Consider the following 57,671-nt stretch of genomic DNA (forward strand, 5'->3'; position numbering starts at 1 on the left):
CTTGTTCGGACTTCTGGCGTTCAATCACTTCGGCGGTAAAGGACGGCAGGAACGATTCCAGTTCGGCAAACAGGCTATCGATCCGATCAGACCGCATCATCGGGTCATACTGATCGAGAAGCGCGTCATAGACCGACGTGCCAAGGGCTTCGGCCTTGGCTTTGCCCGCCTCTATCGACAGGTCAAGAACCGTCTGAAGTTTCGGCAAAAGCCCGGCAAAGTCATTATCGGCACGCGCCCCGCGCCATGCGACTTCGCAACTGGTCGCCGCCAGCGACATTTTCTCCACCAGATCGGACGGCACCGCCGTGCCATGCACCCAATTGCGTTTCATTTCCGCCAGATTGGCTTTCTGCCACGCATCAAGGTTTTCACCCCCGGCCGCTTCGATCAGATCGCCCATATCGGGTGCGGTGATCAGTTCATTGGCCATGACATCAAGGGTCGCCAGTTGCTCGGACCGGGCATTGGCCCCGCCATTGGGCATCATCGCCGCCATATCCCAATGCAGCATGCCGCCTATATCGGACAGAACATTGATGCGGCGAAAACGGGCTTCAAGCGATTTATAGGCGTCAGTCATGGAAACTCCTGTTCGGCGGAACCGGAAAACGGGGCAAAAAAAAAGCACGGCCAAAATGCCGCACAATGGCGGCATCCGGCAATCAAAGGGCTGGATCACAGGCAGCCAGATCAGCTGTCTGCGCCATCCTTCTGCGGGCGGCGGTGATACAGAATAAAGATCACAATCAGCGAAAGCGCAAGGCTGTACCATGTGATCGCATATTGAAGATGATTGTTCGGAAGATCGATTTTGGCCTGACCACCAATCGGCAACCCGCCGGGGATTTCCGTTTCGTCAAGTTCAAGATAATAGCGGCTGGCAAGATCCGCCCCGCTATCCTCGGCCATCGCATCGACATCGACAAAGAACCACTGGTTTTCCAGCGGCTCGTTTTCCGGCTGAACCCAGTGTCGGGTCTGCGGCAGGCGCAACACACCCGTCACCCGAACATTGCCTTCAATCAGGCTGTCAGGGCGGGTTGACGGATCGCGATAATCCTGCGGCACCCAGCCGCGATTGACCAGAATGATCCGGCCATCTTCCTGTTCCAGCGGCGTGATCAGATGAAACCCGATATTGCCCCGGCGTGTGCGCGCCATCAGATACATTTCCTGATCGTTCAGGAAATGACCGTCGGCATAGGCGGCCCGGAATGCCATCGCCGGGTCCGGTGCCACATCGGTTGGCACGGCAATCGGCGGCTCGGACGCATGCGCCTGACGTTCCGCGATCAGGTTCTGTTTCCAGAACAGGCGATCCACCTGCCAGGACCCAAGTCCCAGAAGGATCACAAGGGCAAGACCGGCACAGATTTTGATCGCAGGGCTGGGGCGTGTCGTCAGAAGGGGCATCTATTGGGTTCAATCCTGTTCGGAAGTCGACCGATGGCGATATTGCAGCGCCACCATGAGGCCTTTTAACGGTCGCAGCAAGGCCAGTGTTACCCCGATGATGGTCGGAAACCATAACACCGCATGCAACCACAAAGGCGGCATATAGGTCATCTCGACCCAAAGCGCCAGCGGCACCACGACAAAACCAAGGATGAAAATGATGAAAATCGCCGGGCCATCACCGGCATCATGACCACGAAGGTCAAGACCGCATTGCTCGCAACTCTCGCGAACCGTCAGAAAGCCCGAAAACAGCTTTCCCCCACCGCAGCGGGGGCATTTGCATGCCAGCCCGGTGCGTATGGGGGAAAGTGCTGGATAATAATCCATGGTCATTGGGTGACCGGTATCCTTTATTCGCCGCCCCAGATGTAAACGGCAAAGAACAGGAACAGCCAGACAACGTCAACGAAATGCCAGTACCAGGCTGCGGCTTCCAGACCGAAATGATGATCGGGTTTGAAGCCGTCCTTGATCGCGCGGCCAAGGCACACCGCCAGGAACACCGTACCGACAAACACATGGAAACCGTGGAAACCCGTCGCCATATAGAAGGTCGATGAATAAATGCCATCGGCAAAACCGAATGCGGCATGGCTGTATTCATAAGCCTGAAGACACAGGAAGATAACGCCAAGGGCAACCGTAATCGCCAGCCCCTGCACCATATCCTTTTTCTTGCCTTCAAGGCAGCCATGATGCGCCCAGGTCAGCGTGCAGCCCGACAGAAGCAGAATCAGCGTATTGAGGAACGGCAAATCCCACGGATCAAGGACTTCAACGCCTGCGGGCGGCCATTCGGTCACGCCGGGGCTGAAAATCACAAACGCGTTGTGGAAGAAGGCCCAGAAGAAGGCGACAAAGAACATCACCTCGGACGCGATAAACAGCGACATGCCATACCGCAAGCCGATCTGCACCACCTTGTTGTGGTAGATGCTGGACTCGCTGATCACGTTGCTCCACCAGCGGAACATCACAAAAAGAATGCCCGCCAAACCAAGTGCTGCCAGCCAGAAATCTGTCGGCGCACGATCCGAATGCATGAACATGACCATGCCACCGGTAAACAGCCCTGCCGACATCGCAGCCACCAACGGCCACGGGCTCGGGTCTACCAGATGGAACGGATGTTTCTGAGCGTGATCACTCATTCCTCGCCCCCCTCAATCCTCACAAATGAAACCTTTAAAGCTCTCTTCATTGGAAACCGGGATACCTGCACAATCATCAGGCCCTAGCCTCCATTTTCTTCGTCCCCGTCCGGCCCTTCAACCGATGCCTCGGCCTTATAGAAGGTATAGGACAGGGTAATGGTCTTCACGTCTCGGGTATTCGGGTCTTCTGCAATCGCCGGATCGACATAGAAACTGACCGGCATATCCACACGCTGGCCGGGTTCAAGCGTCTGTTCGTCAAAACAGAAACAGGCGATCTTGCTGAAATACTGCCCGGCCTTAAGCGGCGTTACATTGTAAACCGCCTGACCGGTGATCGGTTTGACCGACATGTTTTCGGCCATGTAATGGGCAAGGTTGTCTTCGCCCAGTTTCACGGTCATTTCGCGCTGCTCGGGCTTGAACTGCCACGGCAGACGGGAATTCACATCGGCATTGAACCGGATTTTGATGGTCTGTTCCGAAACATCGCGCGGCGCATCGGTGCCAACCTGCGTTGTGCCGCCATATCCCGTCACCTGACAGAACAGCGCATAAAGCGGGACCGAAGCATAAGACAGGCCAATCATGCCGCCAACAACGGCAACACAACCAAGCAATACGCGCTTGTTGCGCGCCTTTGTTTTGTCCGCATGCTTCTGATCAGCCATATATGCCCTAGCTCATCTTAAGAATGGTGATGGCGAAAAACAGAACCGCCAACCCGCCAAGAATGACAAGAAACGCCCAGTTCTTTTTGCGCCGTTTGGCGTAAAACGCGTCGAGTTCGGCTTTGGTCATTTTGGGCTCGGTCATGCCAGATATCCTTTGATCCAGACATCGGCAACCATCGCCCCGAACAGAACGAACAGATACAGGATCGAATATCCGAACATCTTGTGCGGTGCTTTTTCTTCCGCATTGCGCAACACGCGAACCGCATGACGCAGGAACCAAAGCCCGGTCAGTCCCGCCGTCACACCGTAAAACACGCCAAGCAATCCGGTCGCGACCGGCACAAACGTGATCGGCAACAACAGGATCGTATAGATCAGCATCTGTTTTTTGGTTGCGGCCTCCCCGGCCACAACCGGCATCATCGGAACCCCGACCTTGGCATAATCGCCACACCGGAACAGGGCCAGCGCCCAGAAATGCGGCGGCGTCCACATAAAGATAATCAGAAACAGCGCAATCGAATTGATATCGATCCCGCCGGTCACCGACGCCCAGCCGATCATCGGGGGAAATGCCCCGGCGGCACCGCCAATAACGATATTCTGCGGTGTGCTGCGTTTCAGCCACATGGTGTAAACGAACACGTAAAACGCAATCGACACCGCCAGAAGGGCGGCGGCGGCAAAATTGATCGCAACCGCCATCACGGTCACCGAAAGAATGGATAACGCAATCCCCAGCGAAAGCGCCTCGTCGGCGGGCACACGCCCCGCCGGGATCGGACGGTTCTGGGTGCGTTTCATGTGGATATCGATGTCGCGGTCGTACCACATGTTGATCGACGCCGCCGCACCGCTGGCAACGGCAATGCAGGCAATCGCAACCAGTGCCAGGAACGGATGCATTGTTCCCGGTGCAATCAAAAGACCCACGGCACCGGTAAACACCACAAGGGTCATCACACCGGGTTTAAGCAACGCAATATAGTCGCGCACTTCCGATACCGGTAATGCGGCGATGTTATCGATTGCAAGGGTCTGCTGGGCGGCCTGCTTGGTCATGTAATTCTGGTCTTCTTTTCTCGGGGCGGTCGTATGTTCCCCGCCGGGAACCCATGGTCACCGGCGGGGAACGCAAGATCGGATCAATTACTTGATGCGCGGCAGTTCGTCAAAGGTATGGAACGGCGGCGGCGAGCTGACGGTCCATTCCAGTGTATCCGCACCTTCGCCATATGGGTTGGCTTCGGCCTTTTTGCCACGGATGAAGGCATGCGCCACCACCCCGACAAAGAAGATCGTCGCTGCGAATGAAAGATACGCACCATAGGACGAAACAAGGTTCCAGCCTGCAAACGCATCCGGGTAATCGGCATAACGGCGCGGCATGCCGGCCAGCCCCAGGAAGTGCTGCGGGAAGAAGGTCAGGTTGACACCGATAAAGAACAGCCAGAAATGAATCTTGGCGCCCAGATCGGAAATCTCGTAACCCGACATTTTGCTGAACCAGTAATAGAAGCCCGCAAAGATCGAGAACACCGCACCCAGCGACAGCACATAATGGAAATGCGCCACCACGAAATAGGTATCATGCAGCGGCAGATCCATGCCGGAGTTCGCCAGGATAACGCCGGTCACACCACCAACCGTGAACAGGAAGATAAAGCCAATCGCCCACAGCATCGGTGCGCGAAGCTCGATCGAGCCGCCCCACATCGTTGCAATCCACGAAAAGATCTTAACCCCGGTCGGCACCGCAATCACCATCGTTGCCGCGGTGAAATAGGCACGCGTGTCAACATCAAGGCCGACGGTATACATGTGGTGCGCCCACACGATGAAACCGACAACACCGATTGCGACCATGGCATAAGCCATCCCGAGATAGCCGAAAATCGGCTTGCGCGAGAAGGTCGAAATGATGTGGCTGATGATGCCAAAGCCCGGCAGGATCATGATGTAAACTTCGGGATGACCAAAGAACCAGAACAGGTGCTGATACAGGATCGGGTCACCGCCACCGGCCGGATTGAAGAAATCCGTGCCAAAGTTGCGGTCGGTCAGAAGCATGGTGATCGCACCACCCAGCACCGGCACCGCCAGAAGCAGCAGGAACGCGGTCACCAGCATCGCCCACGCAAACAGCGGCATCTTGTGAAGCGTCATGCCCGGCGCACGCATGTTGAAAATGGTGGTGATGAAGTTCACCGCCCCCAGGATCGAGCTTGCACCGGCAAGGTGCAACGCAAAGATCGCCAGATCAACCGATGCATCGGGATGGCCAAGCGAGGCCGACAGCGGCGGATAAACCGTCCAGCCGGTCCCGGCACCGCTACCGACCACCGCCGACAGCATCAAAAGTGCAAAGGCCGGCACGAGCAGCCAGAACGAAATATTGTTCAGTCGCGGGAACGCCATGTCGGGCGCACCGATCATGATCGGTACGAACCAGTTGCCAAAACCGCCAATCATGGCGGGCATGACAACAAAGAACACCATGATCATGCCATGTGCGGTGACCAGAACGTTAAAGAAGTGGTGATCTTCGATGACCTGGGTGCCCGGATGGGCCAGTTCCATACGGAACCAGACCGAAAACGCACCACCGATCAGACCGGCAACCAGCGAGAATGCAAGATAGAGCGTGCCGATATCCTTGTGGTTGGTCGAAAGGAACCAACGGGTAAAGAAACCGGGCATGTGATCATCATGCGAATGTGTGTCAGCGTGAGCCATAAATCTCTCCCTCACTCTGCCGAAGCCACAGAAACCGGCGACGGCAGATCAACCGACGCGAATTTCTCCTGGGCCTGTGCGACCCATGCTTCGTATTCTTCCATGGTCACGGCCTTGACCGCGATCGGCATGTAGGCGTGGTTCACGCCACACAGTTCCGAACACTGACCATAGAAGGTGGTGCCTGCATATTCGCCCGGAATGCGGGTCCAGGTTTCGTTCAGGCGGCCCGGCACGGCATCCAGCTTGATGAACAGCGACGGCATGGCCCAGTTATGGATCACATCGTCCGATGTCATGATCAGGCGGATATTGGTGTCAACCGGCAGAACGACGGGGTTGTCCACATCCAGAAGGCGCATCTTGCCCTCTGCAACGGCGGTTTCCTCGTCGATCATCAGGGAATCGAACGTGAAATTGCCGCTGTCGGGATATTCATACGTCCAGTACCACTGCTTGCCGATGATCTTCAGCGTCATATCGGCGTCTTCGACGCGGTCTGCGAAATACAGCAGACGGAACGACGGGATCGCGATAATCAGAAGGATCAGGACCGGCGCCACGGTCCATACGATTTCAAGAAGCGTATGGTGGGTGGTCTTGGACGGGATGGGATTCCGTTTCCGGCTAAAGCGGAAAAGAACATAAAGCAACAACAGCAGGACGATCACCGTAACGGCGGTCATCAGCCATGTCAGAAGAATAAAGAAATCATGGCCCTGTACAGCCACCGGCGAAACCGGGTGCTGAAGACCCAGTTGCCATGGCTCAGGCTGACCAACCGCGGCAAGCGCGGCACTATCCAGTCCGGTCAGAACTGCCAATCCCAGCAAAAGAATGGGAAACAGCATCTTGATCGACATGCGAATCTGCCCCCTCGCATTACATCTCAAGGCAATTTGTCCAAAGGAAAGCCACATCGTGACCCTCGACATATACGAACATAACGGGTTGTTCGTTCATCGAAAAGGTATGCCGTGATGACTCAACCATAAATCGGCATAGCCACCAGGATCGCGACGTAACATCAGACAAACCTGATTTTCAAACCCGCATGCACTGCGGCACAACGGTATGGAAGGCGAATAGCCTATCTTAACAGCCTGTTCCAGAAAAAACCTCGCTGCGTTGCACAAAAATATTACTTTTCCTTTCAGGAATTTAGCGCATGGGTTCAATTTTTTTCTAAATCCAATCGCCTACCCTTGCGATAGAAATGGTGCCATTCCTCATCGCGCCGGACCATCATAGCCCGCTTTGCTGCCACGCAACAGACAGGGCAAAATTATCCTTTAGGCGATACAAACCGCAGGTAAAATCCTTATTTAAGTACGGATTTATCGGCATCCCCCGAACGACGCGTGTTTTACCGCCAGAATCACCCCCGTTTGCCCACTTTATCCACAGGCAAAACCATCACAATCAATCATTTACCCTGTTCCGAGTCGTAAAATCATCACTCCCCGTTTCAACACCGGGCCCGGCATGCCCCGACCGCACGCATGAAGTTTTTCGAATGCACCGCACAAAGGTTGATAAACGCTGCGATCTCTGTGATTGTAATCACAAGGAAATCACCGGAAAAAAGCGCACCGGCTTCCGTATTTCGGGACACGAAACCTACATAAAAACGCGCAGATGCCTTTAATTGAGGGAATCTTCCCCAATATCAGGGGAATGGTCTTGCCAAACTGATCGTTTGGCTGAAACCATTCTATGCAAAAGTATTATATTTTTCTGTTCCGGGATGATTTGTGGATTATCATCGGAACAGGATTACCGTGACGTTTCAGATCGAGGTTCGCTCATGTCCCGCCAAGGAAGCAAAAAGCTTTTCACCGCAGAGCTCCGGCTGCTCAACAAGCTGGAAAGTATGAGTGATATCGTCTCCCTGCCGCTACCGGCCCCGTCCCCTGATGGCGGCGGCGCAGTGGGTGGCACGGATATGTCGACACTCCATAATGCGATCGAGGATCTGAAGGCAGAACTTCTGTCCGACATCCGCATCATGATGGAAGAACAGAAGAAGCTGAATGCGCGCGCCGATGATGATGATCAGGACGACGCCCGCAAAGAGCTTCGCATGCTCAAGACCGAAATTCGCGCCCTTGCCAATTCCATTCAGGAAACCAAGCGCGAAATCGCCGCCCTCTATACCGCGCCGGACGACAGCAGCGGCACGCGGATCAACATCGTCAAGGGCGAACTTGATTCCGTCGTCGCCGCGACCGAGGATGCCACCGCCAACATCCTTGAAACCGTCGAAAAAATCGATGCGGTTGCCCATAATATCCGCTCTGCCGCCCCCGATGACTATACCCAGGGGCTTGCCGACGACATCGTTGATCTGGTGGTCAAGGTGTTTGAATCGTGCAACTTCCAGGATCTGACCGGGCAGCGCATCACCAAAGTCGTCAACACCATGAAATATATCGAGGAACGCGTCACCCGCGTGATCGAAATCTGGGGCGAGGATGACTTTGGCGAATTCGATCTGCCCGCCGACCCCAAAGGTCAGGACAATCTCGATAAAACCGTTACCCGCGCGCCGCAAAACGTCGAACGCGTCAGTCAGGACGAAATCGATCAGATCTTCTCGCAGGAAGAAATCGACGCCCTGTTTGACTGATCCGTTTATTGGCCTGAAACGTCACCAAAACACCAAAGCCTGCCGGAAACGGCAGGCTTTTTCACGTGCAGAGTTTGGTCCCGTGGCCTTAGGCGTGGCCCGCTTCGCCTGAAAGAAGTTCCGGGGCAAAACCCAGCTTGGCAAAGGCCTGTTCCCATTTGTCTTCGCAATCAACACCAAACAGAAGGTCGGCATCGGCATCGACATGCAGCCAGCCATTGGCAAGAATCTCGTTTTCAAGCTGCCCGCTGCGCCATCCGGCATAGCCAAGGGCCAGAATACTGCTTTTCGGGCCTTCGCCGAGCGCAATCTGTTCAAGGATATCGACCGTTGCCGTCACCGAAACACCCGGATCGACATGCAATGTCGCCTCGTTCTCAAAATCGGTGCTGTGCAGAACAAAGCCCCGCCCGCTTTCGACCGGTCCGCCGAAATGCACCTGAATATCTTCAATCGTCGGTGCCGGGCGCGCAATGCCAAGCTGTTCAAGCAATTCCGGGAAGGTGATGCTGTCAATCAGCCGGTTGATCACCAGCCCCATCGCCCCATCCTCGTTATGGGCACAGATATAGACCACGCTTTGCGAAAAGCGGGGGTCACGCATGCCCGGCATCGCCACAAGCAGCTTCCCTTCCAGATATTCGCCAGTGTGTTCTTTAATTCCCATTCCCGAACTTTTCCTGTTTTGCTCATACAAACCTAACGCGATCCGTCGCCCATTACCACCGAAAGCCACCTTTGCCTGAAAACAGTCCAAAAATGACATTGATCAAAGCCGAAACGCGCCACTGCTTTACATGTAGGTAGCCAGACAGGCAATCGACAGCAATCGCCTGGTAAAAAGATGGTGTTCCTGATCACATCACCGGGCACACCACCGATCAACCCACCAGGCACACGAGCCGGTAACGCAGTCGTGCCTTGCTTTGAACATCAACCGGGATTAGCCATCATTTCCATGGCATCCTGGGGCGTGCCGGTGGCACAAAGCCCGGTTTTGTGCCATATCCACCAAACGGAATGTCATCGTGCCCGTTTCGAAAACCAGAAGGAACCACCCGTGATCCGGTCTTTGCCTGTCATCCTTGGCCTGTTTATCGCAGCCCTCGCCCCCCTGGGTATCGGGGCGGGCACAGGGGCGCATGCGCAAACCGCCGCCAGCAACCGGGTTGACGAGGATTTCGCATCGGTCCGCCTGCTAAGCGCGCGCGACGCCATCAATGGCCGCGATGAAATCCGCCTTGGTCTTGAATTCGAACTTGAGCCCGACTGGAAAATCTATTGGCGCAGTGCCGGTGATGCCGGTTTCCCGCCGCAGCTCGACTGGGCCGGATCAACCAACATCGGCGATGGCGAAATCCGCTGGCCCGCGCCGCACCGTTTCTCGATCTTTGGCCTCGAAACATTCGGCTACAAGGATCACATCATCCTGCCGATTGATGTCCCCGTGACCGATCCCGCACAGGCCGCCCATATCGAGCTTGATGTCGATTATCTGGTCTGCAGCGATGTCTGCATCCCCGCACAGGCCCACCTTACCCTTGATATCCCGGCAAGTCTTTCGGGCGGCACGGATGGCGATAACCCCGCCATCAGCAGCTTTGCCCATGACATCGAAAAATTCGCATCCCGCGTCCCGCTTCGCGGGGACAACCTGCCAATGTCGGTCACCGATATCTGGCAGTCGGTCGACGCATCGGGCGAAAAGGACAAAACATTTCTCAATGTCGCCGTCTCGGGTCTTGATCAAACCGCGACCGACCCGGTTGAAATCCTGATCGAAGGCAATGTCCGCCTTGGCTTTGGCGTGCCGGTCCCGACCGCAACCGATAACGCAACCGGCACACAGCAATTCCGGATCCCGATCTATGGCCTGAAAGACGGTCAGACCACGATTGGCGATGACGTGATCGTCACCGTCATTGCGGGGCCCCTTGCCATCGAACAGGACTGCCAGATCGCCGCTGCCCCGTCTGGTTCTGCCACCAGCAGCAACACCGTTTCCGGCACCAGCATCGCCGCCACCAGCCTCTGGCTGATCGGCGCGCTGGCCCTTCTGGGCGGCTTTATCCTGAATTTCATGCCCTGCGTCCTGCCGGTCCTCTCGATCAAGGTCATGTCGGCGATGAAGGCCCAGGGTGCCGAACGCAGTGCCACCCGCCGTGGCTTCCTTGCCAGTGCGGCGGGCATCATCACATCCTTCTGGCTGATTGCGGCCGTCCTGATCGGCATCAAGCTTGCGGGCGGCACGATTGGCTGGGGCATCCAGTTCCAGCAACCGCTGTTCCTGACCGTGATGACCATCATCGTCGCCCTGTTTGCCTTCAATATGTGGGGCCTGTTTGAAATCAACGGTCCGGCTGAACTCGGCAATGCTGCTAATGATGCCATCACCACGCGCGAACAATCCGGAAGCCACCTTGGCGGTCATTTCCTGACCGGCATGTTTGCCACCCTGCTGGCAACCCCGTGCTCGGCCCCGTTCCTTGGCACCGCCGTTGGCTTTGCTTTGGCAGGCAGCAGCTTTGACATTTTCTGGATATTCACCCTGCTGGGTATCGGGCTTGCCATTCCTTATCTCGCGATTGCCGCCCGGCCCGAAATCGCCCGCCTTCTGCCCAAGCCGGGCCGCTGGATGGGCTTTGTCAAAGGGGTTCTGGGCGTGGCCCTTGCCGGGACCGCCATCTGGCTGCTGTCGGTTCTGGCGGTTCAGATCGGCATGGGCGGGGCGATTGCAGTTGGTGTCGCCCTTGTGATCGCGGGCATCCTTCTGTTTGCCCGCCACCGCACGACGGTGCAGAAACGCAAATTTGCTTTTACAGCACTTGCCACCCTTGGCGTGCTGGCCGCCCTGTTTGCACCGGGCTTTTCCAAGGCCCCGCTCAAGAACACCGCATCGCGCACCAGCACCGAAACCCTGCCGTGGCGGCCCTTCGCCCCGGATGAAATCGCCCGCCATGTTGCCGATGGCAAAACCGTGCTGGTCGATATTACCGCCGAATGGTGCGTGACCTGTCAGGTCAATAAAAAGCTGGTCCTTGAAACCGACGATATGACCGCTGCCCTGACCGCCGATGACGTCATCCTGATGCAGGGCGACTGGACCCGTCCCGATCCGGTGATTTCGCAATATCTGGCGGGTTATGGCCGCTATGGCATTCCGTTCAATGCCGTATTCGGGCCCAAGGCACCGGACGGTGTTCTGCTGTCCGAACTGCTCGGCAAACAGGAAGTCCTTGATGCCATCGCCCGCGCATCTGGTGGTACCGACCTTGTGAAAAAGTGATGTGATGCACATCTTTTCGGGATCACGATAAACCGTGACAAAGATTTGAAACCATCGAAACCCCAACGGATATGATTGAAGATCAACCCGTTTTGCTGTTTGATGGCCCTAGAGCCTTTTCCGTTGGGATTGAAGCGTTTTGCCGGAGGCATTCTTCTGTCCCGCAAGGAAGGGATCGCAGAGCGTAGCGGGGCTACGGTCAAGATCCCTGACGCTGCGGGGCAGAAGAATGTCCCGGCCCGAAGGGTTCGGGTTTGGCGAACAAAATCGCTTCAATCCCAACGGAAAAGGCTCTACCCAATCACCAGAACAAGGGCGGCAATCAAGCCCCCCGCATGACGGAGAAAACCCCATGACCATCGAAGTCGGCAGCAAACTTCCCGAAGTCACGCTTTTCCGCGCCACCGCCGACGGCCCCGAAGCCGTCAACACCAACGAATTTTTCGCCGGTCGCAAGGTCGTTGTCTTTGCCGTGCCGGGCGCTTTCACCCCGACCTGCTCGGCCAAACATCTGCCGGGCTTCGTTGCCAATGCCGATGCCATCAAGGCAAAGGGTGTTGATGAAATCGTCTGCCTGGCATCGAACGATGCCTTTGTTCTGAACGCTTGGGCAAAGGCCGAAAATGCCGGTGAAAACATCACCATGCTGTCCGATGGCGACCTCGCCTTCGTTAGCAAGACCGGCCTTGAACTCGACCTGACCGGTCGCGGTCTTGGCAAACGCGCCAACCGCTTTGCCATGATTGTCGATGACGGCAAGGTCACCGATCTTGCGGTCGAGGAACCCGGCGCCTTTGACGTGTCGAGTGCCGAAACCGTGCTGGGCAAACTCTAAGCCCGAAACACCTGCAAAAAGCAAAAAGCTCCGCCTGATCCGCGGAGCTTTTTATTTTGATGCCGCATCCTTGGGGGCAGGCCCCTAACGCGGCAGCAAAACCGGTATTGGTTCTGACCGGCTGTCAAAATCGCATTCAAAAGTCGGGTCGGTGTGTTTGGCAATGAAATGCACCACACCTTCGCGGAAATCTTCCTTGATCGGCGACCAGCTCATGAAGACACCGCCGCGATTGTCATATTCGCGAATGTCACGGTCATGGGACAGTTCAACAAAACTGTGGCCCAGATCTTCGGTGGCCCCGGCGACAAGCCATGACGGTTTGATCCCGCCATGCCACAGCAGATAGACACCGCCAACATTGTCAAGTTTCAGCTCGCTGAAATCATCGATCATGAACAGGCGATAATACTCGCCACGCGGGCTTTTCCGCCATTTGATATCTTGTGCCTTTGGCTGGCGCAAAGTGCCAAGCGACCAGAATCCCATTTCATCCTCCAAGCGCACCAAAACGCGCGCAACTGCCCGTCACACGCATCCCAACGCTGCTTTTGTTTTTTGTGAATTCGACTATATCGGAAAACCGTAAACTTTTGGTTGACCGATGAGAAGTCGGAAATTCGTAAAATCTTGTTTCCGAACAAGACTTCTTCAGGGTTTCAACCCTGAATATAAGATCATCACCCCGATTTGGAAATACTCAGTCGAACAATTTGTCGATGTCGTCCTGACTGATCCCCTCGCCTTCCAACTGCGGACCATTCAGAAGATCGTCATCCTCGTTCTTCGGCGTCCCGTCATCATTTTCGGGAACCGGCAGATCGCTAAAGGCATCCTCGCCCCAGATCAGGATCATGTTGTGAACCCGTTCTTCAACGAATTCAAGGGTCCGAACCACCTTGTTGATGCGCTGGCCGGTGATGTCCTGGAAGTTACAGGACTCGAAAACCTTGGTGACCAGAAACGCGATCTGTTCGACATGTTCGGCCACAAAGTCGGATGGTGCCGAATTTTTAAGCGTCATCGCCAGATCGTCGATCTGTTCGGCGGATTCAAGGATCGTATGCGTTGCCATTTCCGTATCCTTGATGATCGCATCAAGTTCGGTGGTCGCACTGACAAGGCGGTCATCCTCGGCCTTCGGATGACGCAGCGACGCGATCTGCATCTTCGCCCTGTGAATATGTTCGTTCATTTCCTCGATCTGCTTGCGGATCAGTTCAAGGTCGTCTTTGTCCGGTTCCGACGCACCCGGACGATTGCTATGGGTAAAATTGCTGCTGACCGGATCGGGCAATACATCCATCGCATCACCATCCGATGCCGGTGCGATATGGGCGGCATCAATACTGCCACCGGCACGCACCGCATCGCGCAGTTGGGCGACTTCCGACCTCAGGGCACGAATTTCATCAAGTACAGCCTGATTGATCCCGGATGCCTCAACGGTCGCAGCCGGTTTCGGCGCTGGCAATGGCGCACCTGCACCCATACCGGTTTCAAGCGTCGGATCGAAAAAGGAATCCGACCAATCTTCCACCACACCACCCGAACGTTCTTTTAAACGGCGTTCTGCGGTGAAAACCTTCTGCACGCGACGTGTCATGGCTGACTTCAATCCTCCGGCAACGGGCTTGACCCGATCCCTGTTCCCCCGATCACCCACCCCCGTGGTCAGATGATCACATTAAAACGAGTATAAGGGTCCAGATTGCTACAAGTCCAATGGGTTTCAAGAACAAGCCTTTGAAAAAGAACACCCCGGCCAGATGACCGGGGTGCGCAAAAAGGTTATGTTGCGTTGCAAATCAAGCAGTTTCAGGCATCCAGCGCAGAACCGGCTTTCTTGCCGCTGCCGTTTCGTCAAGACGACGACGCGGTGTCAGATACGGCGCATTTTTAAAGAATTCCGCATCGCCCGATTCTGCCTTGGCCACCAATGCCAGCACCGCATCGCAGAACTGATCAATCGATTCCTTGGTTTCGGTTTCCGTCGGCTCGATCAAAAGCGCGCCATGCACCACCAGCGGGAAATACATGGTCATCGGGTGGAAGCCCTCGTCTATGATCGCCTTCGCCAGATCCAGCGTCGAAACACCGGTATCTTTCAGGAAATCATCGTCAAACAGCGCTTCGTGCATGCAATAGCCGGGGAATGCCACGCTCAGCTTGTCTTTCAGACGCGCCAGAAGATAGTTGGCATTCAGCACCGCATCGCCCGATGCCTGACGCAATCCATCCGCGCCATGGCTTTTCATATAAGACAGCGCCCGAATGAACATGCCCATCTGACCGTGGAAGCCTTTCAGACGACCGAACGGCTTTTTGCCATCCTGTTCTTCGGCGGTTTCCACCAGATGGAATTTCTCGCCCTTGCGCACGACATAGGGGATCGGTGCAAACGGGGCCAGTGCGTCGGAAAACACAACCGGACCCGAACCCGGTCCACCGCCGCCATGCGGGGTCGAAAAGGTCTTGTGCAGGTTGATATGCATCGCATCAATGCCAAGATCGGCCGGGCGCACCCGTCCGACAATCGCGTTGAAGTTCGCCCCGTCGCAATAGAAATACCCACCGGCCGCATGGACCAGATCGGCAATCTTGCGAACGTCGCGCTCAAACAGCCCGCAGGTATTCGGGTTGGTCAGCATGATACCCGCCACATCGTCGCCAAGCTTGGCTTCGAACGCGGCAAGGTCCACACGGCCATCTTCGGTGGCCGGGATCGAATCAACCGTGAAACCACATGCCGCGGCCGTTGCCGGGTTGGTCCCGTGGGCTGATTCCGGCACCAGAACACGACGACGGTTTTCACCGCGCGCATCAAGGGCCGCACGGATCGCCATCATGCCGCAAAGTTCACCCTGCGCACCCGCTGCGGGCGACATGGAAACGGCGGGCATCCCGGTCAGAACCAGCAACCAGTGCGCGCAACTGTCAATCAGTTCAAGCGCCCCCTGCACCGTGCTTTCGGGCTGCATCGGATGCAGGTCGGCAAGACCGGGCATACGCGCAACCTTTTCGTTCAGGCGCGGGTTGTGTTTCATCGTGCACGAACCCAGCGGGAAGAAGCCGGAATCAATGCCAAAGTTTTTTTGCGACAGGCGCGTGAAATGACGCACCACCTGCGGCTCGGACAGGCCCGGCAAACCAACATCGCTATCGCGATCAAGGCCGCCAAGGCGTGATTTGATGCCCGCTGGCTTCGGAAGGTCAACACCGGTACGACCCGGTTCGCCCTGTTCGAAAATCAGCTTCTCCTCAAGAACGAGGCCGCGGTTACCGGTATGGGTGGTAAAGCTCATGCCAGCACCTCCTTCAATGCAGACGCAAGGTCCGCGATGTCTTCGTCGGTGTTGGTTTCGGTCGCCGCCACCAGCATGTAATGGTCCAGATCGTCACGGTTCGGATACAGGCGCGACAACGGAACGCCACCAAGGATACCCTTGGCAACCAGTGCCTCGACCACCTCGGCTGCCGGTTTGGCAAGCTTGACGGTGAACTCGTTAAAGAAGCTGTCATTGACAACTTCCGCACCCGGTACCGCATCAATCGCATCGGCGGTCTTGCAGGCGGTTTCATGGTTAAGCGTTGCCACACCACGATACCCGTCTTCCCCCAGAAGGCTCATATGCACCGTAAAGGCCAACGAACACAGACCGGAATTGGTGCAGATGTTCGATGTCGCCTTTTCGCGGCGGATATGTTGTTCACGGGTCGAAAGCGTCAGAACAAAACCGCGCTTGCCGTCCTGATCAACCGTTTCACCACACAGGCGACCGGGCATCTGGCGTACCAGTTTGCTGGTCGTGGCAAACAGACCAACATATGGCCCGCCATAGTTCAGGTTGTTACCAATCGACTGGCCTTCGCCGCAGACGATGTCCGCGCCAAAGCTGCCCGGCGATTTGACCGCGCCAAACGCCATCGCCTCGGTAAAGACCACGATCAGAAGCGCACCCTTGGCATGGCACGCATCCGCAAGCTTCGTGTGGTCCTGAATACGGCCGAAAACGTCTGGATACTGGACCACGACGCAGGCGGTCTGATCATCAATCAGATCGTCAAGCTCGTCGGCGGTTGCCTGCTTTTCCGGGTGCCCGTCGCGACCGGCAACTTCGGTATCGCTATACTGGCAATAGGTTTCCGTGACTTCACGGTAATGCGGATGCAGACCACCCGACAGAACCGCTTTCTTGCGCCGTGTTGCGCGGCACGCCATCAGAACGGCTTCCGCGCACGACGTTGCCCCGTCCCACATCGATGCGTTGGCCACATCCATGCCGGTGATCGATGCCACCTGGGTCTGGAATTCGAACAGATACTGCAACGTACCCTGCGCGATTTCCGGCTGATAGGGGGTATAGGCCGTCAGGAATTCACCACGCTGGATGATGTAATCGACCGTGGCCGGAACATGGTGGCGATACGCCCCCGCACCCAGGAAGCTCGGCACGCTGGCCGTGCCCATGTTTTTGGCGGCCATTTTCGCCATGTCGCGTTCGACCTGCAATTCGCCCAGATGATGGGGCAGATCGACCGGCTCGGACAGCAGCGCGCCTTCGGGCACGTCGCTATATAATTCATCAACGGACTTTGCCCCGATGGTTTCAAGCATCGAGGCGCGATCCGCCTTGGTTAGCGGAAGATAACGCATATCTTAAAGGCCTTCGACAAAGTCTTTATACGCAGCTTCGTCCATCAGCTCATCAAGCTGGGACTCATCGGAAAGTTCCATGCGGAAGAACCAGCCATCGCTTTCCGGGGCTTCGTTCACCAGTGCCGGATTGTCATCAAGTTCTTCGTTGGCTTCGACAACGACACCATCAAGCGGCGCATAAACGTCGCTGGCGGCCTTGACCGATTCGACAACCGCCGCATCGCCATCCTTGGTCAGCTTTTTGCCAACTTCCGGCAGCTCGACATAAACGATATCGCCAAGCGACTGCTGGGCGTAATCGGTAATGCCAACGGTCGCGACACCGTCTTCATATTCAACCCATTCATGTTCCTGCGAGAATTTTTTAGCCATGGTAATTCGTCCCTGTAAGATCAGTTGTCTCTAAAATCTCGGTATCTTTTGCGGGCCGCAAACGCTGCCCGAACTCTTTTTTTTCTGATGATCAGCCGCGATAGTAACGATGTGCCGCAAACGGCAGTTCGACGATTTCCGCCGGGCGTGCCTTGCCGCGCACCATCAGATCGACTTTGGTACCCGGGGCGGCAAATTCAATTGCGACATATCCCATCGCAATCGGGCCATCCACGGTCGGGCCGAAACCACCGCTGGTGATTTCGCCAATTTCTTCGCCGTCACTGTTCAAGACCGGCGTATGTTCACGCGCCGGGGCCTTGCCTTCGGGTTTGATCCCGACACGTTTGCGATCCGCGCCATTGGCAAGCTGATCAAGGATGACATCCGCCCCCTTGAACCCGCCTTCTTCGCGACGACGCTTGTTGATGATCCAGTTAAGGTCGCCTTCGACCGGGGTGGTCGTGGTATCGATATCGTTGCCATACAGGCAAAGACCAGCTTCAAGACGCAGCGAATCACGCGCGCCAAGGCCAATCGCCTCGACCTCTTCCTCGGCCAACAACTTGCGCGCCAGCTCTTCGGCGCGCTCGTTCGGCACGGAAATCTCATACCCGTCTTCGCCGGTATAGCCCGACCGGGTAACAAAGCACGCGATACCGGCAATATCGATCTCGGCAAAGCTCATGAATTTCATATCGGCAACCGAGGGTGCAAACCGCGCCAGCACGCGGGCGGCGTCCGGGCCCTGCAAGGCCATCAACGCGCGGTCATCAATCTCGATCAGCTCGACACCGTTATCCAGATTGGCCCGCATATGGACAATGTCATCATCCTTGCACGCGGCATTGATCACCAGAAACAGGCTGTCGCCCGCATTGGTGATCATCAGATCATCCAAAATCGTGCCATCGTCATTGGTAAAGGCGGAATAACGGGTGCGGCCGGGTTTGAGGATCGCGATATCACCGGGCACCAGCTTTTCAAGCTCGGCCACGCGATTTTCGCCGGTCAGGCGGACCTGCCCCATATGCGAAACATCAAACAGACCGGCCTTCGCGCGGGTATGCAGATGTTCGCCCTTCACCCCCAACGGATATTGCACCGGCATGTCATAACCGGCGAACGGCACCATCTTGGCACCCAGTTCCACATGCAAATCATAAAGGGCGGTTTTCAGCAGTTCGGTTTGATGATCGGCCATCAAGGTCTCCAGACAGTCGTTGCGAAACATAGCCGACCAGTGGCCAACCACGTCCCCCTCTGTCTTGGAGCCTGAAAGAATCACAGCCGGTTTGAATACCGGTCTGCTTACATCTTCGGCGAGACGCACATCCATGTTCGATGCCGCCTGCTTTCCAGAGTCCCATCTCCCCGCGGTCCGTTTGCCTGAGAGTTTCCGGGGTGGTTGCTCCTTCGGCGTCCGCGCAATCCCTATCGATGTAATCACGCACATCGATCAAGACCGTGGCACTCTCCCACGGGGATCATTTGGGTATGCCCCCTTATACGGATTTGAATCCGACCAGACCAGCCCCAAAAATCATATCCTCTCCACCCCATCCATTGGTATGAGGATTAAAAGCCCTTTTTTTGCCCCTCCGGCAAATGCCCATTATTTTGTATGAGGATTACCGAAAACGAACTTTTGTTCAAAAACGAAAATCCCGCCACGCGAGGCGGGCGGGATTTGATTATTCACCAAAAATGAATAATAGGCCGGATTATTAATTTTTTCCGAAGCGTCGATTGTAATCAAGCTGATCGGCGCTTAGCTGGAAACCAAGGTAAATTTCATAGTCCGGACCGGCCCAGACATCATCCAGCGGCACGTTCAAAGTCACCTGCTCGTCGCGATAGCGCGCCAGGTTCAAATTGCTCGGAAACGCCATCTGAACATCGAACAGATTCTTCTGGATAAACTCGCCAGACGGGTCCTTAAGTGCTACGAAATACTGGAGTTTTGCGTTGCGCCCCTGTGCGGCCGGGCCCAGTTCGGCATTGATCACCGGGCTGATCACGACGTTCAGGATCTTGTCATCAAGGTCATAGCCGCAATCGCCCAGATAACCGCCAAATTCGGCTTCAAGGATCACATCGGTCAGGTCCTTGCCCTGACCGCTGAACTGCACCAATCGGGCGGTATCATTGGGCAGGAAGGCCCGCGGACATGCCGGAACCGGCTGCTCTTCGAACGGGTTGCTGCTGCACGCCGCCAGAAAACCGGCAAACGACACCAAACCCAATGCACAAACACGCCGCAGTCCGTTCGCAATCGTCATCCAAGCCTCTATAGAACTGGTCAAATTCGCTGTCATGCCCGGTCCGGGCACAACCGCGCGCAGTCTATTCGCTCCGATATGGCGACACAACCCGCTTCCGTTTCAAATCGCGGCATGGGGCCTAAATACATGGCCGGACATAGCTGAACATGCATCTTTACACGGTGTCTGTCATTGCGTGCACGGTGCTGGCAGGTTATGTAACGAAGACATTTGAATAACCGTGCCATCGCATGGCGCACATCATGAACATTCGGACCCGTATCATGTCTGACAAAGCCGACCTTCGGATCATCCTTGCCAACCCGCGCGGTTTCTGTGCCGGGGTGGATCGTGCGATCGAGATCGTCGAAAAGGCGCTGGTGAAGTATGGCGCGCCGGTCTATGTCCGCCACGAAATCGTCCACAATAAATTCGTGGTCGACCGCCTGCGCGACATGGGGGCTGTTTTTGTCGATGAACTCGATAGCGTCCCGGATGGCGTGCCAGTAATCTTTTCCGCGCACGGTGTACCGAAATCGGTCCCCGAAGCTGCCGAAAGCCGCCAGCTTGAATATCTTGATGCGACCTGCCCGCTGGTGTCCAAGGTCCATCGTGGTGCGGAACGCCACCATGCAGATGGCAAACATATCCTTCTGATCGGCCATGCCGGTCATCCCGAAGTCATCGGCACCATGGGGCAGTTGCCACCGGGCAGCATGACCCTGATCGAGACCGAAGAAGACGCCGAAAACCTTCAGGTCGAAAACCCCGAAAACCTGGCGTTTGTGACCCAGACCACCCTGTCGCTGGACGATACGGCCAAGATCATCTCGATCCTGCAACGCCGTTTTCCGGCGATCGAGGTCCCGAAGAAAGAAGACATCTGCTATGCGACCACCAACCGCCAACACGCGGTCAAGCTGATCGCAACCGATGCCGATGCCATTCTGGTTCTGGGCGCGCCAAACTCGTCAAACTCGAACCGTCTGGTCGAAGTCGCGAAACGCGAAGGATGTGACCGTTCGGTTCTGGTCGAACGCGCCAAGGATATCGACTGGTCCAAGCTTGACGGTATTTCGACGCTTGGCATTACTGCGGGCGCATCCGCCCCGGAAATTCTGGTCGAGGAAGTCATCGATGCCTGCCGGGAACGTTATAACGTCACGGTCGAAACCCTGACTTTGACCAATGAAAACGTCACCTTCAAGCTGCCCCGCCAGCTTGCCAGCTAACCCCGCCCTGATGCAGGAAATCCGGATATCCCATGGCCGTCTATACCGACGTTTCTGACGAAGATATCGCCCGTTTTGTTGCCGAATACGATATCGGCACCGTGATTTCGTTCAAGGGAATCGCCGAGGGTGTCGAAAATACCAACTTCCTGCTTCAGACCGATCAGGCATCCTTCATCCTGACCCTGTATGAAAAGCGTGTGAACCCGGATGACCTGCCGTTCTATCTGGGCCTGATGGATCATCTGTCGGCCAAGGGGCTGAATTGCCCGACACCGATCCACGGCAAGGACGGGGTCGCGTTACGCCGTTTGTGCGGACGTCCGGCCGCCATCACATCCTTCCTGAACGGCATGTCGCCGCGCCGGATCATGCCCCATCACTGCACCGGGCTTGGTGCGGCACTGGCACACTTGCACACCGCCGGTCAGGATTTCGACATGTATCTTGGCAATGCGCTAAGTGTTACGGGCTGGCGCCCGCTGTTTGAAAGCTGCCGTACCGATGCTAACGGCGTTCAGCCCGGCCTTGAAAAACTGATCGAGGATGAACTGGCCTTTCTTGAAGCCAACTGGCCCCATCAGTTGCCTGCGGGCGTGATCCATGCCGACCTTTTCCCCGATAATGTGTTTTTCTTCCCGGGCAAGGATGACGTATCGGGCCTGATCGATTTCTATTTCGCGTGCAATGACCTTCTGGCCTATGACATTGCGATCTGCATGAATGCGTGGTGTTTCGAACCTGATAACAGTTTCAACGTCACCAAGGCGCGCAACCTTCTGTCAAGCTATGGCAAGGTGCGCACATTGTCCGATGACGAAATGGCCGCCCTTCCGATCCTTGCGCGCGGGGCGTCATTGCGGTTCCTGCTGACCCGTCTTTATGACTGGATCAACACGCCCAAGGATGCGCTGGTCACACCGAAAAACCCACGCGAATACATCAATAAACTGCGCTTTCATCAGCGGATCGACAGTGCCAGCGCCTATGGCCTGGGCGAGGAATAGAATTACATGACCGGAACGGACAATAAACGCGTCGAGATTTATACCGACGGCGCGTGCAGCGGCAACCCCGGCCCCGGTGGCTGGGGCGCGATCCTGCGATTTAATGGCGTGGAAAAGGAAATGTCGGGCGGCGATCCGGAAACCACCAACAACCGCATGGAAATGATGGCCGCCATCAGTGCGCTTGAAGCGTTGAAACGCCCCTGTGTGGTCGATATCTACACCGACAGCAGCTATGTCCGCGACGGAATTACCAAATGGATTTTCGGCTGGCAGAAACGCGGCTGGAAAACGGCGGATAAAAAGCCCGTCAAGAATGTCGAGCTTTGGCAAAGGCTTCTGGAAGCTCTTAAAACGCATAAAGTTGAATGGCACTGGGTCAAAGGACACGCCGGACACCCGGAAAACGAACGATGCGATGAACTCGCCCGTCAGGCCGTGCCGAAATAAATCCGCCCTAAATAAGAAATCCGAAATAAACTGGCATACAAGTGCTTGAAGCTGCTGCACTTCGATCCAAAATAGATGGATCGGATTGCTTTTTGTGAACGCTATATGAAAAAAATGAAATCAAACTTGCTTTTGGGCTGACTTCCAGATTGAGTAACGTCAGTGTCAGGGATGTTGGACCCCGTCCTAAGGTCGGGTATGGTTGCCATTAACTAGTCGATAGTGGGTGCCGAGGAGAAATACGCTTGTCGCGCGGATCGTACGGCTTTTTACAACGGAAGTCGCTTAGCAGCCGATTGCTTTTTATCGCGCTGCCGCTGGTTTCCTTGTTCTCCCTCGCGCTGTTCGTTGTCTTCGGATACGTCAGTTACACGGTTCTGCGTGACGACCTGACTGAAAAAATCGAACAGACCGCCGACATCAATGCCCGCGTTCTGGCGACACCGTTCTGGTATCTGGATGTCGACAATATCGAATCCGCCCTGAATGCCATGAGCCGGGATCGCGATATTGTCGCCGTGCTGGCACTGGGCGCTGACGGCACCGAATTTGCCCATACCGGCGTGTCACAATCCGAACTGAACGACACCCTGCGTCTGTCACGGCGCGTGTTCTTTGAACGCAATAATGTGCGTCATGACGTCGGCGAACTTGTGATTTACTTCACAGAAGCCCGCGTTCAGGATTTGCTGTTCCGCCGGATGGTGATCGACATGATCCTGTTCGGTCTGCTGATTGCGGTTGTCGCCGCCAGCCTTCTGATCGCCAACAAACGGTCGATCAAGGAACCGCTGAACCGGCTTTTGCATTCCATCCGCATGACCAAGCATGGCCGCCTGCGCCGTCCGGTGGAATGGAACAGTTCGGATGAACTGGGTCTTCTGATCCGCGAATATAATGAAATGGTGACCCTGCAAGGGCAGGCACAGGAAGAAGCCCAGCGCAAACAGGCCCTTCTGGAAGCAACCCTTCACAATATCGGCCAAGGCATATGCCTGTTCGATCAGGACCTGAACCTGATGGTCTGGAACGAACGCTATATCGAATTGCTGAACCTGCCGCGCGATCTGGTCAAGGAAGGAACGCCACTTTCCGATATACTGCGTTACAACGCCGAACGCGGCGAATATGGCGATGTCAGCATTCAGGCCCTGATTTCCGACCGGGTGGCGATTGCGCGCCGTCGCGAACCGTACCGCATGGAACGCACCCGCCCGAATGGCCGGGTCGTTCAGGTGGACCACAACCCGATGCCCGGCGGCGGTTACGTTGCGACCTATACCGACATTACCGAACGCAAACAGACCGAAGCCCGCATGCGCCATCTCGCCGTGCATGACGTCCTGACCAGCCTGCCGAACCGCACCCTGTTCCTTGACCGTCTGCGTCAGGCATTGCTATCCGCCCGCAGGTTCCAGCGCGGGGTCACGGTGCTGTTTGTCGATCTGGACCGGTTCAAGGACATCAACGATCACTTTGGCCATGATGTCGGCGATCTGATGATCCAAGAAATGGGGCAGCGCCTGTCGCGGATCATCCGTGATTCCGATACCGCCGCCCGCCTTGGCGGCGATGAATTCGCCATCATCCAGACCGATGTCCAGAATATCGAAGACACCATTGCCCTTGCCCAGCGCATCATTGATGAACTTTGCCAACCGTTCGATTGCCGCGGCATCCGCCTGCATTCAACCGCCAGTGTCGGCATCACGCTGTTCCCAGAAGACGGCGAAAATCCCGAACAACTGGTCAAAAACGCCGATATGGCGATGTATGCTGCCAAGGCCGAAGGGCGCAACAATTACCGGTTCTTCCTGCCGTCGATGCACGAGAGGGTCAAGGAACGCAAAACCATCGAAGAAGATCTGCGCAACGCGCTCGAATATGATCAGCTTGAACTTTACTATCAGCCGAAAATCGACTGCCGCACCGAGCGGGTTGTCGGGGCGGAGGCACTGGTGCGCTGGCACCACCCGGATCGTGGCCTGATCCTGCCGGGCGAATTCATTTCGGTGGCCGAGGAATGCGGCCTGATCAACCGGCTGGGCGCATGGGTTATGAACAAGGCCTGCCAACAGACGCAAATCTGGCGGGAAACCACGTTGCCGGGCCTTCGGATCGCGGTGAACCTGTCACCGGCACAGTTCCAGGATGCCGAACTGGTCCGTTCTGTTACCAAAATCATGGATCAGACCCGCCTGCCCGATGGCACGCTGGAACTGGAAATCACCGAATCGATCCTGATGAACAACCCGGAAAAGGCCGTTTCAACACTGAACGAGCTTAAGGCCCTTGGCGTGCGGATCGCGATTGACGATTTCGGCACCGGTTACTCATCGCTGAACTATCTGAAACGTTTCCCGGTTTCGTCGATCAAGATCGACCGGTCGTTTGTCAACGACATCCATGTCGATATGGATGACAAGGCGATTGTCGATGCGGTGATCGGCCTGGGCCACAGCCTTAATCTTGAAGTCGTCGCCGAAGGTGTCGAAGAAGTCGAACAGCACGAATATCTGCGCGACAAGGGATGCGACTTCATTCAGGGCTTCCTGTTTGCCAAACCGTTGCCCGCCGCAACCTTTGAAAGCTGGGTTCTTGAACGCCAGGGCGGTCAACCGGCACGGGTTGCCGTCAAGAGCTGACGGCAAATCCGCAAAACCGCAGCAATCAATAAATCGCCGTTCCGGCCCCTTCCGGCTTGCCTTCGATGTTACGCGGTGCCGGATGTTCGGTTGACTTGCGATCCACAAGATCGACAATTTCGGAAATCACCCGGACCAGTTGGTAATCCTTGGGCGTATAAACCGCCGATACGCCCATCTGACGCAGAACAAGCATATCGGCATCCGGGATGATGCCGCCAACAACAACCGGAATATGCCCCGCCCCTTGCGCACGCAGTCCATTGACCACTTCGCGCACCAGTGGCACATGCGACCCTGACAGGATCGAAAGCCCGATCACATGCGCGCCTTCGTCGATGGCATTGCGCACCAGTTCATCAGGCGTCCAGCGAATGCCGTCATAAAGCACGTCGATCCCGGCATCGCCCGCCTTGACCGCGATCTGTTCCGCCCCGTTGGAATGGCCGTCCAGCCCCGGCTTGCCGACCAGCATTTTCATGCGTTCGCCAAGTTTTTCGGAAACCTCGTCCACGCGACTGCGCAGGTTTTTGATGTCATCTGCATCCCCGGTCACGATCATCGATGTGATGCCGGTCGGCGCACGGTATTCGCCAAATACCTGACGCAGCGTTTCCGACCATTCCCCGGTCGTAACCCCGGCATGGGCACACGCAATCGAACTTTCCATGATGTTGCGGTCTTCGCGGGCGGCGGCTTCAAGATCGGCAAGGCTTCTGGCAACCGCGGACGGGTCGCGACCGGCCCGCCATTCTTTCAGCTTTTCAATCTGTTCCTGTTCGGCCATGTCATCGACCGTCAGGATCGATTTTTCCCCCGATGTCAGGGGTGATGCTTCGGTTTCGGTATAGGCATTCACACCGATCACCTTGGTCAACCCGGTTTCGATATCGGCCAGACGGCGCGCATTGGACCGCACCAGTTCCTGTTTCATGTAACCAAGATCGACTGCGGCAATCGCCCCGCCCATGGCATCGATTTTCGCCAGTTCTTCGCGTGCACCGTCCTTAAGCAATCCGACCTTGCGTTCAATCGCCGGATTGCCGTCAAACAGGTCGTCATATTCCAGAAGGTCGGTTTCATAGGCCATGATCTGTTGCAGGCGCAGCGACCATTGCTGATCCCATGGGCGCGGCAAACCAAGGGCCTCGTTCCACGCCGGAAGCTGCACGGCACGCGCGCGCGCATTCTTTGACAGCACCACCGACAGCATTTCGATCAGGATGCGATACACATTGTTTTCGGGTTGCTGTTCGGTCAGGCCAAGCGAATTGACCTGCACGCCATAGCGGAACCGGCGATATTTTTCATCGGCAATGCCATAACGATCCCGCGTGATTTCATCCCACAATTCGCAAAATGCCCGCATCTTGCAAATCTCGGTCACAAACCGGATACCGGCATTCACAAAAAATGAAATGCGCCCGACAACTTTGGCGAAATCTTCTTCGGGCACCTGACCGGATGCCTTGACCGCATCAAGGACGGCAATGGCAGTTGCCAGCGCATAGGCCAGTTCCTGTTCAGCCGTCGCCCCTGCTTCCTGCAAATGGTACGAGCACACGTTCATCGGGTTCCATTTCGGCACCTCGCGATAGGTGAAGGCCGCAACATCGGTAATCAGTTTCAGACTGGGTGCCGGCGGAAAGATATAGGTCCCGCGAGACAGATATTCCTTGATGATGTCGTTCTGGGTCGTGCCCTGCAGGCTGTCGCGCGGCGTTCCCTGTTTTTCGGCAACGGCAATATAAAGCGATAAAAGCCATGCCGCCGGTGCGTTGATCGTCATCGATGTGTTCATCTGATCAAGCGGAATAGCCTCAAACAGGGTCATCATGTCGCCCAGATGCGATACAGGCACGCCGACCTTGCCGACCTCGCCGCGCGCCAGAACATGGTCCGAATCGTAACCGGTCTGGGTCGGCAGATCGAACGCGACCGACAGCCCCGTCTGCCCCTTCGCCAGATTCTGGCGATACAGCGCGTTCGATGCGCTGGCCGAACTATGCCCGGCATAGGTACGGATCAACCACGGGCGGTCGCGTTCCGGCTTTGCTGCACTGCGTTGATTTTCCATCGACATGGCGACCTCGCGTATCTTTATTACCCAAAAGCTTTATGTTTATTACAAGAAAACGTTATTAAATTACCTACTAGACATCACTTGGATAATTATATAACAATTTGTGCAACGCGATAAAAGCAAAAACTAAGAAAGCATTCGGGGAACCCGGCTAAAACCCAAGGGACACCGGTGCATTTCAGGGAAAATATCACAAGTTCCGTGGCTTGGAGGATTCGTCGACCGCAGCGCAACACAAGGTAATTTTATTACCAGCCATTTACAGCGCATCCCGGATCGACCCCGAACAAGGAGTGAAGGCCATGAATACGACTGCTGAAGTTCTGCCGTTCCGTGGTGGTCATGAAGAAAAAGACCTGTATGAAATCGGCGAAATCCCGCCGCTGGGTCATGTGCCGAAAAATATGTATGGCTGGGCCATTCGCCGTGAACGTCACGGCGAACCCGATACCGCCATGCAATGCGAAGTCCTGCCCGTCATCCAGCCCGACAGCCACGAGGTCCTCGTCCTCGTGATGGCGGCGGGTGTGAACTATAATGGTGTGTGGGCGTCGCTTGGCAAACCGATCTCGGTCTTTGACGTGCATGACCTGCCCTATCACATCGCGGGATCGGATGCGTCGGGCATTGTCTGGGCGGTCGGGTCAAAGGTCACACGCTGGAAAGTCGGCGATGAGGTCGTCATTCACTGCAATCAGGATGACGGCGATGACGAGGAATGCAACGGCGGCGACCCGATGTTATCCCCCACCCAGCGCATCTGGGGCTATGAAACACCGGACGGATCCTTTGCCCAGTTCACCTGCGTGCAGGCCCAGCAGCTCATGCCGCGTCCCAAACACCTGACATGGGAAGAAAGTGCGTGTTACACGCTGACCCTTGCCACCGCCTACCGCATGCTGTTTGGCCATCGCCCGCATATCCTGCGACCCGGTCACAATGTTCTGGTGTGGGGGGCCTCGGGCGGCCTTGGATCGATGGCGATCCAGCTTATTACCACGGCAGGTGCCAATGCGATTGGCGTGATTTCCGATGAAAGCAAACGCGATTTCGTGCTGGGCCTTGGTGCGAAGGCCGTGATCAACCGCAAGGATTTCAATTGCTGGGGCCAGTTGCCAACCGTGAATGGCCCGGAATTTGGCGACTATATGAAAGAAGTACGCAAATTCGGCAAGGCGATCTGGGACATCACCGGCAAGGGCAATGACGTTGATATCGTCTTTGAACATCCGGGCGAACAGACCTTCCCCGTATCGTGCAACGTGGTCAAGCGCGGCGGGATGGTCGTGTTCTGTGCCGGGACGACGGGCTTTAACCTGACCTTCGATGCGCGCTTTGTCTGGATGCGCCAGAAACGCATTCAGGGCAGCCACTTTGCCAACCTGAAACAGGCCGCCCAGGCCAACAAGCTGGTGATTGAACGCCGCATTGATCCCAGCATGTCCGAAGTGTTTGGCTGGGACGATATTCCGCGTGCGCATATGAAAATGATGCGCAACGAACACAAGCCCGGAAACATGGCCGTTCTGGTTCAGGCCAAACGCCCGGGCATGCGCACCCTTGAAGAAGCAGTCGACGCCTAACCCACATAAAGCGTCGGCTGACCGTTGGCGGCCCTGATGCGTTCTCGCCCGATCCGCATCGGGGCTGCCACTTTTCAATCCTTGCCCAACCGGCAGGACAACAATGATAGTCTGCTTCATGCACCAGATGGACCGAACCCGATGACCAGACCGATGACCGATAATGCCCTGCTGCCCGAACTGACCCGGCTTTGCGATGATGCGCTGGCGGCCCTTGCCCCGGTGCATCACGCCGCCGAAACCGCCATGCGCGAAAGCGTGACGGTGGATGGCAAAATCGATGCCAGCGCACTTGATGAAAACCAGTATGCCGCCCATGGCTTTGCATGGTTTTCAACCTATGTCACAGCACTTAAGCAGATGAAGGCATGGGCTGATCGGCTTGAAACGCAGGGCAAATTCGGAACGCTTGAACAATTGATCCTTCAGGCGGCCTTTGGCGAATATCTGGCGCAAATTCAGGGCGGCATTCCAATGTCGCAGGGCGAATTTATCCGCCTTTCAACCCTTGGCGTTCCGGCTGATGTGATTGCCGCCCTTGGCGACAGCCGCGCGGTTGCGACCCTGACCGGTTCGGGCAACAACGACGCCACCCGGCGTGCGATTGCCGACCAGATCAAGGACAGCCTTGATACCGGCCGCTTTGGCGAAACCGGGCTTGAAGACGAAACCCTTGATATGGTCCGCGACCAGTTCCGGCGCTTTGTCAATGAAAAGGTCAGCCCGCATGCCCATGGCTGGCACGAACGCGATGAACTGATCCCGATTGAAATTATCAACGAGATGTCCGAACTGGGCGTTTTCGGCCTGACCATCCCCGAAGAATACGGCGGGCTTGGCATGGGCAAAACCGCGATGTGCGTCGTGACAGAAGAACTCTCGCGCGGCTATATCGGGGTGGGCTCGCTTGGCACCCGGTCCGAAATTGCCGCCGAACTGATCCGCCTTGGCGGCACCGACGCGCAGAAAGAACATTACCTGCCGAAACTGGCATCGGGTGAAATCCTGCCAACCGCGGTCTTCACCGAACCCAATAACGGATCGGATCTGGCGCATCTGCGCACGCGCGCGACCAAGGATGGCGATACCTATAAGGTCACCGGCAACAAAACATGGATCACCCACGCGGCGCGTTCCGACCTGATGACGCTTCTGGCACGCACCAACCCCGATGAAACCGGATATCGCGGGCTATCCATGCTGCTGGCCGAAAAGCCGCGTGGCACGGAAAATGATCCGTTCCCGGCCAAGGGCATGAGCGGCGGAGAGATCGAGGTGCTTGGCTATCGCGGCATGAAGGAATACGAACTGTCGTTTGACGGCTTCGAAGTCCCCGCCGAAAACCTTCTGGGCGGGGATGAAGGCCAGGGCTTCAAACAACTGATGGCAACCTTTGAATCGGCGCGCATCCAGACGGCTGCGCGTGCGGTTGGCGTCGCCCAGAACGCGCTTGAAATCGGGATGCGCTACGCACAGGACCGCATCCAGTTTTCCAATCCGCTTTACAGCTTCCCGCGGGTTTACGGCAAAATCGCCTGGATGGTGGTCGAAACCATGATCGCGCGCCAGCTCACCTATTTTTCCGCCATCGAGAAAGATCAGGATATCCGCTGCGATATCGAGGCCGGCATGGCAAAGCTTCTGGGCGCGCGCGTTGCGTGGTCAAATGCCGATAACGCGCTTCAGATCCATGGCGGCAATGGCTACGCGCTTGAATACCAGATCAGCCGGGTTCTGTGCGATGCCCGCATCCTCAACATCTTCGAAGGGGCGGCCGAAATACAGGCACAGGTGGTGACCCGCGGTCTTCTGGGCCGATAGCCAACGATTGGCCCCCTGATGTCGTCTCTCTCCAGCGAACCGTGGCCCCGGTGAAAAACCTGGGCAAACTTGGCCCGTCACCCTTGACGGGCCTCTTTCTTGTGTCAACCTAAAGTATGATATCTTTATATCTACCTTGCGGTGGTAACATCACCCCAATCAGCAGGTAAAAAATCGAAAAAATCGAAGCCTGCGCGGCCTGATATGCCGATGGGGAAACAGGGAGAGACGTTTCATGAATCACGCGTCTGCATCACCGGAAAATGCAATTTTCACGCGTGCACATGCTGCGCGTGAAATCTTTGACAAACATGCCGACAAGCTCGCCGAAAGCCTTCTGGCAGAGCTGTTTGGCACAGGCCAAAGCAGCCGCAATCCGCACGATCCGAAGGCCCATGTCAGCGAACTGGCCAAACGCCTGCGCACCTTGATGGCCGCCAATAGCGGATCGGATTTCGATGCCTGCTTTGCCGATCACATTCTGGCCGATGCCATTGCCGGCATCCCCGCCAGCCGCATCGTCCAAGCCTACCACAACACAATCGAAAATTTCGCCAGACTGGCAGCATCCGAGGGACGCGGCCGACGCGATCCCGGCGTTCTCGATGCCTGCCGTTCGATGCTGATGGGCGATATGGCCTGCCTGATGGCCAAGGCCGAACGCCACGCGGCACAGGCAAGGTCGGCATCGGAAATCCAGTCGATGTCGGAAATCATCGAACGCGAAACCGATAACATCATCGCCGAAGTCGGGTTTCAGGCCGGACGTACCAATGACGTCGCGCAAACCATGGCATCCGATGCGCATGATCTGTCGGAACTGGTTGAACGGATCACGTCAACCACCGCCATTGCCAGCAACAATGTTTCCACCGTCGCCTCCGCGACCGAGGAATTGCAGGCATCGAGCGAGGAAATCGCCGACCGCATCCACAAAACCAACGATATCGCCAGTCAGGCCGTGACCCGTGCACAGGAAACATCGGTCACGATGAACAGCCTGTCAGACACCGCAAGCGAGATCGGCAAGGTTGTCGATATCGTCAAACGCATTTCCGATCAGACCAAGATGCTGGCCCTTAACGCCACCATCGAAGCCGCCCGCGCGGGCGATGCCGGCAAGGGTTTTGCCGTTGTTGCCAACGAGGTGAAAAACCTGGCATCCCAAACCGAAAAAGCCATTTCCGACATCAACGCCCAGATCACCGCCATTCAGGACGCAACCTCCGACGCCGTTGGCGCGATTGAGGGCATCGGCGGCGCGATTGACGAAGTCAGCCAGCTGTCATCGGATATCGCCTCATCCGTCCAGCAACAGACCGCCGCCATCAGCGAGATTTCAACCAGCGCGCAGGAAGTGTCCACCCACATGCAGGGCATTTCCAGCGACATCGCACTGGCAAGTGAAAGATCGCACAATGCCAGCAAGACATCGGAAAACCTGCGTATTCTCTCTTCGAATATCCGCAAGGATATCAACGAAATGGAAAACCGGTTCCGCGTTGTTCTGCGCACCAGTGACAGCAGCAACCGCCGCAATCAGGAACGCGTCCCGATTGCCGTTGATATCGAAATGGATTTCGGCAATGGCGACAAACGCAAAGGTGTTTCCGCCGATATGTCGGTTGCCGGTCTTCTGGCGCGCATCAAGGCCAGCGATCAGGACAATGGCAAACCGGTTTCGATCCTGCTTGATGGCAGCACACGTTTACATGGCATTTTAAAAGCGGTTTCAGGTCTGGGATCGCATGTCCAATTCACCGAACTGGACGAAGACGCCAACCGCACGATCATGGGGCTTTTGCAAAAAACCCGCGATCACGACAACAAGATCGCCGAACTGGGCGCACCCTTGGCGGCCCAACTGGCAAAGACACTCGAAAACGGTATCCGCAATGGCGAGATCCGCAAAGATGATCTGTTCCGCCCCCGCTATGAACCGATTGAGGGCTCTGATCCGATACAGTTCATGACGCCCTATATCCCCTTTACCGACCGGCATTTCACCCCGTTACAGGAAGAAATCCTGCAAAAGGACAAACATATCGTCTTTGCCGCCGGGGTGGATATCAACGGCTTCCTGCCGACCCATAACAAGGTTTACAGCCAGCCACAGCGCCCCGGTGAACCGGCATGGAACATGGGCAATTGCCGCAACCGGCGCATCTTTGACGACCGGGCCGGCCTGATGGCGGCGCGCAACACCAAACCCAAACTGTTGCAGACCTATTTCCGCGACATGGGATCGGAAGTCGTGTTCATGAAGGAATGCGACATCCCGATTGTCGTGAACGGCGAACAATGGGGCAATCTGCGCATCGGATATCGCGCCTGATCAGATCGGGCTGCCCGCCAGATCGCAGATTGAAAAAAGGGGCAGATCACAAGACCTGCCCCTTTTGCATTTTGACCTAGCGAAATTCAAACAGTTCGGTATGGAATGATTTGGCGGGCAACCCCTCACGGACCAGATCGCGTTTCAATGCCGCGGCAAAGGGCTGTGGCCCGCAGAACCAGAAACTGGCAGCATGCCAGTCGGGGATATCGGCCCGAACCCGCTCCGCTTTCAAAAGGCCATCCTCATCATCACGCCAGACATGCAGGGTAACCCCGGCCTTGTGCGCCAGTTGCCTGATACGGTCCATCAGGGTCGCATCCTCGCTCGGGGCGACCTGATAGAAATCGATCTTCTGTTCGCCCGCAGCCGGTTTCAGCGCGAGTTCTTCAAGTTTTGCAAGGAACGGGGTCAAACCGATACCACCAGCAATCCAGACCTGACGATCATTGCCCTGCCCAAAGGTGAACCGGCCATAGGGCCCTTCAAGCCGGACGTCACCCCCGACGCGCAAATTATCCGGCAATGTTTCCGTATAATCGCCCAATGCCTTCACCAGCAGGGTGATCTGCGGGAATTCCGGGTTCCAGTGCGAGGAAATCGTAAAGGGATGCGGGCGTTCGTCATCCCCAAAGGCAACGCAGGCAAACTGCCCTGCCTTGTGCCCCCGCCAGCCCGCCTCGGGCATGATGGTGATCTGCACGGTATCGATATCAGGCAGACGCACGATATTGACGATCTTTCCGGCGACCTGCCGGTTACGGCCGACCCGCCCGGCAAGGACAATACATGCCGATATCGTGCCCGCGATCAGAAGCACAGCCGTCACAATGCCAATCGGGCTGATCCAGTTGCCAAATTCAAACAGGAACATAGCGTGCACCACCAGCACCAGATACGCCGCAGCGATGAAGGTGTGTGTTTTGGCAAACCAGCGATAGGGAAACCATTTGATCAGCGCAATAATCATCAGGGCCACGGCAACATAGAACGCCCATTCGCCAATCCCCTCGGCAAAGCCGCGCTGACCGGCAAAGAAGCCCTGTAACTGGGAAAATCCGGTCTGATCCCCATGCGACCTGCGCCGACCGCCTTCAATCAGGCCAAGGGCCGATGCCCATTTCGGGCCATTCGACCAAAGCCAGTGGATCACGGATGTCACCAGAACCGTAATGCCAAGCCATTTGTGCAGCCGATAGGTTTTATCCAAGCCGCCGGTATAATCTTCAAGCCATACCGGACGTGTCGCCAGGATCATGATCAGGCTCATGATGGCAATCGACAGGGTGCCAAAATACTGGACCATGAAATTTCGAAGCTGAATGAATTCGGCAACTTCGAACAGGCCCGGATTGGCCGCCAGCCAAAGCAGCGTAATCACAGAAAGAAAACCGGCATAAATGAAGGATATGTTTTTCATGATCGTGGTCCCGAATGTCATCCCGCAGCCGGGAAGACCCCGACAGCGCAATGAACTAACCAGAAAAACTTCACCATATTATGCCAGTTGGGGCATTAACTTGTATCAAACCGTATCAAAATACCGGTTCTGATACAAAAGGCGGGAAATCGATATCCCCGCCCTGTTGCATCTTCCGTCCTGTCAGCTGTGCGAATGCAAAACCGCCTCGGCGATTTCGCGTTCGACATCGGCCGGGTAATCATAGAATCCCGGCTTGAACGACGATGCCCCACCCGATGCCAGCCAGTCGATCCCGCGGATCAGAATGGCGGAAAATGGATCAAACAGATCCTTGCCCGAACCGCCCATGCCCGGCGCGAGGTTAAGCAGGCTACCACGGTTCAGAAGGTAGACTTCCTTGCCATTATCAAGCGTGAAACGCTCGATATAGCGGCGCATCCGGGTGCGTTCCTGCGTATCAAGCCATTTGACGTCAATTTCGGTATTGGAATGCCCGACATTGACCAGAATGACGCCACGACGCGCCAGCTTGATCTGATCCGCACCAAGAATGCCGGAAAAACCCGTCGCGGTAACGACAATCGCACACTCCCGAAGCCCGTCTTCAAGGCCAACAACCCGGCAACCGTGATGCTGGGCTTCAAGCGCCCGGACCGGATCACGTTCCGCGACCGATACCACAGCCCCCAGATTGCGCGCCCGTTCGGCAACGCCGCGCCCGACCGGGCCAAAACCGATCACCAGAACCGAACGCCCATAAAGCGCCAGACCGGTCACATTGGAAAACACCGGCCACATTTCCTGCGCCACGTGATGGCGGTTATGCAGACGATCCTTGATCGCAATATCGTTCCAGTTAAACACCGGGAAGGTGAAATCAAGCTTTTCGACGCGGTGAACACCCGTCGTGGTCGCTTCAAGCGCGCCATCGACCTTATGGCCCTTTTTCACGAACGCCTCGATCAGCTCCCCACCCATATCGGCCACGATATCGGCCGGGCTGTCGGACAGGATATCGATGCTTTTGGCATATTCATCAGGCGTCATGCCGGAAAAGGCATGGACCTCGACCCCGTTCGCCGCCAGATAGGCGGCGGCAACATCATCGGTGCTATCGGGGTTGCACGCCCCGACCTTGACCGTGGCGCCTGCTTTGACAAACGGCAGCAGGGTCGGAATGGTGTCTTCAAGAACGTGCTGAAAACTGACGATGGTTTTGTCACGCAAGTCGCGTTTGGCAACGTAATTGCCGTATTTGGCGGTCACCGGGCAGATCACCTCGCGCCAGGCAAGGGTTTCATCGGTGATATTGGCGGCAAGTGCCGGGTCCTTGATGCGGCTGGTCGTCGAGGTGGTCATGGGTGGGCTCGCTTGAAACGTGGGACGAATACTGGATTACCCCCATGTGTTAATCCCAGCCCGGCCGGATGAAAAGCATTTCTGACCGGCTGGTCAGATTTTTCATCCGGCAGGCCAATTGATTACACAACCCCGGCAAACTAAGGACGCGCCGGAATTTCCAGACCACGCTTGACCGCCGGACGCGCAAGCCCGCGCTCAAGCCATGCCGGAACGTTTTTCAGACTGTCATAATCCACCAGTGCCCCGGCATCATAGAAACCGATCAGGTTGCGCACCCAGCCAAGGGTCGCGATATCGGCAATGGTATATTCATCACCCATGATCCAGTCACGCCCGGCAAGACGGGTTTCGAGAACACCGAGCAAACGTTTGGATTCCCCAACATACCGATCCCGCGGGCGTTTATCCTCATACTCGCGACCGGCAAATTTGTGGAAGAAACCAAGCTGACCAAATATCGGGCCAATCGCCGCCATCTGGAAAAACACCCATTGGATGGTTTCGATCCGGGCAATCGGATCAGAAGGCAGGAATTTTCCGGTTTTTTCCGCCAGATACAAAAGAATTGCGCCCGATTCAAACAGGCCAACCGGTTTTCCATCCGGGCCGTTCGGGTCAATGATGGCCGGGATTTTGCCATTCGGGTTCAGCGACAGGAATTCCGGTGTCCAGGTTTCGTCCTTGCCGATATCAATGAAATGCGGCTCGTAATCGATGCCGGTTTCTTCCAGCATGATCGAAACCTTGACCCCGTTCGGTGTCGGCAGGGAATAAAGCTGCAATATATCCGGGTTCGTAGCAGACCAGCGTTTGGTGATGTCAAATGCGGACAGATCAGCCATCTGATTATTATCCTTCCTGATTTGGGTCATGGCGGTTGATGGGGGCGGCATTGCGCCAGACCATCAACCCTTATCCAACGTGATATCCCCAAGATGCAGGACAAGACGGCCTTCCCGCCAGCGCGAAATTGGCAATTGACTGTTTCCCGCCCTGTTTCAGTCCTGCGGCAACAACAGATCAGGCCAACCCGCTGATGCAGATTGGCCTGACTGGACTGCGACATCCGGATCAGTATTCATCCGCTGCCGATATGGGATTGCCTAAACCGCGTGCGATATTACCACGCACGATAAGGCAGGAATTTGCCATCAAGGGTCACGACAACGCGGTCGCCCTTCGGATCGGCCTTGCGTTCGATATACATTTCGTAATCAATCGCGCTCATGATGCCGTCGCCGAACTTCTCATGGATGATTTCTTTGATCGTTTCGCCGTAAACGCCCATGATTTCATAAATGCGGTACACCGCCGGATCGGTCGGCACCGCCTGCTCCCAGATTTTCATCGGGCATTCCTGCAGCACGGCGGATGCCTCCGCCGGAAGCTCCAGCAACGCCACCAGCATATCGGCCTTTTCCTTGGGCGCGGAATTCATGCCAAGGCAGACCGAGGTGGTCCAGACCGGGGACATGCCGATCTTGCTGGCGATTTCTTCCCAGCCAAGGCCCTTGGCTTTTTTGGACGTAATGATCAGTTCTTTCACATCTGCTTTTTTCACAGCTTTTCTCCACTTCACTGTCTGTGTCGTTACGGATTAGTCGGCACCATTCACCACCCGCGCACGCGCAGGTGTTTCCCCGGTACCTTTGTTGGATGTATTGGCAACCGGCCCGTTCAGGCCAAAACGGACAACGTTTGGTTCGGAAACGCCATCCTCGTCGCGCTTCCCGGCCAGTTCGCGGGACCGCTTGGCAAGGAATTCGACCAGATGGTTGCGAATGTCGTAATAGTCGGGATGATGGATGATATCGGCGCGAACGCGCGGACGTTCGATATCGACCTGTACCGATTCCGCGACCCGCGCATAAGGTCCGTTGGTCATCAGAAGGATGCGGTCGGCAAGAAGGATCGCCTCGTCCACATCATGGGTGATCATGAAAACGGTCTGATCCGACCCGGCCCAGATACGGATCAATTCATCCTGAATGCTGCCCCGTGTCAGGGCATCAAGTGCCCCAAACGGTTCATCCAGCAACAAAAGTTCCGGCTGAATGGCAAAGGCCCGTGCGATTGAAACGCGCTGCCGCATACCGCCTGATAACTGCGATGGCTTGCGAAGCTCTGCCCCGCCGGTAAGTCCGACCATTTCCAGATATTTGATCGAATGATCATGGACCTGCTTCTTGGTCCAGTTGCGATGACGCGCCTGCACGGCAAAGGTCACGTTTTTAAGCGCGGATAACCACGGCAACAGGGAATAGTTCTGAAACACGATACCGCGATCAAGACTTGGCCCCGATACTTCCTTGCCATTCATGATCACCGCACCGTCGGTCGGCTCGTCCAGCCCGGCAAGGATATTCAGGATCGTCGATTTGCCGCAGCCCGAATGACCGATGATGCAGACAAATTCGCCCTTTTCGATGCCAAGATTGACGTTTTCAAACACGGTTAACGGATCAGAGCCCTTGGGGCCGGGGAACCGTTTGCTTAGTCCCTGTACGCTCAGGAAGGGTGTTGGCATGGTGCTTTTCCTTATTCCTGGTACTGCACAAGGCGGGCGCAATAGGCGAACGCCGTATCAAGAAGCATGCCGACAAGACCGATCATCAGGATCGAAAAGATCACACTGGTCAGATCCAGATTGTTCCATTCGTTCCAGACGTAATAGCCAATGCCGGTACCCCCCACGAGCATCTCGGCGGCCACAATCACCAGCCACGCAATCCCGATGGAAATCCGCATCCCCGTCAGGATGGTCGGTGCCGCCGCCGGAAGAATGACGATCCACGCGGTTTTAAGCGTGCCAAGTTCATGGGTGCGCGCTACATTGACCCAATCCTTGCGCACACCGGCAACACCAAAGGCCGTATTGATCAGCATCGGCCAGATCGAACAGATAAAGATCACAAAGATCGCCGATGCCTGACTGTCCTGAATGATAAACAGCGCAAGCGGCATCCACGCCAATGGCGAGATCGGGCGAAGGATCTGGATGAACGGATCAAGTGCCCGATACATCAATGGTGACATGCCAATCAGGAACCCGGCGGGAATGGCAATTGCCGCCGCCAGAAAATAGCCCGATAGAACGCGATAAAGCGAATAACCGATCTGAATGCCAATCCCCTTGTCGTTGGGACCGGCATCATAGAAAGGGTTGGAAAGTTCTTCCCACGCCTTGACGAACACCGCAGATGGCGGCGGCACAGCGGCCTTTGGCTCTGCCCCGCCCATCAGGATTTCATATTCTGTCAGTTCACTGCCCAGTTTCTGCTGGGGGCTGGCGGCCTCCCATATTCCAAGAAGAACCGCCAGCAAAACAGCAGACAACAGCAGCGCCCTGGCATTCAGGGATGCGATCATATCAGCTTACCCCTTTGCCAATCGGGAAGCTGTTGACATAGGCCTCGGGCTGATCGGGATCGAACACTTTGCCCATGATCGTGTATTTCTGATAGGTGCTGTCTGGCGCTTCGTAACCAAGGTCTTTCATGATCTTGGCGCAATCGGCCGCGACATAGACTTCTTCGGCGATTTTCTTGTAATCAACATCGCCGTCGATATAGCCCCAGCGCTTCATCTGCGTCAGAATCCACACACCCATCGAATGCCACGGGAACGGATCGAAATCGATGCGATCCGGCACATTTTTGACCTCGCCCAGACCATCGGCATACCGCCCGGTAAGCACCTGCTCGATGACCGGCACCGGCTGGTTCAGATAGTTGGTCGGCGCAATTGCGGCCGAAATTTCCTTGCGGTTTTCGGGTTTGGATGCGTATTGCGTCGCATCAACAATCGATTTCAGAAGTGCGCCATAGGTATTGGGCATTTCATCGGCAAACGCCTTGGAACAGGCAAATGCGCAGCACGGATGACCTTCCCAGATATCCTTGGTCAGGGTGTGGATGAAGCCGATTTTTTCCCAGACGGCGCGCTGGTTGAACGGATCAGGCGACAGATAACCATCAAGGTTACCGGCACGCAGGTTTGCGACCATTTCGGGCGGCGGAACGACACGGATCTGAATGTCTTTATCCGGGTCAAGGCCATGTTCGGCGACGTAATAACGCAGCAGGAAGTTATGCATCGAATATTCGAACGGCACACCGAACTTGAAGCCCTTCCACTGTTTGGGATCGCGTTTATCAAGATGGTCGTTATGCAGGACAATCGCCTGCCCGTTTATGTTTTCAACCGCCGGCATCAGGAACGGGGTCGCGGTCGATCCGGCCCCCATGGTGATGGCAAGCGGCATCGGCGTCAGCATATGCGACGCGTCATATTCATTGTTCAGGGACTTGTCGCGTGCGACTGCCCAGCCCGCCGTCTTGATCACATCAACATCAAGACCGTATTTCTCATAAAAGCCCATCGGCTGGGCCATGATGATCGGTGTGGCGCAGGTGATCGGAACAAAACCGATATTAAGCTTGGTTTTTTCCGGCGTGCCCAGATCATCAAGGATCGCCGCCTTGACCTTATCAAGCGGCAGGACCGACGCCAGTGCCGCCATCATCGTCCCGCTGCCAACCATTTTGGCAAAGGAACGACGTGAAATCTCGTTATGCCCGAAGACAGAGCGGACCACCGCACTTTCAATCGCGCGATCCAGCATTTCCTCGCTGCTGGCAAGCTTGCCAGACGACGAAGCAACGCCATCCACAGCCATATCGCTATGGGCGGGCATCGATGCCAGATCGTATGTGTCTTCGTGATGGTCATGACCGGCATGGTGATGTTTGCCGGTTGCGCAAGCCTCGCAGCCGCAAGATTTGCTATGCCGCAGATCGCTTTCGCCACTGAATGGATCGCCCAGACTTTTGATAGACATGTGGTCACCCCCTGTTTTGTTTACGCCGCCCGTCAGGCGACACCGATATTCGGGGTGATAACAGCAACCGGCGTGCCAGATTTGTGCAGCGCGAAAAACTCTAGGGAAAGACTGGACTTTGGCCCGAAACAGGCGCAATCTCAGACCATACGAAATTTCGTAATTTACGATATTTCGTAACCATATTTACGAAATATCGTAGGCCGACCACGATGGATCAGATTGCAAACCCGCCACCCCCAACGGTTTCGGACGCCCTGTATCAACAGGCCCTTGCATCGCATATTCATCCGACCCTGCTGGTGCATCCGCAAAGCGATCGCATCATGTTTGCCAATCAGGCCGCGGCGAATTTGCTGGGCCGCAGCATTTCCGATCTGAAATCCACCGCCATGAGCAGCCTGCACAAGGGACAGGTGCCAAGCCTTGTGGTGTTCAGTCAGGCCGCCCTTTATCACGGTTTTGCCTGGACACGGGGCCTGAACCTGATGCATGCGGATGGCACCGAAATCCGGCTTGAACACGAAGCCCGCGCCCTGCATTGGGAGGGCGCGGATTACCTGATCATCATCCTTTGTGATCTGGACGCCCGCCACCGCCGCGACGTTGATGCAGAGGCCGATAATTACCTGCGCGAAGGCATTGCCGAATGGCGGCGCGCCGAACGTTTTTTCCGTGAAATCGAACGCGAAAACCAGTTGATACTGGGTGCGGCGGGCGAAGGCATTTACGGGGTCAACAGCGACGGCGTCACCACCTTTGTCAATCCCGCCGCCGAACGCATGCTGGGCTGGACGGCCGAGGAACTGGTGGGCAAGGAAATCCATTCGATCATCCACCATTCGCATGTCAATGGCGACCCATACCATGCCGAACATTGCCCGATTTACAATGCGTTTCGCGAAGGCATCGTTCGGCGCGTTGACGACGAAGTCTTCTGGCGCAGCGACGGCAAACCGATCCGGGTTGAATATACCTCCACCCCGATCCGCGATCATGGGCTGGTGATTGGCGCGGTGATCGTGTTTCGCGACATTACCGAACGCAAAATTGCCGAGGAAAAGCTGCATGCCGCCCTGGCCGAGGTTGATCGCCTTCGCGAAAGGCTGGAACTTGAAAACGCCTATCTTCAGGAAGAAATCCTCTCGACCAACAACCATCACGAAATCATCGGCCAGTCCGAGGCGATCAATAGTGCGCTTAAACAGATCGATCTGGTCGCCCCTACCGATGCCAACGTCCTGATCACCGGGGAATCGGGGACCGGCAAGGAACTGATCGCGCGCGCCATCCATCAGGCCAGCCACCGGCGCGACCGCGTTCTGGTGCGCGTAAACTGTGCCGCCATCCCCCATGAACTGTTCGAAAGCGAGTTTTTCGGCCATGTCCGCGGTGCCTTTACCGGGGCCGTGCGCGATCGCGTTGGCCGGTTCGAACTGGCCGATGGCGGGACGTTGTTTTTGGACGAGGTCGGTGAAATCCCGCTGGAACTGCAGGGCAAGCTTTTGCGCGTTCTGCAGGATCAGAAGTTCGAACGCATCGGCGAGGAACGCACGCGCGAGGTCAATGTAAGGCTATTGGCCGCAACCAACCGCGATCTCAAGGAAGAAGTCCGGCTCGGCCGCTTCCGCGAGGACCTGTATTTCCGCCTCAATGTATTTCCCATCGAATGTCGGCCACTGCGCGAACGGCCCGACGATATCCCGCCATTGGCGACACATTTCCTGCGCAATATCTGCCAGCGGCTGAACATCCCGCAACTGACCCTGACCAACGGGCAGGTCAGAAGCCTGATGAAATATGACTGGCCCGGCAATGCGCGCGAACTTGAAAACATTATCGAACGCGCCGCCATTCTGGCCCGTGATGGTAAACTGAATTTTGACCTGCCCGAACCCAATCGCCGCGAAACCGACCCCGGCAATGCCGACCCCGCGCGTGATCAGATAAACCACGCATCCGCAATCCTCACCGAAGATGACCGGCGCAAACGTGAATATGACAATATCATCCGCGCCCTTGAAACCACACGCGGCCGGATTTTTGGCCCCGATGGCGCGGCGGCCCTTTTGAATGTAAAGCCAACAACACTGGCATCGCGGATCAAAAAGCTTCGGATTGACCGGCGCGATTTCACGCCATCGGGCCAGCACTAGGAACCAGTCATCGGAAATCGCAAAGATTTTTCGATCTGCGACCTTGCCCCCGCCCGCAGTTTGACGCAGCATGTCGCCCCGCCCGGCACATTACCACCGCAAGGGCGGCACAAAGGAGTAGTCCGGTATGGCTGGATTTTTACAGATTGGCGTTCTGATCGCGATGGCCGCGGTCGCGGTTATTCTGGTACTTGGCATCGTCACCATGGCGCGCGGCAAGGATGCCAGAAAATCCAACAAGCTGATGCAGCTTCGCGTACTGGTACAGGGGATTGCCCTTTTGCTGCTGGTCATCCTGTCCTTCATGGCGCTTGGCAAATAAAACAAGCCCGCCGAAGGTCTAGCCTCAGAAAGTCACGTCTCAGAATAACGGAATTCAAGATGGTTCAACTGACCCGCATCTACACCAAATCCGGCGACAAGGGTAAAACCGCTCTTGGCAATGGCAACCGCGTTGCCAAAAACGATATTCGCGTTGCGGCCTATGGCACGGTGGACGAAACCAATGCGGTGATCGGGGTTGCCCGCCTGCATGCGACGGGTGATGTCGATGCCATGCTGGCCCGGATCCAGAACGATCTTTTTGATCTTGGGGCTGATCTGTGTACGCCCGGTGACGGCAGCGACGATAACCCGGAACGCCCGGCCCTTCGCATTACGGCCACGCAAACCGAACGGCTTGAGGCCGAAATCGATGCGATCAATGCCGATCTGGACCCGCTGACATCCTTTGTCCTGCCCGGCGGCAGCGCCCTTTCCGCCCAGCTTCATGTCGCGCGCACCGTGTCGCGCCGCGCCGAACGGCTGATTGTGGAGCTCTCGGGAATCGAGGCGATCAACCCCGAAGCAGTGCGTTACATCAACCGCCTGTCGGACCATATGTTCGTTCTGGCCCGTCATGCCAATAATGGCGGCAGGGACGATATCCTGTGGCAACCCGGCCTGACCCGCTAGGCAAATATTCGAATAAATCCCTGTCTTTTCGGGGGCTGGTTGCCTATCAATACCGCCAGATACTTCAGAATTTCAGTAAAGAAGTTATCGTTAACGTTAACCTCTTTACGTAAATTGACAAGCCCCGTAGCACCCCCTATTGTGCATCGCGGGGAAAACAGTAACATCGGGCCCCGCTACGGACTGCCCCGGCAGAACGCAGCAAGCCCATAGCTTCGACAACAAAAACGAACAGGTCTGTCATGAAGGTTCTTGTCGCCGTTAAGCGCGTTGTGGATTACAACGTCAAGATCCGTGTCAAACAGGACCAGTCTGGCGTTGAATTGAACAACGTCAAAATGTCCATGAACCCGTTTGACGAAATCGCCGTTGAAGAGGCCGTCCGCCTCAAGGAAGCCGGCACCGCGACCGAAGTGGTCGCCGTATCGCTGGGTGTGAAACAGTGTCAGGAAACACTGCGTACCGCCCTTGCCATGGGTGCCGATCGCGGCATTCTGGTCGAAACCGACGACGAACTGCAACCGCTTGCCGTTGCCAAACTTCTCAAGGAAGTCGTTGCCAAGGAAAGCCCGGATCTCGTGATCCTCGGCAAACAGGCCATTGATGACGACGCCAACCAGACCGGTCAGATGCTGGCCGCCCTTCTGGACTGGCCGCAGGGCACATTCGCGTCCAAGGTCGCCGTTGCCGATGGCAAGCTTGACGTCACCCGCGAAGTCGATGGTGGCCTTGAAACCATCAAGATCGATCTTCCGGCCATCGTCACCACCGACCTTCGCCTGAACGAGCCGCGCTATGCGTCGCTTCCCAACATCATGAAGGCCAAGAAAAAGCCGCTTGATACGTTAAGCCCGGCTGATCTTGGTGTCGACACCGCGCCGCGCCTGAAAACCCTGAAAGTGACGGAACCACCGGCACGTCAGGCAGGTGTGAAAGTTGCCAGCGTCGCCGAGCTTGTCGACAAGCTTCGCAACGAAGCCAAAGTGATTTAAGCGGGGGCCGATCAAATGAGCATTCTTGTTATTGCCGAACACGACAATACCGAACTGAAGGGCGTAACGCTCAATACCGTTGCCGCCGCACAGAAAATCGGTGGCGACATCACCATTCTGGTCGCGGGCGAAAACTGCCGTGCGGTTGCCGATGCGGCCGCAAAGGTGGCGGGCGTTTCCAAGGTTCTGGTTGCCGATAACGCGGCCTATGGCCATTTCCTGGCCGAAAACATGGCGGGTCTGGTCAATGAACTGGCCGGTGATTACAGCCACGTTCTGGTGGCGGCTTCGACCACGGGCAAAAACTTCATGCCCCGCGTTGCCGCACTAAAAGACGTCGCACAGATTTCCGACATCACCGATGTCGAAAGTGCCGATACGTTCGTCCGTCCGATCTATGCCGGAAACGCGATGGCAACCGTTCAGTCGTCCGACAGCCTGAAACTGATCACCGTGCGTACCACGGGCTTTGATCCGGTCGCGGCCGAAGGCGGTTCCGCAACCATCGAAGATATCGCAACTGCGAAAGATGCCGGGAAATCCGCTTTTGTCAGTCAGGAACTGACCGAGTCGGAACGTCCGGAACTGACCGCAGCCAGCGTTATCATCTCTGGCGGTCGCGGTATGGGCTCGGGCGAGAACTTCCACCTGATCGAACCGATTGCCGATAAACTCGGCGCTGCCATTGGTGCTTCGCGCGCCGCCGTCGATGCGGGATACGCCCCGAACGACTGGCAGGTCGGCCAGACCGGCAAAGTTGTTGCACCGCAGCTATACATTGCGGTAGGCATTTCAGGTGCGATTCAGCACCTTGCCGGCATGAAGGACAGTAAGGTCATTGTTGCGATCAACAAGGACGAAGAAGCACCGATCTTCTCGGTTGCCGATTACGGTCTTGTCGCGGACCTGTTCGAGGCCCTTCCCGCATTGGCGAGCGAACTCGACAAATAATCAGATCCCATCTAGGGTCAGAACAATCTAAAGAACGTTGTTCTGACCTTGTTTTGACCCTTGGGGATGAGTGGGGAACAAATGGCTTCGCTTGAAGATATCAAGACCATTGGCGTAATCGGTGCCGGTCAGATGGGCAATGGCATTGCTCATGTGATTGCACTTGCCGACTACGACGTCCGACTGCTTGACGTATCGGCAGAGGCGCTCGACAAGGCGCTTGGCCTGATTGGCAAGAACATGGATCGTCAGGTCAAGAAAGACCTGATCACCGAACAACAGAAAGCAGCAGCCCTCGCCCGGATTACCACGGGTACGGAATACAGCTTCCTGTCTGATTGCGATCTCGTGATCGAGGCCGCAACCGAGAACGAAGAAACCAAGAAACAGATTTTCAAGGCTCTGTGTCCGGTTCTGGGCCCCGAAGCCATCATTGCGACGAACACCTCGTCCATTTCGGTGACGCGTCTGGCTTCCTATACCGACCGCCCGTCGAAATTCATGGGCATGCACTTCATGAATCCGGTGCCGCTGATGAAGCTGGTCGAACTGATCCGCGGCATTGCCACGGACGAGCCGACCTATCGCACCATTCATGAATTGACCAAGAAACTGGGCAAAGACACGGCAAGTGCCGAAGATTTCCCGGCCTTCATCGTCAACCGCATTCTGCTGCCGATGATCAACGAGGCGATCTATACGCTTTACGAAGGCGTCGGCAATGTCCGGTCCATCGATGATGCCATGCGCCTTGGCGCAAACCATCCGATGGGGCCGCTGCAACTGGCCGATTTCATTGGTCTGGATACCTGCCTGTCGATCATGCATGTCCTGCATGATGGTCTGGCCGATACCAAATATCGTCCCTGCCCGCTTCTGGTCAAATATGTCGAAGCCGGTTGGCTTGGCCGCAAGGTCGGCCGCGGCTTCTATGACTATAGCGGTGACGAGCCGGTTCCGACCCGCTAATCATTGCCAGGTTACGCATTCAAGGGCCACTGCATCGCTGCGGTGGCCTTTTTGCATTGGATTGATGATTTAACCAACGTGCAAAGCTTTTGATCTTTCGATCAGAAATTGCCCTGCTATGATGACGGCCAAGGAACCAAGACCAAAAAAAGAGTCCAGGTCAGGACCCAGGAGGCCGTCCCACATGTTTCTCGGAATAGATGTCGGCACATCTGCCGTTAAAGCGCTTCTGATGGATGAACATTCGCTCACCGTCGCCGAAACCGATGTGCCCCTGACGCTCAGCAACCCCAAACCATTCTGGAGCGAACAGCACCCCGATGACTGGTGGGCGGCGACCTGCACGGCGCTGGATCAGTTGAAATCATCCAACCCCGCCGCCCTTGCCGCGGTTCGGGCCATCGGCCTGTCTGGCCAGATGCACGGGGCGGTAATCCTTGATGCGAATGACAAGCCACTCCGCCCGGCGATCCTGTGGAATGACGGCCGGGCCAAGGCCGAATGCGATGAATTGCAGGCCGCCCTGCCCGATCTGCCATCGCAGGCCGGTGTGGTTGCCATGCCCGGTATGACCGCGCCCAAACTGATGTGGCTGCGCAAACACGAACCCGAAATCTTTGCCCGAATCAAAACCGTCCTGCTGCCCAAGGATTACATCCGTTTCTGCCTGACCGGCGAAAAGGTCACGGAAATGTCGGATGCCGCCGGAACCCTGTGGCTTGATGAAGAAAGCCGAAGCTGGAATTTTGACGCCATTGCCGCAACCGGCATGGATATTGCCCAACTACCCCGCCTTGCCGAAGGAAGCGATCCCACCGGCCATTTGCGCGGTGAACTGGCCGCGCGCTGGGACATGAAGCCGACCGTGATTGTTGCCGGTGGTGGCGGCGATGCCGCGACCGGTGGCATCGGTGTCGGCGCGGTCAGCCACGGCGACGGCTTCATTTCGCTTGGCACCTCGTCACAGATTTTCGTGGCATCCGACCGTTATCGCCCGAAACCCCTGGAACTTTTGCACAGCTTCGCCCATGCCGTGCCCCAGCACTGGTTCCAGATGGCGGTATTGCTCAACGGGGCAAGCTGCCTTTTGTGGGCGGCAAACCTGTTGGGCGAAAAGGATATCGGCGCATTGCTGCAACGCACCGAAGCCGGGCATAAGGCCCCGTCGGATGTTGTGTTCCTGCCCTACCTTAATGGCGAACGGACCCCGCATAACGATCCCTATGCGCGCGGCGTGTTCTTTGGCCTTGGTAGCGACACATCGCGCGAAACAATGGTCCAATCGGTACTCGAAGGGGTCGGTTTTGCCCTTCTGGACGGGCAATCGCGCCTGCATGCCGCCGGAACGCATTGCGAATTGCCCGGTGTCATTGGCGGCGGCGCGCGCAGCCGATACTGGATTCAACTGATATCTGACATCATGGGATGTCCGCTTGCCCGATACGAAGGGGCGGCCAAGGGCCCGGCCTTTGGCGCGGCACGTCTGGGGCGGCTGGCACTTGATCACGAAACGGTCGAGGATGTCTGTCAGAAACCGGTCATTCAGGAAGTGATCGAACCCGATATGCGCAAACATGCCGATTATCAGCCGCGATTTGCCAAATTCAGACGAATCTATGCAGCCCTGCGCGATGAATTCCAACCTGTCTGAATACGTCATCAGACCATACCGATTGCCTTACCTGACCGGCCTTTCAGCGGTGTGATGCATTTCACCTGAAATGTTGCATCCGGGTTCTTTAAACACCTGAAAAGATGCCAATATCAGTAAAAGGTATTAGAAATTTTCTAATCGGATAGTCCATGACCATTGCCATCGTCGGAAGTTCCAATATCGATTTTGCCGCCCGAGTTGCCCAATTGCCCAAACCCGGCCAAACCGTATCGGCCAAGGATTACATGACCGGCCCGGGCGGAAAGGGATGCAATCAGGCGATTGCCGTTGCACGACTGGGTCAAATGCCTGTTTTCATTTCCAAAATCGGCAATGATGTTCTGGGACGCAGCCTGATCGATACCCTGAACGCCGAAGGCTTTGACACCAACCAGCTGATCCAGTCGACCGACGCCCAGACCGGAACTGCCCTGATATCCATCGACGATGCTGGCGAAAACATCATCACGGTGGCCGGTGGGGCAAACATGACCATGAGCCGGGCCGACATCCGCGAAAAACAGGTGTTTCTGGAACATTGCAATTATCTGCTGGTGCAGCTCGAATGCCCGGTTGTTGCCATTGCCTGCGCAATGAAATACGCCCGCGAAGCTGGCGCAACCATCATCCTTGATCCGGCACCGGTGCCCGACCGGGTTGTTTTGCGCGATCTGATGGAACTGACCGACATCGTCACCCCGAATATCAGTGAATGTTCTGCCATGACCGGCATTCACCCCGACAATGATGAAACCGCCCACGCGGCCGCATCAAAACTGCACGAAATGGGCGCGCGTATCGTGGTGATCAAAATGGGATCAAGGGGCGCATTTTATTCCGACGGCGACCAGTCGGGCAGGGTCGACCCCTTTGACGTTGCCGCAATTGATACGGTTGCCGCGGGGGACTGTTTCAATGGCGGGCTGGCCGTTGCCCTGCATGACGGACGACCACTGCGTGATGCCGTCCGGTTTGCCTGTGCGACCGGGGCATTGGCGACCACGCGCTATGGTGCTGCCGACGCCGCCCCGACCCTTGATCAGGTTCTATCACTGATGGAAAGTGCTGATTGATCCCAATCAGGACGCGGCATCAATCAGATTGTTGAAATAGTCGATAACCCCGTCGGCATCCCATTTGGCCGTGCCTTCCAGTTTGCCGATAACCTGCCCGTTGGCATCGATCACGAAACTGGTCGGAAGGCCGCGCGCGCCAAAGGCCCGTGCGGTTGCCCCGCGCGGATCAAGCACGACATCAAGATGGCCGATTCCGTTTTCATCAAAGAATTCCTGCACGATTTCTGCCCCACCACGATCCTGACTAAGCGCCAGAACACGGAACGGCTTGCCATCCATTTTCGCCGCCAGTCGATCAAGATCGGGCATTTCCTCGATGCAGGGCGCGCACCATGTCGCCCAAAGATTGACCAGAATAACCTTTCCTTTCAGGTTCTTAAGGTCACTTTCGCTGCCATCGGCCTCGATGAAAACCGCCTTTTCCGGCAGGCTTGAGCCCTCAGGCACCGTCTCCATTTTCGAAAGTTCTTGCGGCAATTGCGTATCTGCAAAGGCAGGGCTTGCATAAATGGCCGATATGGCGACAATCACGCCCAGTTTTACGTAACGAAGCAATGCCTTCACAATACTCACCTTTCCAACGCTTGCGGATCACAATGACCGATCAAAACGCCACCGACCAGAAAAATGCCAACGCCCTGTGGGGAGGCCGCTTTGAAGCGGGCCCGTCCGCCATCATGGAAGAAATCAATGCTTCCATCGGCTTTGACAAACGCCTGTACGCCCAGGACATTCAGGGTTCCAAAGCCCATTGCGCCATGCTGGTCAAGCAGAAGATCATCCCCGCAGAAGATGGCGACAAAATAGTCGCGGGTCTAGACCAGATCCTTCAGGAAATCGAAAACGGCACATTCACCTTCTCGGCCGCCCTTGAAGACATCCACATGAATGTCGAAAGCCGCCTGCGTGATCTGATCGGGCCTGCCGCCGGTCGCCTGCATACCGCGCGCTCCCGCAATGATCAGGTCGCAACCGATTTCAAACTCTGGGTCCGCGACGTTGCACTGGCCGATCTTGAAGCCGGGCTCAAGGGCCTTCAGGAAGCCCTGATCGAACAGGCCGGCACCCATGCCGAAACCATCATGCCGGGCTTTACCCACCTTCAGGCCGCCCAGCCGGTCACCTTTGGCCATCATCTTCTGGCCTATGTCGAAATGTTTGGCCGGGACCGTGGCCGCGTTGCCGATTGCCGCACGCGTGCTAATGAAAACCCGCTGGGTTCGGCGGCCCTTGCCGGAACGCCCTATCCGATTGACCGTCACATGACGGCATCATCGCTTGGCTTTGATCGCCCGACCGCGAACTCGCTCGATGCGGTGTCGGATCGTGACTTTGCGCTGGAATATCTGAACGCGGCATCGATCACCGCCATGCATCTGTCGCGCCTGGCCGAGGAAATGGTGATCTGGTGTTCCGCACAGTTCAAATTTATCGGCATGTCGGACAAATTTTCGACCGGCTCCTCGATCATGCCGCAGAAACGCAACCCCGATGCTGCCGAACTGATCCGCTCCAAAATCGGCCGTATCGTTGGCTGCTACAATTCCCTGATGCTGTCGATGAAGGGGCTGCCGCTGGCCTATTCCAAGGACATGCAGGAAGACAAGGAACCGGTCTTCGAAGCCCACGACCATCTGGGTCTTTGTGTCGCCGCCATGACCGGCATGATTGCCGACATGAAGGTCCATAAGGACAACATGCGTGCGGCTGCCGGGGCCGGTTACACCACCGCAACCGATCTGGCCGACTGGCTGGTGGCCGAACTGGGCATGCCGTTCCGCGACGCCCATCACGTGGTCGGTGCGACCGTAAAACTTGCCGAAGGCAAGGGGTGTGATCTCGATCAGCTTTCGCTAGAAGACCTTCAGGGGATCGAACCCAAAATCACCAAGGCCGTTTACGATGTCCTGACCGTCGAGGCATCGGTCAGTGCGCGTCAAAGCTTTGGCGGCACCGCGCCGGTCCGGGTGAAGGAACAGGTTGCGGCGGCAAAGGAAAGGTTCCTGAAATGAGCAACCCGATCTTCAAACGCAGCACAGTGATCGTACTGGCGGTGATGCTGGGCCTGTCTGTTGCCGCGTGTGGCAAAAAAGGCCCGCTTGAACCACCGACCGACGAAGGCCGCAACTATCCACGGACATATCCGGCACAATGAACCATTTTGAATATATTGATGGCGTCCTTCACGCCGAAGGCGTTTCCATCCCCGAGCTTGCCGAAAAAGTCGGCACGCCGTTCTATTGCTATTCCACCGCCACCCTTGAACGTCACTATCACGTTTATGCCAGTGCGTTTGACGGGCTTGATGCCACGGTTTGCTACGCCATCAAGGCGAACTCCAATCAGGCTGTGCTGAAAACACTCGCCAAACTGGGGGCCGGTGCCGATGTGGTTTCGGTTGGTGAAATGCGCCGTGCCCTGCGCGCCGGTGTCGCACCGGGCAAAGTCATTTTTTCCGGCGTTGGCAAGGCCGATGCCGAAATGCGCGAAGCCCTTGATGCCGATATCGCCCAGATCAATGTCGAAAGCATCCCGGAACTTGAAGAACTCAACCGGGTTGCCCTCGATATGGGCAAAAAGGCCCGGATCGCGATCCGCATCAACCCGCATGTCGATGCCAAAACCCACGAAAAAATCGCTACCGGCAAGGCCGAAAACAAATTTGGCATCGACTGGACCCGCGCGATCGAGGTTTACCGCATGGCCGCCGCCATGGACGGGATCGACGTGACCGGCATTGCCATGCATATCGGATCACAGCTGACCGATCTTGCACCCTTCCGCGAAGCCTTCACCCGTCTTGCCGATCTGGTCGAAAAGCTTCGGGCCGAAGGCATCAATATCCGCAATCTTGATCTTGGTGGCGGGCTTGGCATTGCCTATCAGGGCGAAACCCCGCCCCTGCCCGATGCCTATGGCCAGATGGTGCGTGAAACCGTCGGTCACCTTGGCTGTCACATCACGCTCGAACCGGGCCGCCTGATTGCGGGCAACGCCGGGGTGATGATTTCGCGCGTCATGTATATCAAGGATGGCGAGGCCAAACGCTTTGTCATTCTTGATGCCGCGATGAACGACCTGATCCGGCCAACCCTTTACAACGCCTATCACGAAATCATCCCGGTCGATGAACAGACTGAAGGCGACAAACAGGCAACCGTCGATATCGTCGGCCCGGTCTGCGAAACCGGCGATACCTTTGGCAAGGACCGCAAACTGCCCGATGACCTGAAACCGGGTGATCTGGTCGCGGTCATGTCGGCGGGTGCCTATGGTGCGGTGATGTCATCGACCTACAACACCCGTGCCCTGACGCCCGAAGTTCTGGTCAAGGGCGACGATTTCGCCATCGTCCGCCCACGTCAGTCGATTGACGACCTGATCGGTCTGGACCGCATTCCCGACTGGCTGGACTGACCCGGACCGGAATATGCAAACTAACCGGCAATATATTGCCGGTTAGTTTGACGGGGAGCTTGGCCTGTATCAGTCTTCGCTATGTTTGAGGCGATATAGGCCGTCAAGATCGGGGGACGCAGATAAGGCGTGGTTGTCGGTATTTGTCGCTTTATCTTGACGCATGACTTGGACCGTTGCGGTCATGCCAGCCACCAGCTCTATGCTGGCAGGGATTTTGTCAATTTTGATGCGAACAGGGATCCGTTGGGCAAGGCGAACCCATGAAAATGTTGTGGCGACATTGGGGAGGCCGAGATGCCCCGGTGTGTCATTGCTGTTTTCTATGCCGCGGCCAATGCTTTCAACATGACCAAATGCCGGTTGGTCAAAACCCATCAGCTGTATCGATATGGGCGCCCCAATATGAATCCGGCCTATCTTCGTTTCTTCAAAGTATCCGGTGACCCAGAAGCTGGAGGCATCGATGACGGAAATTTTTGTTATACCTGCCGTCGCATAATCGCCTGGGCGGAGCTTTAGATTGGTTACATAGCCGTCAACTGTTGAACGGATTGTCGATCGGGCGAGGTTGAGTTTGGCCAGATCGAGGGAGGCCTGCGCCGATTGATAGGCCGCGCTGGCAACTGCTGCGGCACCATTCGCTTGCTGAATGGCTTCCCGGGATGCGAAATCCTTTAATTGGCGCTGTCGCCGGGCGGTTGCCTGCCGGACAATCATGTCCTGTTGTTTTGCTTCGACATCTGCTTTGGCCAGGGCTACAGCCAGTTCCAGGCGTTCTGGCTCTATCTGATATAGAACGTCGCCCTGTTTTACATATTGGTTGTCCGCAACGGAAACAGAACGGATCGTGCCGGAAACTTCCGGGGCGATCTGTACGACATCAACGCCAACGCGGGCGTCTCGGGTCCAGAGTGTTTTGTCATAATGGCTCCAAGCCTTGAACGCGACAAAGGCCGATACAGCGACCAGACAAAGAGTAACGATGTAGCGGCCGACGAGAGAAATAACAGTTTTCACGGTAAAAGTCCGTTTAATGGCAGGTATAGCGTGAGCAGACCGTAAATGGTGATAAAGAGGGCGAGCTCGATGAGCGGTCTGTAGGTAAAGATGCGGGATAAGCGGGTAGCGAACAGCAAGCGTATGGTTGCGATGGTTCCGACCAGTGCCATAGCGGCGAGAACCACCAAGCCGGGAATCAGAACTCCCCAGAAATTGACATCCTGGGTCATGATTCAGGTTTTCCCGCCTGCGAAAGGGGCGCTGCACCCAGGGCAAAGCATAGGTCAATGAGCAGATCGCGTATTTGTGCCCGGTTTTTCTTTGGGCCTTGTGTGCTGATCGCCATCACAGTCGCGATGTGCTGGTTAAGCGGCACAGGGTCATGGTTCTTTGTCGGCTTTCTGGCATTGACATAGTTTGCGGTTGCCAAAAGAAGGTCCTTTATCGGGGCTCTTGTTTCGAACGGAAGCAGGGGGATCATCTTGTGGAGCCGACCTGCGACATGGCCGATGCGAAGATGATGCAGCGTGTCGTCCAGGACAGAGCTATAGGCCTTGCCGGATGCCCGAAGTTTGGGCTGCAACAGTGCTGTCCGGTCTATCATCAGGCTGATCCAGCGCGCTTCGTTGGGGGCATGGCCCAATGCGCGGCGTCCGATATCCCGTCGACTAAGGTCGAGCAGTCTTTTGATCGCAGTGTCAGCGCGAACTGTTTGAAATATGGACATGCTTAGTGCCCCGAAGTTTACGGCGACCAAGACTGCAATCGAGATATTGAGCGAGGCAGCAAAGTCACCTGAATAATTGGTGCCGAGGCCTGACAGGATTGGAATGGTCAGGGTAATGCCAAGGGCAGTCATCATGGTAGGCAAGCGCGCCTGAAGGGAGCCCGCGAGCAGGAAAACCGGTGCGAGAACTGCGACAAGAACGGCGAAATCCATGACCTGCGGCAGGATGAAGAAACTGTAAAATAGGCTGAAGGCGATGCCATACAATGTGCCAATGGTATATTTGACAACAAAGGGCACCGGCGTATCGAAATTGCCAAACAGGGTGCAACAGACACCGAGAACGGAAACAGCGGTTCCCCCTTCTGTCCAGCCTGACCATATCCAGAATGCACAGCCGCATAAAATGCCCGTAATGGCGCCAAGTGCAGCACGCGCGGCCATCTGGGAGTCCCGGTGATAAACATAGCCCCTGGCGTGTTTGGGACCATGCAGCGATCTTGTGTTCCGAAGAGGATTGATAAGAGTTGCACTGAACTTCAATTGCTTGCAGTCATGAAGCAGGCCGATCATCTCGGCAAGATGGCCGGCAAGGTTCGCACCAACCAAATCAACCGAAGATGCCTTTTCTTTCGCCAATTGTTTTTGCACGGTTCGTGCATGTGCGATCAGATCAAACGTTGCGTCGCTCTCATCGGCGATATCTGCGAGTGTGCACCATGTCCTGACGTCATCGATCAGGCGGGTAAGTTCGGCAGGGGCAAAATCGCCATCATGACGCAGAAAATGAATGCGTTCTTCGATTTCTGTCGTGAGCAGAAGCAACCGCGCCAGACGATCATGAATAAGACGCAGAATTCTGCGATGGGGTATGACAGGTGCTGGATCATAAGGCAGATGGGTGGCCAGATCCTGAAGCGTCAGCAGGTCAAGCGAGAGCTGTTTACGGTCGCTACGGTTTTCTTCTGGCGTGCCATTTAGCGCATCCCTGGCCAGTTGATGCGCATTCTGCATTGTTGTAGCAAGTTTACCGGTAAATAGGCCCGTCATGCGTTTTGGCAGGACATAACGATGTATCAGTACGGCACAGAGAATGCCGATGGAAATTTCCTGCACGCGCAAGGATGCGATGTCGAAAACCGCACCGGGATCAAGGACGCTGGGGAAGCCGATCAGGCTTGCGGTGTAGCCTGCAAGAACGAAGGCATAGGCGCGGGGCGTGCGATCAAGCAGCGAAAAGAACAGGCACAAACCAATCCAGCCAGAGAGGATGAGGCTGCATAAAATCGGTTCATTCACAAAGTTCGGGACGATGGCTACGGTTGCGATAGCCCCGATGAAGGTGCCTGCAAAGCGATATACACCCCGGCTAAGGGATGCACCGGCAGAGGTTTGCGAGACGATATACACCGTTATGATCGCCCAGAACGGGCGGGGCAGCCCGATCCGGAGCGAAATGTAATAGGCCAGCATCGCCGCAATGAAGGTTTTGGCGGAAAATAGGATTGCGTTTGCATCAATCTTCAGGGTGGGAGAACAAAAGAAGTTTATTCCAATTTTTATGGCCTGGGTCAAAAGGGACCTCCTGGAGCGTGTTGTCCTCAATGCCCGCGATTGTGAATGATTTGCAAAAACTAATAAATTCGATATTATGACATAAAATCACTAAAAACTGCCATTCTCATGACGGAATTACGATCTGCTGTTTCTGTTTTTGATCCTGACCTCATACCTGTGCCTGCACTCGCCTATAAGCTGAATTTCTCGGACCACGCTGGTGAAGTACCTTTGCATGTGCATCGCAAAGGGCAGTTGATTTTGGCCTTGCGCGGGGCTGTTACCTGTCGTGCAGGTAACGAGCTTTGGGTGGTGCCACCCAATTGCGGGGTTTGGATTCCGGGTGATGTTCCGCATAGCGCGCGTGCCACGGCGAACGCATGCCTTAATTATCTGTTTGTCGCGCCAGGGGCGGCTGATTTGCCTGCAACCTGTTGTACGTTGTCGATCTCACCGATGATCCGCGAAATGATTGATCGGCTGGCCCGGGATTGCTGTGCGTATCCGCCCGATAGCCATGCGGCGCGGCTTGCGCGTGTCATGCTTGATGAATTGGCCGACATGCCACGAGAGCGTTTTAATCTGCCAATTTCCAATCATCCAAAAATTAAGCTGATGGCAGATGCCTTGACGCTCGACCCTGCTGATCGCACCACGCTGAAGGATTGGGCCAGGCATGTCGCGATGAGCGAACGGTCTCTCGCCCGTTTGATTGTGCAGGAAACGGGTCTTACCTTTGGGCGCTGGCGACAGCAACTGCATCTGGTTGTTGCCCTGCGGGAACTGGCCAGTGGTGAGGCGGTGCAGAATGTTGCAGGTGCGCTGGGATATGAGTCCGTGAATGCCTTTATCACAATGTTCAAAAAAGCCCTGGGCAGCACACCAGCTCAGTATTTTGCTCAAAACAGGGATGTCTAGTTATTGTGCCAGAAAAAGAAAGTTCGGTTTCGGAGCTGATAAGAGTATCGGTAACCAGACACCGCGTCGCAAAAATATCTGCGGGAAAGAAAGTCAGAGCGAACTCATTTCACTCAAATGAACTTGCTCTGCCCATTCTAATTTTATGTGTCGCGTTTCCATTTTTATGCGTCAATTCACACAATGACAGGATAGGAACGCCAAACTTTGGAAGCACGGCAACAGACGACCCCAGCCACAGGCTTACCGCGAGCTCCGGCCACGACCACCGAACCCCGGTCGGGCCTCGGTCCCCTGCCAGCCTGACCAATGGACGGCTCGCCGACCGCCCGCACCCTCGTTGCCCGCTTCGGCCAAATTCAGCAATGCCGTGACCTCAGAAGCCCAGACACAACTCGGGCCTCCAGCAACCGTCGCCGACGGACCATCATCGGGCTCTCTGC

51 protein-coding genes and 2 riboswitches (1 of these 53 cut by a window edge) are annotated in these 57,671 nt (G+C 56.1%); of the genes, 22 read left to right on the forward strand and 29 right to left on the reverse strand.

Annotated elements, in window-relative coordinates; all coding sequences use genetic code 11:
• From IT971_RS18590 to coxB, 9 genes are all read right to left on the reverse strand, one after another.
• Nucleotides 1–583, reverse strand: partial view of a carboxypeptidase M32 gene (locus IT971_RS18590; protein ID WP_065701827.1) — the 5' portion only. It extends 905 nt beyond the left edge of the window; the window shows 583 of its 1,488 coding nt (coding positions 1–583); the start codon lies at nt 581–583; the stop codon falls past the left edge of the window.
• A 110-nt stretch (nt 584–693) separates the two neighbouring features.
• A complete protein-coding gene (locus IT971_RS18595; protein ID WP_063092051.1) occupies nt 694–1,416 on the reverse strand; it encodes an SURF1 family protein in 723 nt (240 codons plus the stop codon).
• A gap of 9 nt (nt 1,417–1,425) precedes the next feature.
• On the reverse strand, nt 1,426–1,794 hold the full coding sequence (locus IT971_RS18600; protein WP_063092052.1) for a DUF983 domain-containing protein: 369 nt from the start codon (nt 1,792–1,794) through the stop codon (nt 1,426–1,428).
• 17 nt (nt 1,795–1,811) lie between these two features.
• Nucleotides 1,812–2,612, reverse strand: coding sequence for a cytochrome c oxidase subunit 3 (locus IT971_RS18605; RefSeq protein WP_007092272.1), 801 nt, complete (start codon nt 2,610–2,612; stop codon nt 1,812–1,814).
• Nucleotides 2,613–2,695: 83 nt separating this feature from the next.
• Nucleotides 2,696–3,286, reverse strand: a complete 591-nt coding sequence (locus IT971_RS18610) for a cytochrome c oxidase assembly protein (RefSeq protein ID WP_065701828.1) — start codon at nt 3,284–3,286, stop codon at nt 2,696–2,698.
• A gap of 7 nt (nt 3,287–3,293) precedes the next feature.
• Nucleotides 3,294–3,431, reverse strand: a complete 138-nt coding sequence (locus tag IT971_RS18615; RefSeq protein ID WP_156487974.1) for a hypothetical protein — start codon at nt 3,429–3,431, stop codon at nt 3,294–3,296.
• The gene (gene cyoE / locus IT971_RS18620) at nt 3,428–4,354 is read right to left on the reverse strand and encodes a heme o synthase (protein ID WP_175484468.1); all 927 of its coding nucleotides are present in this window, start codon (nt 4,352–4,354) and stop codon (nt 3,428–3,430) included. The genes IT971_RS18615 and cyoE overlap by 4 nt, the downstream gene beginning before the upstream one ends.
• An 87-nt stretch (nt 4,355–4,441) precedes the next feature.
• Nucleotides 4,442–6,028 (reverse strand): cytochrome c oxidase subunit I, encoded by a 1,587-nt coding sequence (gene ctaD / locus IT971_RS18625; protein ID WP_065701829.1) that lies wholly within the window; start codon nt 6,026–6,028, stop codon nt 4,442–4,444.
• Between the two features lie 11 nt (nt 6,029–6,039).
• Entirely contained in the window at nt 6,040–6,891 is an 852-nt protein-coding gene (gene coxB, locus IT971_RS18630) for a cytochrome c oxidase subunit II (protein WP_007092276.1), read from the reverse strand.
• Between the two features lie 944 nt (nt 6,892–7,835).
• On the opposite strand from coxB, the gene IT971_RS18635 reads away from it, so the two are divergent.
• Nucleotides 7,836–8,657 carry a hypothetical protein gene (locus tag IT971_RS18635; RefSeq protein ID WP_007092277.1) on the forward strand — a complete coding sequence of 274 codons (822 nt, stop codon included), beginning with the start codon at nt 7,836–7,838 and terminating at the stop codon, nt 8,655–8,657.
• Between the two features lie 88 nt (nt 8,658–8,745).
• Here the strand turns inward: IT971_RS18635 and IT971_RS18640 are convergent, their stop codons facing one another.
• Nucleotides 8,746–9,324, reverse strand: a complete 579-nt coding sequence (locus IT971_RS18640; protein WP_065701830.1) for a YqgE/AlgH family protein — start codon at nt 9,322–9,324, stop codon at nt 8,746–8,748.
• Nucleotides 9,325–9,717: 393 nt separating this feature from the next.
• Between IT971_RS18640 and IT971_RS18645 the strand changes: the two genes are divergently transcribed.
• A complete protein-coding gene (locus tag IT971_RS18645) occupies nt 9,718–11,943 on the forward strand; it encodes a protein-disulfide reductase DsbD (protein WP_223304872.1) in 2,226 nt (741 codons plus the stop codon).
• A gap of 352 nt (nt 11,944–12,295) precedes the next feature.
• On the forward strand, nt 12,296–12,778 hold the full coding sequence (locus IT971_RS18650) for a peroxiredoxin (RefSeq protein WP_007092280.1): 483 nt from the start codon (nt 12,296–12,298) through the stop codon (nt 12,776–12,778).
• 84 nt (nt 12,779–12,862) lie between these two features.
• Here the strand turns inward: IT971_RS18650 and IT971_RS18655 are convergent, their stop codons facing one another.
• The 7 genes from IT971_RS18655 to IT971_RS18685 all read right to left on the reverse strand — a co-directional run bounded on the left by IT971_RS18655 (nt 12,863) and on the right by IT971_RS18685 (nt 20,128).
• On the reverse strand, nt 12,863–13,267 hold the full coding sequence (locus IT971_RS18655) for a hypothetical protein (RefSeq protein ID WP_007092281.1): 405 nt from the start codon (nt 13,265–13,267) through the stop codon (nt 12,863–12,865).
• Between the two features lie 211 nt (nt 13,268–13,478).
• Nucleotides 13,479–14,384, reverse strand: a complete 906-nt coding sequence (locus IT971_RS18660; protein WP_065701832.1) for a protein phosphatase CheZ — start codon at nt 14,382–14,384, stop codon at nt 13,479–13,481.
• 202 nt (nt 14,385–14,586) lie between these two features.
• Entirely contained in the window at nt 14,587–16,083 is a 1,497-nt protein-coding gene (gcvPB, locus tag IT971_RS18665; protein WP_062961255.1) for an aminomethyl-transferring glycine dehydrogenase subunit GcvPB, read from the reverse strand.
• Nucleotides 16,080–17,435, reverse strand: coding sequence for an aminomethyl-transferring glycine dehydrogenase subunit GcvPA (gene gcvPA / locus IT971_RS18670; protein ID WP_065701833.1), 1,356 nt, complete (start codon nt 17,433–17,435; stop codon nt 16,080–16,082). The genes gcvPB and gcvPA overlap by 4 nt, the downstream gene beginning before the upstream one ends.
• A gap of 3 nt (nt 17,436–17,438) precedes the next feature.
• Complete coding sequence (gene gcvH / locus IT971_RS18675; RefSeq protein WP_007092285.1) at nt 17,439–17,810, reverse strand: glycine cleavage system protein GcvH; 372 nt, start codon at nt 17,808–17,810, stop codon at nt 17,439–17,441.
• A 91-nt stretch (nt 17,811–17,901) separates the two neighbouring features.
• Nucleotides 17,902–19,014: a glycine cleavage system aminomethyltransferase GcvT gene (gene gcvT / locus IT971_RS18680; protein WP_065701834.1), complete on the reverse strand. Its 1,113-nt coding sequence runs from the start codon at nt 19,012–19,014 to the stop codon at nt 17,902–17,904.
• 57 nt (nt 19,015–19,071) lie between these two features.
• A riboswitch (glycine riboswitch) is annotated at nt 19,072–19,174 on the reverse strand.
• 3 nt (nt 19,175–19,177) lie between these two features.
• Nucleotides 19,178–19,301: riboswitch (glycine riboswitch) on the reverse strand.
• Nucleotides 19,302–19,537: 236 nt separating this feature from the next.
• Nucleotides 19,538–20,128 (reverse strand): hypothetical protein, encoded by a 591-nt coding sequence (locus tag IT971_RS18685; RefSeq protein ID WP_247643533.1) that lies wholly within the window; start codon nt 20,126–20,128, stop codon nt 19,538–19,540.
• Nucleotides 20,129–20,358: 230 nt separating this feature from the next.
• Between IT971_RS18685 and ispH the strand changes: the two genes are divergently transcribed.
• From ispH to IT971_RS18705, 4 genes are all read left to right on the forward strand, one after another.
• Complete coding sequence (ispH, locus tag IT971_RS18690; RefSeq protein ID WP_007092365.1) at nt 20,359–21,306, forward strand: 4-hydroxy-3-methylbut-2-enyl diphosphate reductase; 948 nt, start codon at nt 20,359–20,361, stop codon at nt 21,304–21,306.
• 32 nt (nt 21,307–21,338) lie between these two features.
• The gene (locus tag IT971_RS18695; protein WP_065701836.1) at nt 21,339–22,313 is read left to right on the forward strand and encodes a homoserine kinase; all 975 of its coding nucleotides are present in this window, start codon (nt 21,339–21,341) and stop codon (nt 22,311–22,313) included.
• Nucleotides 22,314–22,319: 6 nt separating this feature from the next.
• Nucleotides 22,320–22,763: a ribonuclease HI gene (rnhA, locus tag IT971_RS18700; RefSeq protein ID WP_007092363.1), complete on the forward strand. Its 444-nt coding sequence runs from the start codon at nt 22,320–22,322 to the stop codon at nt 22,761–22,763.
• 245 nt (nt 22,764–23,008) lie between these two features.
• Entirely contained in the window at nt 23,009–25,408 is a 2,400-nt protein-coding gene (locus IT971_RS18705) for a bifunctional diguanylate cyclase/phosphodiesterase (protein ID WP_223304874.1), read from the forward strand.
• A gap of 25 nt (nt 25,409–25,433) precedes the next feature.
• On the opposite strand, the gene IT971_RS18710 is transcribed toward IT971_RS18705, so the two are convergent.
• Nucleotides 25,434–27,491 (reverse strand): protein meaA, encoded by a 2,058-nt coding sequence (locus IT971_RS18710; protein ID WP_083195721.1) that lies wholly within the window; start codon nt 27,489–27,491, stop codon nt 25,434–25,436.
• Between the two features lie 302 nt (nt 27,492–27,793).
• Here IT971_RS18710 and ccrA point away from each other — a divergent pair, with 302 nt between their 5' ends.
• The 3 genes from ccrA (at nt 27,794) to IT971_RS18725 (ending at nt 33,230) form a co-directional block, all read left to right on the forward strand.
• Nucleotides 27,794–29,074 carry a crotonyl-CoA carboxylase/reductase gene (ccrA, locus tag IT971_RS18715; protein WP_007092360.1) on the forward strand — a complete coding sequence of 427 codons (1,281 nt, stop codon included), beginning with the start codon at nt 27,794–27,796 and terminating at the stop codon, nt 29,072–29,074.
• Between the two features lie 153 nt (nt 29,075–29,227).
• A complete protein-coding gene (locus tag IT971_RS18720) occupies nt 29,228–30,895 on the forward strand; it encodes an acyl-CoA dehydrogenase family protein (RefSeq protein WP_065702154.1) in 1,668 nt (555 codons plus the stop codon).
• A gap of 235 nt (nt 30,896–31,130) precedes the next feature.
• Nucleotides 31,131–33,230, forward strand: a complete 2,100-nt coding sequence (locus IT971_RS18725; RefSeq protein WP_065701838.1) for a methyl-accepting chemotaxis protein — start codon at nt 31,131–31,133, stop codon at nt 33,228–33,230.
• A gap of 76 nt (nt 33,231–33,306) precedes the next feature.
• Here the strand turns inward: IT971_RS18725 and IT971_RS18730 are convergent, their stop codons facing one another.
• The 7 genes from IT971_RS18730 to IT971_RS18760 form a co-directional block, all read right to left on the reverse strand.
• On the reverse strand, nt 33,307–34,650 hold the full coding sequence (locus IT971_RS18730; RefSeq protein ID WP_065702155.1) for a ferric reductase-like transmembrane domain-containing protein: 1,344 nt from the start codon (nt 34,648–34,650) through the stop codon (nt 33,307–33,309).
• 183 nt (nt 34,651–34,833) lie between these two features.
• Nucleotides 34,834–36,012 (reverse strand): adenosylhomocysteinase, encoded by a 1,179-nt coding sequence (locus IT971_RS18735; protein ID WP_065701839.1) that lies wholly within the window; start codon nt 36,010–36,012, stop codon nt 34,834–34,836.
• A gap of 140 nt (nt 36,013–36,152) precedes the next feature.
• Complete coding sequence (locus tag IT971_RS18740; protein ID WP_065702156.1) at nt 36,153–36,857, reverse strand: glutathione S-transferase N-terminal domain-containing protein; 705 nt, start codon at nt 36,855–36,857, stop codon at nt 36,153–36,155.
• 278 nt (nt 36,858–37,135) lie between these two features.
• Nucleotides 37,136–37,576, reverse strand: coding sequence for a cyanase (cynS, locus tag IT971_RS18745; protein ID WP_007092354.1), 441 nt, complete (start codon nt 37,574–37,576; stop codon nt 37,136–37,138).
• A gap of 36 nt (nt 37,577–37,612) precedes the next feature.
• Nucleotides 37,613–38,542: an ABC transporter ATP-binding protein gene (locus tag IT971_RS18750; protein ID WP_063092068.1), complete on the reverse strand. Its 930-nt coding sequence runs from the start codon at nt 38,540–38,542 to the stop codon at nt 37,613–37,615.
• An 11-nt stretch (nt 38,543–38,553) separates the two neighbouring features.
• Nucleotides 38,554–39,384 (reverse strand): nitrate ABC transporter permease, encoded by an 831-nt coding sequence (gene ntrB, locus IT971_RS18755; RefSeq protein ID WP_065701840.1) that lies wholly within the window; start codon nt 39,382–39,384, stop codon nt 38,554–38,556.
• Nucleotide 39,385: 1 nt separating this feature from the next.
• A complete protein-coding gene (locus IT971_RS18760) occupies nt 39,386–40,855 on the reverse strand; it encodes a CmpA/NrtA family ABC transporter substrate-binding protein (protein ID WP_065701841.1) in 1,470 nt (489 codons plus the stop codon).
• 212 nt (nt 40,856–41,067) lie between these two features.
• Here IT971_RS18760 and IT971_RS18765 point away from each other — a divergent pair, with 212 nt between their 5' ends.
• The 8 genes from IT971_RS18765 (at nt 41,068) to rbsK (ending at nt 49,604) form a co-directional block, all read left to right on the forward strand.
• Nucleotides 41,068–43,011 carry a sigma 54-interacting transcriptional regulator gene (locus tag IT971_RS18765; protein WP_065701842.1) on the forward strand — a complete coding sequence of 648 codons (1,944 nt, stop codon included), beginning with the start codon at nt 41,068–41,070 and terminating at the stop codon, nt 43,009–43,011.
• Nucleotides 43,012–43,138: 127 nt separating this feature from the next.
• Complete coding sequence (locus IT971_RS18770) at nt 43,139–43,333, forward strand: twin transmembrane helix small protein (RefSeq protein ID WP_007092349.1); 195 nt, start codon at nt 43,139–43,141, stop codon at nt 43,331–43,333.
• Nucleotides 43,334–43,392: 59 nt separating this feature from the next.
• Nucleotides 43,393–43,965 carry a cob(I)yrinic acid a,c-diamide adenosyltransferase gene (locus IT971_RS18775; protein WP_065701843.1) on the forward strand — a complete coding sequence of 191 codons (573 nt, stop codon included), beginning with the start codon at nt 43,393–43,395 and terminating at the stop codon, nt 43,963–43,965.
• A gap of 242 nt (nt 43,966–44,207) precedes the next feature.
• Complete coding sequence (locus IT971_RS18780) at nt 44,208–44,957, forward strand: electron transfer flavoprotein subunit beta/FixA family protein (protein WP_037987118.1); 750 nt, start codon at nt 44,208–44,210, stop codon at nt 44,955–44,957.
• 15 nt (nt 44,958–44,972) lie between these two features.
• A complete protein-coding gene (locus tag IT971_RS18785) occupies nt 44,973–45,908 on the forward strand; it encodes an electron transfer flavoprotein subunit alpha/FixB family protein (RefSeq protein ID WP_065701844.1) in 936 nt (311 codons plus the stop codon).
• 81 nt (nt 45,909–45,989) lie between these two features.
• Nucleotides 45,990–46,877, forward strand: a complete 888-nt coding sequence (locus IT971_RS18790) for a 3-hydroxybutyryl-CoA dehydrogenase (protein WP_037987116.1) — start codon at nt 45,990–45,992, stop codon at nt 46,875–46,877.
• 184 nt (nt 46,878–47,061) lie between these two features.
• Nucleotides 47,062–48,528, forward strand: a complete 1,467-nt coding sequence (gene xylB, locus IT971_RS18795; protein ID WP_065701845.1) for a xylulokinase — start codon at nt 47,062–47,064, stop codon at nt 48,526–48,528.
• Nucleotides 48,529–48,680: 152 nt separating this feature from the next.
• Nucleotides 48,681–49,604 (forward strand): ribokinase, encoded by a 924-nt coding sequence (rbsK, locus tag IT971_RS18800; protein ID WP_065701846.1) that lies wholly within the window; start codon nt 48,681–48,683, stop codon nt 49,602–49,604.
• Between the two features lie 6 nt (nt 49,605–49,610).
• Here rbsK and IT971_RS18805 read toward each other — a convergent pair whose 3' ends face one another.
• Nucleotides 49,611–50,171 (reverse strand): TlpA disulfide reductase family protein, encoded by a 561-nt coding sequence (locus IT971_RS18805; RefSeq protein ID WP_007092017.1) that lies wholly within the window; start codon nt 50,169–50,171, stop codon nt 49,611–49,613.
• A 32-nt stretch (nt 50,172–50,203) separates the two neighbouring features.
• Between IT971_RS18805 and argH the strand changes: the two genes are divergently transcribed.
• The 3 genes from argH to lysA are packed head-to-tail and all read left to right on the forward strand — an operon-like array spanning nt 50,204 to nt 53,024.
• The gene (gene argH / locus IT971_RS18810) at nt 50,204–51,619 is read left to right on the forward strand and encodes an argininosuccinate lyase (RefSeq protein WP_037987105.1); all 1,416 of its coding nucleotides are present in this window, start codon (nt 50,204–50,206) and stop codon (nt 51,617–51,619) included.
• Complete coding sequence (locus IT971_RS18815) at nt 51,616–51,762, forward strand: lipoprotein (RefSeq protein ID WP_007092015.1); 147 nt, start codon at nt 51,616–51,618, stop codon at nt 51,760–51,762. Before argH ends, IT971_RS18815 begins: the two co-directional genes overlap by 4 nt.
• Nucleotides 51,759–53,024 carry a diaminopimelate decarboxylase gene (lysA, locus tag IT971_RS18820; protein ID WP_065701847.1) on the forward strand — a complete coding sequence of 422 codons (1,266 nt, stop codon included), beginning with the start codon at nt 51,759–51,761 and terminating at the stop codon, nt 53,022–53,024. Before IT971_RS18815 ends, lysA begins: the two co-directional genes overlap by 4 nt.
• 69 nt (nt 53,025–53,093) lie before the next feature.
• On the opposite strand, the gene IT971_RS18825 is transcribed toward lysA, so the two are convergent.
• From IT971_RS18825 to IT971_RS18835, 3 genes are read right to left on the reverse strand one after another with little or no spacing between them, the layout of a single operon-like run.
• Nucleotides 53,094–54,044 carry an efflux RND transporter periplasmic adaptor subunit gene (locus IT971_RS18825; RefSeq protein WP_083195722.1) on the reverse strand — a complete coding sequence of 317 codons (951 nt, stop codon included), beginning with the start codon at nt 54,042–54,044 and terminating at the stop codon, nt 53,094–53,096.
• Nucleotides 54,041–54,256, reverse strand: a complete 216-nt coding sequence (locus tag IT971_RS18830; RefSeq protein WP_065701848.1) for a DUF1656 domain-containing protein — start codon at nt 54,254–54,256, stop codon at nt 54,041–54,043. The genes IT971_RS18825 and IT971_RS18830 overlap by 4 nt, the downstream gene beginning before the upstream one ends.
• Nucleotides 54,253–56,328 carry an FUSC family protein gene (locus tag IT971_RS18835; protein ID WP_223304876.1) on the reverse strand — a complete coding sequence of 692 codons (2,076 nt, stop codon included), beginning with the start codon at nt 56,326–56,328 and terminating at the stop codon, nt 54,253–54,255. Before IT971_RS18835 ends, IT971_RS18830 begins: the two co-directional genes overlap by 4 nt.
• Nucleotides 56,329–56,436: 108 nt before the next feature.
• On the opposite strand from IT971_RS18835, the gene IT971_RS18840 reads away from it, so the two are divergent.
• Complete coding sequence (locus tag IT971_RS18840; protein WP_065701850.1) at nt 56,437–57,228, forward strand: helix-turn-helix domain-containing protein; 792 nt, start codon at nt 56,437–56,439, stop codon at nt 57,226–57,228.
• Nucleotides 57,229–57,671: the final 443 nt, after the last annotated feature.

The sequence above is a fragment of the Thalassospira sp. B30-1 genome (assembly GCF_015767575.1).
In the GTDB taxonomy this organism is placed as follows: Bacteria; Pseudomonadota; Alphaproteobacteria; order Rhodospirillales; family Thalassospiraceae; genus Thalassospira; species Thalassospira xiamenensis.

Bases quoted from the DNA above. Each gene is read 5' to 3' on its own strand.
- IT971_RS18595 (WP_063092051.1), bottom strand. From the start codon at position 1,416: ATGCCCCTTCTGACGACACGCCCCAGCCCTGCGATCAAAATCTGTGCC.
- IT971_RS18600 (WP_063092052.1), bottom strand. From the start codon at position 1,794: ATGACCATGGATTATTATCCAGCACTTTCCCCCATACGCACCGGGCTG.
- IT971_RS18605 (WP_007092272.1), bottom strand. From the start codon at position 2,612: ATGAGTGATCACGCTCAGAAACATCCGTTCCATCTGGTAGACCCGAGC.
- IT971_RS18610 (WP_065701828.1), bottom strand. From the start codon at position 3,286: ATGGCTGATCAGAAGCATGCGGACAAAACAAAGGCGCGCAACAAGCGC.
- IT971_RS18615 (WP_156487974.1), bottom strand. From the start codon at position 3,431: ATGACCGAGCCCAAAATGACCAAAGCCGAACTCGACGCGTTTTACGCC.
- cyoE (WP_175484468.1), bottom strand. From the start codon at position 4,354: ATGACCAAGCAGGCCGCCCAGCAGACCCTTGCAATCGATAACATCGCC.
- ctaD (WP_065701829.1), bottom strand. From the start codon at position 6,028: ATGGCTCACGCTGACACACATTCGCATGATGATCACATGCCCGGTTTC.
- coxB (WP_007092276.1), bottom strand. From the start codon at position 6,891: ATGTCGATCAAGATGCTGTTTCCCATTCTTTTGCTGGGATTGGCAGTT.
- IT971_RS18635 (WP_007092277.1), top strand. From the start codon at position 7,836: ATGTCCCGCCAAGGAAGCAAAAAGCTTTTCACCGCAGAGCTCCGGCTG.
- IT971_RS18640 (WP_065701830.1), bottom strand. From the start codon at position 9,324: ATGGGAATTAAAGAACACACTGGCGAATATCTGGAAGGGAAGCTGCTT.
- IT971_RS18650 (WP_007092280.1), top strand. From the start codon at position 12,296: ATGACCATCGAAGTCGGCAGCAAACTTCCCGAAGTCACGCTTTTCCGC.
- IT971_RS18655 (WP_007092281.1), bottom strand. From the start codon at position 13,267: ATGGGATTCTGGTCGCTTGGCACTTTGCGCCAGCCAAAGGCACAAGAT.
- IT971_RS18660 (WP_065701832.1), bottom strand. From the start codon at position 14,384: ATGACACGTCGCGTGCAGAAGGTTTTCACCGCAGAACGCCGTTTAAAA.
- gcvPB (WP_062961255.1), bottom strand. From the start codon at position 16,083: ATGAGCTTTACCACCCATACCGGTAACCGCGGCCTCGTTCTTGAGGAG.
- gcvPA (WP_065701833.1), bottom strand. From the start codon at position 17,435: ATGCGTTATCTTCCGCTAACCAAGGCGGATCGCGCCTCGATGCTTGAA.
- gcvH (WP_007092285.1), bottom strand. From the start codon at position 17,810: ATGGCTAAAAAATTCTCGCAGGAACATGAATGGGTTGAATATGAAGAC.
- gcvT (WP_065701834.1), bottom strand. From the start codon at position 19,014: ATGGCCGATCATCAAACCGAACTGCTGAAAACCGCCCTTTATGATTTG.
- IT971_RS18685 (WP_247643533.1), bottom strand. From the start codon at position 20,128: ATGACAGCGAATTTGACCAGTTCTATAGAGGCTTGGATGACGATTGCG.
- ispH (WP_007092365.1), top strand. From the start codon at position 20,359: ATGTCTGACAAAGCCGACCTTCGGATCATCCTTGCCAACCCGCGCGGT.
- IT971_RS18695 (WP_065701836.1), top strand. From the start codon at position 21,339: ATGGCCGTCTATACCGACGTTTCTGACGAAGATATCGCCCGTTTTGTT.
- rnhA (WP_007092363.1), top strand. From the start codon at position 22,320: ATGACCGGAACGGACAATAAACGCGTCGAGATTTATACCGACGGCGCG.
- IT971_RS18710 (WP_083195721.1), bottom strand. From the start codon at position 27,491: ATGTCGATGGAAAATCAACGCAGTGCAGCAAAGCCGGAACGCGACCGC.
- ccrA (WP_007092360.1), top strand. From the start codon at position 27,794: ATGAATACGACTGCTGAAGTTCTGCCGTTCCGTGGTGGTCATGAAGAA.
- IT971_RS18720 (WP_065702154.1), top strand. From the start codon at position 29,228: ATGACCGATAATGCCCTGCTGCCCGAACTGACCCGGCTTTGCGATGAT.
- IT971_RS18725 (WP_065701838.1), top strand. From the start codon at position 31,131: ATGAATCACGCGTCTGCATCACCGGAAAATGCAATTTTCACGCGTGCA.
- IT971_RS18730 (WP_065702155.1), bottom strand. From the start codon at position 34,650: ATGAAAAACATATCCTTCATTTATGCCGGTTTTCTTTCTGTGATTACG.
- IT971_RS18735 (WP_065701839.1), bottom strand. From the start codon at position 36,012: ATGACCACCTCGACGACCAGCCGCATCAAGGACCCGGCACTTGCCGCC.
- IT971_RS18740 (WP_065702156.1), bottom strand. From the start codon at position 36,857: ATGGCTGATCTGTCCGCATTTGACATCACCAAACGCTGGTCTGCTACG.
- IT971_RS18750 (WP_063092068.1), bottom strand. From the start codon at position 38,542: ATGCCAACACCCTTCCTGAGCGTACAGGGACTAAGCAAACGGTTCCCC.
- ntrB (WP_065701840.1), bottom strand. From the start codon at position 39,384: ATGATCGCATCCCTGAATGCCAGGGCGCTGCTGTTGTCTGCTGTTTTG.
- IT971_RS18760 (WP_065701841.1), bottom strand. From the start codon at position 40,855: ATGTCTATCAAAAGTCTGGGCGATCCATTCAGTGGCGAAAGCGATCTG.
- IT971_RS18765 (WP_065701842.1), top strand. From the start codon at position 41,068: ATGGATCAGATTGCAAACCCGCCACCCCCAACGGTTTCGGACGCCCTG.
- IT971_RS18770 (WP_007092349.1), top strand. From the start codon at position 43,139: ATGGCTGGATTTTTACAGATTGGCGTTCTGATCGCGATGGCCGCGGTC.
- IT971_RS18775 (WP_065701843.1), top strand. From the start codon at position 43,393: ATGGTTCAACTGACCCGCATCTACACCAAATCCGGCGACAAGGGTAAA.
- IT971_RS18780 (WP_037987118.1), top strand. From the start codon at position 44,208: ATGAAGGTTCTTGTCGCCGTTAAGCGCGTTGTGGATTACAACGTCAAG.
- IT971_RS18785 (WP_065701844.1), top strand. From the start codon at position 44,973: ATGAGCATTCTTGTTATTGCCGAACACGACAATACCGAACTGAAGGGC.
- IT971_RS18790 (WP_037987116.1), top strand. From the start codon at position 45,990: ATGGCTTCGCTTGAAGATATCAAGACCATTGGCGTAATCGGTGCCGGT.
- xylB (WP_065701845.1), top strand. From the start codon at position 47,062: ATGTTTCTCGGAATAGATGTCGGCACATCTGCCGTTAAAGCGCTTCTG.
- rbsK (WP_065701846.1), top strand. From the start codon at position 48,681: ATGACCATTGCCATCGTCGGAAGTTCCAATATCGATTTTGCCGCCCGA.
- argH (WP_037987105.1), top strand. From the start codon at position 50,204: ATGACCGATCAAAACGCCACCGACCAGAAAAATGCCAACGCCCTGTGG.
- IT971_RS18815 (WP_007092015.1), top strand. From the start codon at position 51,616: ATGAGCAACCCGATCTTCAAACGCAGCACAGTGATCGTACTGGCGGTG.
- lysA (WP_065701847.1), top strand. From the start codon at position 51,759: ATGAACCATTTTGAATATATTGATGGCGTCCTTCACGCCGAAGGCGTT.
- IT971_RS18830 (WP_065701848.1), bottom strand. From the start codon at position 54,256: ATGACCCAGGATGTCAATTTCTGGGGAGTTCTGATTCCCGGCTTGGTG.
- IT971_RS18840 (WP_065701850.1), top strand. From the start codon at position 56,437: ATGACGGAATTACGATCTGCTGTTTCTGTTTTTGATCCTGACCTCATA.